Annotated in this window: 45 protein-coding genes and 17 pseudogenes (1 of these 62 cut by a window edge); 31 read left to right on the top strand and 31 right to left on the bottom strand. The window is 68.6% G+C overall.

Translation table 11 applies throughout. The features are described 5' to 3' along the window. Positions 1–2,178: the 3' portion of a hypothetical protein gene (locus tag ACN9MM_RS00310; protein WP_426361695.1), read on the top strand. The gene continues 891 nt to the left of window position 1, outside the view; the window shows 2,178 of its 3,069 coding nt (coding positions 892–3,069); its start codon lies off the left edge, out of view; it ends in the stop codon at positions 2,176–2,178. Between the two features lie 781 nt (positions 2,179–2,959). On the opposite strand, the gene ACN9MM_RS00305 is transcribed toward ACN9MM_RS00310, so the two are convergent. From ACN9MM_RS00305 to ACN9MM_RS00295, 3 genes are all read right to left on the bottom strand, one after another. After that, positions 2,960–3,619 (bottom strand): dipeptidase, encoded by a 660-nt coding sequence (locus ACN9MM_RS00305; RefSeq protein WP_426361694.1) that lies wholly within the window; start codon positions 3,617–3,619, stop codon positions 2,960–2,962. A gap of 969 nt (positions 3,620–4,588) precedes the next feature. Next, positions 4,589–5,608 (bottom strand): MASE1 domain-containing protein, encoded by a 1,020-nt coding sequence (locus ACN9MM_RS00300; RefSeq protein ID WP_426361693.1) that lies wholly within the window; start codon positions 5,606–5,608, stop codon positions 4,589–4,591. A 115-nt stretch (positions 5,609–5,723) separates the two neighbouring features. Further along, positions 5,724–6,566 carry a PP2C family protein-serine/threonine phosphatase gene (locus ACN9MM_RS00295; protein ID WP_426361692.1) on the bottom strand — a complete coding sequence of 281 codons (843 nt, stop codon included), beginning with the start codon at positions 6,564–6,566 and terminating at the stop codon, positions 5,724–5,726. A 361-nt stretch (positions 6,567–6,927) separates the two neighbouring features. Between ACN9MM_RS00295 and ACN9MM_RS00290 the strand changes: the two genes are divergently transcribed. After that, the gene (locus tag ACN9MM_RS00290; RefSeq protein ID WP_426361691.1) at positions 6,928–7,176 is read left to right on the top strand and encodes a hypothetical protein; all 249 of its coding nucleotides are present in this window, start codon (positions 6,928–6,930) and stop codon (positions 7,174–7,176) included. A gap of 105 nt (positions 7,177–7,281) precedes the next feature. Here ACN9MM_RS00290 and ACN9MM_RS00285 read toward each other — a convergent pair whose 3' ends face one another. Continuing rightward, on the bottom strand, positions 7,282–7,524 hold the full coding sequence (locus ACN9MM_RS00285) for a hypothetical protein (RefSeq protein WP_426361690.1): 243 nt from the start codon (positions 7,522–7,524) through the stop codon (positions 7,282–7,284). A gap of 453 nt (positions 7,525–7,977) precedes the next feature. Between ACN9MM_RS00285 and ACN9MM_RS00280 the strand changes: the two genes are divergently transcribed. The 3 genes from ACN9MM_RS00280 to ACN9MM_RS00270 are packed head-to-tail and all read left to right on the top strand — an operon-like array spanning position 7,978 to position 9,435. Then, positions 7,978–8,559 carry a NucA/NucB deoxyribonuclease domain-containing protein gene (locus ACN9MM_RS00280; protein WP_426361689.1) on the top strand — a complete coding sequence of 194 codons (582 nt, stop codon included), beginning with the start codon at positions 7,978–7,980 and terminating at the stop codon, positions 8,557–8,559. Positions 8,560–8,592: 33 nt separating this feature from the next. Further along, a complete protein-coding gene (locus ACN9MM_RS00275) occupies positions 8,593–9,066 on the top strand; it encodes a hypothetical protein (protein ID WP_426361688.1) in 474 nt (157 codons plus the stop codon). 57 nt (positions 9,067–9,123) lie between these two features. Next, a complete protein-coding gene (locus ACN9MM_RS00270; protein WP_426361687.1) occupies positions 9,124–9,435 on the top strand; it encodes a hypothetical protein in 312 nt (103 codons plus the stop codon). A gap of 168 nt (positions 9,436–9,603) precedes the next feature. Here the strand turns inward: ACN9MM_RS00270 and ACN9MM_RS00265 are convergent, their stop codons facing one another. After that, a complete protein-coding gene (locus ACN9MM_RS00265; protein ID WP_426361686.1) occupies positions 9,604–9,801 on the bottom strand; it encodes a hypothetical protein in 198 nt (65 codons plus the stop codon). Positions 9,802–10,195: 394 nt separating this feature from the next. Between ACN9MM_RS00265 and ACN9MM_RS00260 the strand changes: the two genes are divergently transcribed. After that, complete coding sequence (locus ACN9MM_RS00260) at positions 10,196–10,405, top strand: hypothetical protein (protein ID WP_426361685.1); 210 nt, start codon at positions 10,196–10,198, stop codon at positions 10,403–10,405. Positions 10,406–10,602: 197 nt separating this feature from the next. Here the strand turns inward: ACN9MM_RS00260 and ACN9MM_RS00255 are convergent. The 5 genes and pseudogenes from ACN9MM_RS00255 to ACN9MM_RS00235 form a co-directional block, all read right to left on the bottom strand. Then, a pseudogene (locus ACN9MM_RS00255) lies at positions 10,603–11,427 on the bottom strand (IS5 family transposase). A gap of 35 nt (positions 11,428–11,462) precedes the next feature. After that, entirely contained in the window at positions 11,463–12,023 is a 561-nt protein-coding gene (locus tag ACN9MM_RS00250) for a GNAT family N-acetyltransferase (protein WP_426361684.1), read from the bottom strand. 607 nt (positions 12,024–12,630) lie between these two features. Next, positions 12,631–12,827: pseudogene (locus ACN9MM_RS00245) on the bottom strand (IS5/IS1182 family transposase); the annotation flags it as partial. 408 nt (positions 12,828–13,235) lie between these two features. After that, positions 13,236–13,763: a GNAT family N-acetyltransferase gene (locus ACN9MM_RS00240; RefSeq protein ID WP_426361683.1), complete on the bottom strand. Its 528-nt coding sequence runs from the start codon at positions 13,761–13,763 to the stop codon at positions 13,236–13,238. A gap of 108 nt (positions 13,764–13,871) precedes the next feature. Beyond that, positions 13,872–14,246: pseudogene (locus ACN9MM_RS00235) on the bottom strand (transposase family protein); the annotation flags it as partial. Between the two features lie 196 nt (positions 14,247–14,442). On the opposite strand from ACN9MM_RS00235, the gene ACN9MM_RS00230 reads away from it, so the two are divergent. Continuing rightward, positions 14,443–14,862, top strand: coding sequence for an MmcQ/YjbR family DNA-binding protein (locus ACN9MM_RS00230; protein ID WP_426361682.1), 420 nt, complete (start codon positions 14,443–14,445; stop codon positions 14,860–14,862). Positions 14,863–15,241: 379 nt separating this feature from the next. On the opposite strand, the pseudogene ACN9MM_RS00225 reads toward ACN9MM_RS00230, so the two are convergent. Further along, positions 15,242–15,664, bottom strand: a pseudogene (locus ACN9MM_RS00225) (TetR/AcrR family transcriptional regulator C-terminal domain-containing protein); the annotation flags it as partial. A gap of 180 nt (positions 15,665–15,844) precedes the next feature. Between ACN9MM_RS00225 and ACN9MM_RS00220 the strand changes: the two are divergent. Both ACN9MM_RS00220 and ACN9MM_RS00215 read left to right on the top strand, forming a co-directional pair. Continuing rightward, positions 15,845–16,702, top strand: a pseudogene (locus tag ACN9MM_RS00220) (IS256 family transposase); the annotation flags it as partial. Between the two features lie 134 nt (positions 16,703–16,836). Further along, positions 16,837–17,820 carry a GNAT family N-acetyltransferase gene (locus ACN9MM_RS00215; protein ID WP_426361681.1) on the top strand — a complete coding sequence of 328 codons (984 nt, stop codon included), beginning with the start codon at positions 16,837–16,839 and terminating at the stop codon, positions 17,818–17,820. A 222-nt stretch (positions 17,821–18,042) separates the two neighbouring features. Here ACN9MM_RS00215 and ACN9MM_RS00210 read toward each other — a convergent pair whose 3' ends face one another. Beyond that, on the bottom strand, positions 18,043–19,347 hold the full coding sequence (locus ACN9MM_RS00210) for a hypothetical protein (protein ID WP_426361680.1): 1,305 nt from the start codon (positions 19,345–19,347) through the stop codon (positions 18,043–18,045). A gap of 215 nt (positions 19,348–19,562) precedes the next feature. After that, positions 19,563–19,787: a hypothetical protein gene (locus ACN9MM_RS00205; RefSeq protein WP_426361679.1), complete on the bottom strand. Its 225-nt coding sequence runs from the start codon at positions 19,785–19,787 to the stop codon at positions 19,563–19,565. A gap of 46 nt (positions 19,788–19,833) precedes the next feature. Between ACN9MM_RS00205 and ACN9MM_RS00200 the strand changes: the two are divergent. From ACN9MM_RS00200 to ACN9MM_RS00190, 3 genes and pseudogenes are all read left to right on the top strand, one after another. Further along, a pseudogene (locus ACN9MM_RS00200) lies at positions 19,834–20,227 on the top strand (transposase family protein); the annotation flags it as partial. A gap of 487 nt (positions 20,228–20,714) precedes the next feature. Then, the gene (locus tag ACN9MM_RS00195) at positions 20,715–21,656 is read left to right on the top strand and encodes a hypothetical protein (RefSeq protein ID WP_426361678.1); all 942 of its coding nucleotides are present in this window, start codon (positions 20,715–20,717) and stop codon (positions 21,654–21,656) included. 321 nt (positions 21,657–21,977) lie between these two features. After that, entirely contained in the window at positions 21,978–22,472 is a 495-nt protein-coding gene (locus tag ACN9MM_RS00190; RefSeq protein WP_426361677.1) for a hypothetical protein, read from the top strand. A gap of 3 nt (positions 22,473–22,475) precedes the next feature. Here the strand turns inward: ACN9MM_RS00190 and ACN9MM_RS00185 are convergent. After that, a protein-coding gene (locus ACN9MM_RS00185; RefSeq protein WP_426361676.1) for an IS630 family transposase occupies positions 22,476–23,539 on the bottom strand; the annotation gives its coding sequence in 2 pieces (ribosomal slippage) (positions 22,476–23,092 and positions 23,092–23,539; 1,065 coding nt in all). 633 nt (positions 23,540–24,172) lie between these two features. On the opposite strand from ACN9MM_RS00185, the gene ACN9MM_RS00180 reads away from it, so the two are divergent. Further along, on the top strand, positions 24,173–24,634 hold the full coding sequence (locus ACN9MM_RS00180) for a hypothetical protein (RefSeq protein ID WP_426361675.1): 462 nt from the start codon (positions 24,173–24,175) through the stop codon (positions 24,632–24,634). 54 nt (positions 24,635–24,688) lie between these two features. On the opposite strand, the gene ACN9MM_RS00175 is transcribed toward ACN9MM_RS00180, so the two are convergent. Continuing rightward, a complete protein-coding gene (locus ACN9MM_RS00175; protein WP_426361674.1) occupies positions 24,689–26,521 on the bottom strand; it encodes a hypothetical protein in 1,833 nt (610 codons plus the stop codon). 211 nt (positions 26,522–26,732) lie between these two features. On the opposite strand from ACN9MM_RS00175, the gene ACN9MM_RS00170 reads away from it, so the two are divergent. Beyond that, entirely contained in the window at positions 26,733–27,257 is a 525-nt protein-coding gene (locus ACN9MM_RS00170) for a hypothetical protein (protein WP_426361673.1), read from the top strand. Between the two features lie 90 nt (positions 27,258–27,347). Continuing rightward, positions 27,348–27,860: an SUKH-4 family immunity protein gene (locus ACN9MM_RS00165; protein WP_426361672.1), complete on the top strand. Its 513-nt coding sequence runs from the start codon at positions 27,348–27,350 to the stop codon at positions 27,858–27,860. Between the two features lie 23 nt (positions 27,861–27,883). On the opposite strand, the pseudogene ACN9MM_RS00160 reads toward ACN9MM_RS00165, so the two are convergent. After that, a pseudogene (locus tag ACN9MM_RS00160) lies at positions 27,884–28,948 on the bottom strand (IS630 family transposase). Positions 28,949–28,973: 25 nt separating this feature from the next. Between ACN9MM_RS00160 and ACN9MM_RS00155 the strand changes: the two are divergent. Together ACN9MM_RS00155 and ACN9MM_RS00150 are read left to right on the top strand one after the other, a co-directional pair. Beyond that, positions 28,974–29,210, top strand: a pseudogene (locus ACN9MM_RS00155) (RHS repeat-associated core domain-containing protein); the annotation flags it as partial. 50 nt (positions 29,211–29,260) lie between these two features. Continuing rightward, positions 29,261–29,692 (top strand): DUF6188 family protein, encoded by a 432-nt coding sequence (locus ACN9MM_RS00150; protein WP_426361671.1) that lies wholly within the window; start codon positions 29,261–29,263, stop codon positions 29,690–29,692. A gap of 125 nt (positions 29,693–29,817) precedes the next feature. Here ACN9MM_RS00150 and ACN9MM_RS00145 read toward each other — a convergent pair. From ACN9MM_RS00145 to ACN9MM_RS00130, 4 genes and pseudogenes are all read right to left on the bottom strand, one after another. Continuing rightward, positions 29,818–30,319 (bottom strand): annotated as a pseudogene (locus tag ACN9MM_RS00145) (tyrosine-type recombinase/integrase); the annotation flags it as partial. A gap of 654 nt (positions 30,320–30,973) precedes the next feature. After that, the gene (locus tag ACN9MM_RS00140; RefSeq protein ID WP_426361670.1) at positions 30,974–31,369 is read right to left on the bottom strand and encodes a hypothetical protein; all 396 of its coding nucleotides are present in this window, start codon (positions 31,367–31,369) and stop codon (positions 30,974–30,976) included. Between the two features lie 422 nt (positions 31,370–31,791). After that, positions 31,792–32,141: pseudogene (locus ACN9MM_RS00135) on the bottom strand (integrase); the annotation flags it as partial. A gap of 308 nt (positions 32,142–32,449) precedes the next feature. Further along, a complete protein-coding gene (locus ACN9MM_RS00130) occupies positions 32,450–32,641 on the bottom strand; it encodes a DUF1918 domain-containing protein (RefSeq protein WP_426361669.1) in 192 nt (63 codons plus the stop codon). 599 nt (positions 32,642–33,240) lie between these two features. On the opposite strand from ACN9MM_RS00130, the pseudogene ACN9MM_RS00125 reads away from it, so the two are divergent. Beyond that, positions 33,241–33,644: pseudogene (locus ACN9MM_RS00125) on the top strand (VOC family protein); the annotation flags it as partial. Between the two features lie 121 nt (positions 33,645–33,765). On the opposite strand, the gene ACN9MM_RS00120 reads toward ACN9MM_RS00125, so the two are convergent. From ACN9MM_RS00120 to ACN9MM_RS00105, 4 genes and pseudogenes are all read right to left on the bottom strand, one after another. Beyond that, positions 33,766–34,092, bottom strand: coding sequence for a hypothetical protein (locus ACN9MM_RS00120; RefSeq protein WP_426361668.1), 327 nt, complete (start codon positions 34,090–34,092; stop codon positions 33,766–33,768). Between the two features lie 98 nt (positions 34,093–34,190). After that, complete coding sequence (locus ACN9MM_RS00115; protein WP_426361667.1) at positions 34,191–35,255, bottom strand: helix-turn-helix transcriptional regulator; 1,065 nt, start codon at positions 35,253–35,255, stop codon at positions 34,191–34,193. A gap of 264 nt (positions 35,256–35,519) precedes the next feature. Further along, a complete protein-coding gene (locus ACN9MM_RS00110) occupies positions 35,520–35,762 on the bottom strand; it encodes a hypothetical protein (RefSeq protein WP_426361666.1) in 243 nt (80 codons plus the stop codon). Between the two features lie 72 nt (positions 35,763–35,834). Then, positions 35,835–36,235 (bottom strand): annotated as a pseudogene (locus ACN9MM_RS00105) (IS5 family transposase); the annotation flags it as partial. A gap of 311 nt (positions 36,236–36,546) precedes the next feature. Here ACN9MM_RS00105 and ACN9MM_RS00100 point away from each other — a divergent pair. Next, positions 36,547–36,747: a hypothetical protein gene (locus ACN9MM_RS00100; RefSeq protein WP_426361665.1), complete on the top strand. Its 201-nt coding sequence runs from the start codon at positions 36,547–36,549 to the stop codon at positions 36,745–36,747. A 335-nt stretch (positions 36,748–37,082) separates the two neighbouring features. Next, positions 37,083–37,724: a hypothetical protein gene (locus tag ACN9MM_RS00095; protein WP_426361664.1), complete on the top strand. Its 642-nt coding sequence runs from the start codon at positions 37,083–37,085 to the stop codon at positions 37,722–37,724. Positions 37,725–37,752: 28 nt separating this feature from the next. Here ACN9MM_RS00095 and ACN9MM_RS00090 read toward each other — a convergent pair whose 3' ends face one another. Next, positions 37,753–38,001, bottom strand: coding sequence for a transposase (locus ACN9MM_RS00090; RefSeq protein ID WP_426368953.1), 249 nt, complete (start codon positions 37,999–38,001; stop codon positions 37,753–37,755). Positions 38,002–38,621: 620 nt separating this feature from the next. Further along, positions 38,622–39,881: an MFS transporter gene (locus ACN9MM_RS00085; RefSeq protein WP_426361663.1), complete on the bottom strand. Its 1,260-nt coding sequence runs from the start codon at positions 39,879–39,881 to the stop codon at positions 38,622–38,624. A 99-nt stretch (positions 39,882–39,980) separates the two neighbouring features. On the opposite strand from ACN9MM_RS00085, the pseudogene ACN9MM_RS00080 reads away from it, so the two are divergent. The 5 genes and pseudogenes from ACN9MM_RS00080 to ACN9MM_RS00060 all read left to right on the top strand — a co-directional run. Beyond that, positions 39,981–40,514 (top strand): annotated as a pseudogene (locus tag ACN9MM_RS00080) (DUF5937 family protein); the annotation flags it as partial. A gap of 70 nt (positions 40,515–40,584) precedes the next feature. Continuing rightward, entirely contained in the window at positions 40,585–40,989 is a 405-nt protein-coding gene (locus ACN9MM_RS00075; protein ID WP_426368952.1) for a DUF5937 family protein, read from the top strand. Positions 40,990–42,465: 1,476 nt separating this feature from the next. Continuing rightward, positions 42,466–42,657 (top strand): annotated as a pseudogene (locus ACN9MM_RS00070) (exonuclease SbcCD subunit D); the annotation flags it as partial. A gap of 248 nt (positions 42,658–42,905) precedes the next feature. Beyond that, positions 42,906–43,111, top strand: a pseudogene (locus ACN9MM_RS00065) (AAA family ATPase); the annotation flags it as partial. Positions 43,112–43,260: 149 nt separating this feature from the next. Then, positions 43,261–43,602: a hypothetical protein gene (locus ACN9MM_RS00060; protein WP_426361662.1), complete on the top strand. Its 342-nt coding sequence runs from the start codon at positions 43,261–43,263 to the stop codon at positions 43,600–43,602. A gap of 361 nt (positions 43,603–43,963) precedes the next feature. Here ACN9MM_RS00060 and ACN9MM_RS00055 read toward each other — a convergent pair whose 3' ends face one another. Further along, positions 43,964–44,188 (bottom strand): ATP-binding protein, encoded by a 225-nt coding sequence (locus tag ACN9MM_RS00055; RefSeq protein WP_426361661.1) that lies wholly within the window; start codon positions 44,186–44,188, stop codon positions 43,964–43,966. A 450-nt stretch (positions 44,189–44,638) separates the two neighbouring features. On the opposite strand from ACN9MM_RS00055, the gene ACN9MM_RS00050 reads away from it, so the two are divergent. Then, the gene (locus tag ACN9MM_RS00050) at positions 44,639–46,417 is read left to right on the top strand and encodes an acyltransferase (protein WP_426361660.1); all 1,779 of its coding nucleotides are present in this window, start codon (positions 44,639–44,641) and stop codon (positions 46,415–46,417) included. Next, entirely contained in the window at positions 46,417–47,016 is a 600-nt protein-coding gene (locus ACN9MM_RS00045; RefSeq protein WP_426361659.1) for a hypothetical protein, read from the top strand. The genes ACN9MM_RS00050 and ACN9MM_RS00045 overlap by 1 nt, the downstream gene beginning before the upstream one ends. 293 nt (positions 47,017–47,309) lie before the next feature. On the opposite strand, the pseudogene ACN9MM_RS00040 reads toward ACN9MM_RS00045, so the two are convergent. Then, positions 47,310–47,762, bottom strand: a pseudogene (locus ACN9MM_RS00040) (hypothetical protein); the annotation flags it as partial. A gap of 444 nt (positions 47,763–48,206) precedes the next feature. Between ACN9MM_RS00040 and ACN9MM_RS00035 the strand changes: the two are divergent. From ACN9MM_RS00035 to ACN9MM_RS00025, 3 genes and pseudogenes are all read left to right on the top strand, one after another. Continuing rightward, positions 48,207–48,335, top strand: coding sequence for a hypothetical protein (locus ACN9MM_RS00035; protein WP_426361658.1), 129 nt, complete (start codon positions 48,207–48,209; stop codon positions 48,333–48,335). 442 nt (positions 48,336–48,777) lie between these two features. Then, positions 48,778–49,029: pseudogene (locus tag ACN9MM_RS00030) on the top strand (hypothetical protein); the annotation flags it as partial. A gap of 99 nt (positions 49,030–49,128) precedes the next feature. Next, positions 49,129–50,538, top strand: a complete 1,410-nt coding sequence (locus ACN9MM_RS00025; protein WP_426368620.1) for an erythromycin esterase family protein — start codon at positions 49,129–49,131, stop codon at positions 50,536–50,538. Positions 50,539–50,965: 427 nt separating this feature from the next. On the opposite strand, the gene ACN9MM_RS00020 is transcribed toward ACN9MM_RS00025, so the two are convergent. After that, on the bottom strand, positions 50,966–51,124 hold the full coding sequence (locus ACN9MM_RS00020) for a hypothetical protein (protein WP_426361657.1): 159 nt from the start codon (positions 51,122–51,124) through the stop codon (positions 50,966–50,968). A gap of 173 nt (positions 51,125–51,297) precedes the next feature. Between ACN9MM_RS00020 and ACN9MM_RS00015 the strand changes: the two genes are divergently transcribed. Beyond that, positions 51,298–52,464: a hypothetical protein gene (locus tag ACN9MM_RS00015; protein ID WP_426361656.1), complete on the top strand. Its 1,167-nt coding sequence runs from the start codon at positions 51,298–51,300 to the stop codon at positions 52,462–52,464. 71 nt (positions 52,465–52,535) lie between these two features. Here ACN9MM_RS00015 and ACN9MM_RS00010 read toward each other — a convergent pair whose 3' ends face one another. Continuing rightward, positions 52,536–52,820 (bottom strand): hypothetical protein, encoded by a 285-nt coding sequence (locus ACN9MM_RS00010; protein ID WP_426361655.1) that lies wholly within the window; start codon positions 52,818–52,820, stop codon positions 52,536–52,538. Between the two features lie 57 nt (positions 52,821–52,877). Then, positions 52,878–55,148 (bottom strand): DUF3560 domain-containing protein, encoded by a 2,271-nt coding sequence (locus tag ACN9MM_RS00005; protein ID WP_426361654.1) that lies wholly within the window; start codon positions 55,146–55,148, stop codon positions 52,878–52,880. Positions 55,149–56,212 lie beyond the last annotated feature (1,064 nt).

Here is a 56,212-nt window from a genome sequence, read left to right as displayed (position 1 = left end):
CCCGACACCTGGTTCACCCACGCACTCGCGTACTCGCGGGAGAAGGTCAGGGGCATCACCGCAGCACTGGAGCCCGTGGCCAACCCGGAAGGCATGGGCGCCCTTCCAGACGTCTATCGCCTCAGCGACTTCCTCGACCACCACGCCCGCACCGCGCGTCGTCGCACTACCCCGCCGGAGTTCTTCTGGAGAGCAGTCCGCGACCATGCAGGCAGTGCAGCGGACCTCAGCGCGCTCGGGGACTCGGCCCGCCTGCGAAGTCGCTCTCGCATTGCGGCCGGCCTGTACGCGCGCGTGGCCGACGCCGGTGACACCAGGGCCCTTACCCAGCTGGCGTGGCTTCGCATCGAGGCCGGGGATCTTGACGCGGCCGAAGCATTCGCCGTGCGTGCCGGCGAGAACGGGGACGCCCAGGCGCTCACCCAACTCGCCCTGCTGCGCGAAAAAGCAGGGGAGGCGCAAGCCGCAGAGGACCTGGCCCGGCGCGCCGCCGCCACCCACAACACCGAGGCCCTGATGAACCTGGCGCGGTTGCGGGGGAAGGCCGGTGACAGCGAGGGCAAGGAGCGGCTGTGCCTCTGGGCCGCCGAAGCCGGGGACACCAAGGCGCTGACGGTACTGGCGGACTTGCACACGCAAGCCGGTGACCTCGACGCTGCGGAAGTCTTCGCGCTACGGGCCGTGGAGGCCGGAGCCCGCGGAGCTCGAGCGGATCTGGCGACGGTGGCTGAGCGTCGTCTGGAGGCGGGGGACACCCAGGGGGCCGAGCGGTTGTATCTGAGGGCAGCCGAAGGCGAGGATTACCAGGCTCTGACCGGTTTGGCGCGGCTGCGTGAGCAGGCCGGTGACTTCGACGAGGCGGCAACGCTCACCCTACGAGCGGCAAAGACCATGCATTTCGTGCCGGTCTTGACGCCGCTGGCGGAGCGATGTGAACAGGCCGGAGACACCTGCGCTGCGACACGGGTGTATCTGCGGGCCATCGACGCCGGAGATCACATGGCCTTCGTGCTCATGGTGGAGCGGTATCTGCAGGCCGGGGATATCCAAAGCGCGGAACACTTGTACCAGCGGGCCATTGACGCCGGTCAAGCCCGGTCCCTGCGTGAGTTGGCGGAGCGATACGAGGAAGCCGGAGACGCCCGAGGCGCGCAACTGCTCTATCTGCGAGCCGCCGACGCCGGCGAGACCTGGTCCCTGGTGCACTTGGCGAAGTTGCACGAGAGGACCGGGGACCCCACTGTCGCGGAGGCATTCGCCGTGCAAGCCGCCGAAAAGCGAAACCCCATGGCTCTGCTGCATCTGGCGGAGCATCGCGGGAGGGCGGGAGACGTGGATGAAGCGGTACGTCTGTTTCGGCTGTGTCTGCCCATCGTCGATGCCGGAGACCATCAAGTCCTACGAGAGCTCACGGAGCTGACGGACTTCTGTCAGGAGGCCGGAGACGTTCAGGGTGCGGAACGCCTGAATCTCCTGGCCGTCGAAGCCGGAGACCCCAAGGCCTTGACCGTGATGGCGCGACGACGCGCGCAGGCCGGGGACCTCTCCGGGGCTGAAGAGTTCGCTCTGCGGGCCGCCGAGAACGGAAACGCCAACGCCCTGACGGAACTGGCGGAGCGACTTGAGCGGCACGGCGACCCTCGACAAGCGGAACGGCTGTACTTGCGAGCCGTCGACGCGGGAGGACGCGACGCGCTGGCCTGGCTGGCACACCGATGCGAGCAATCAAAGGAGACGGAAGAAGCGGATCGCATCGCCTTGGACTTCGCCAGATCCGGAGCCTCCCGGGCCTTGGCCAAGGAATTGGTGCAACTCCGGGAGCAGGCCGAGGACGCGGACGGTGCGGAACGACTCGCACTGCAGGCTGCCCAGGCCGGGGACAACCGGGCACTGAGATGGCTCACGCACGGACGGGAGGACGCCGGGGAAGGATTTGCGCTGCGGGCCGCCGAAGCCGGCCAGCATCAGGCCCTGGCGCGACTGGCCAGGCTCCGTGTCCAAGCCGGGGACGCGGACGGCGCCGAACGGCTGTACCTGCAGTCCGCCGACGCCGGAAACCCCCTCGCCCTCACGTGGCTGGTGGATCTGCACGCACACACGGGGGATACGGAAAGATCCGAGCGCATGAGGAAGTTCGGGCTGGAGGCCGACGGTTCGGTAGCGCAGCCGTGGCAGTAGGACTCTGGCACGGTCGCCGATCATGGCCGGCGCAAACGGCTGGCCTGCATGTAGATACCCGGACACCCAGTTTAGCGAGCTAAGCGTGTGTAGAGCGCGGGTCGGCGGCGGATGGTGTCAACGTGCGAGCGTGAATGAGGGGCAGTGCCAAGAAGCGCTGTGGGAGCAGTGCTTACGGGCTACTCCTTCCTCCTCGCTCCATACTGAACCTCGCGTCGCCACCGTTCGTAGGTGCTGGTCAAACCGGGCTTGCGATGCCTGACGATGCGTTCCGCGGGCGCGCTCCTCTTGTGCGTGTGGTAGTGGGGCTGGCCTCACCCCTGATCAACCGGACAGCTGGACGGCCGGGAGAACGCCGTGTCGGCGACCGTGGAGCTGTCCCGAGCAAGTGGCCTACAGAGAAGGCAAGATGGAGATCCCAGCGGGCGAGCACGCGGTCGGAGTCGTCGCTGCCGTTGATCCCGTCCCGCATCGTGCCGTAGAAGCCGGAGTGGTAGCGTCGCACCGAGCTTGGTGAGGTTGAAGGAGGCGTTGCGGCGGACCAGAGGGTGAAGGTCCAGGTGATGCGGTCCAGACCGCGGGCGAGGGCCCGGTCGCGCTGGTGCTCGAGGGCGAAGCCGATGCCCCGCCCCTGGCCCGCGCCGGTGACGTGGGAGTGCAGTGCCAGGCTGGGAGGGGCGGAGAGGAAGCCGACGGAGGCGCCGACGAGTCGGGTGCTGTGATACGCGCCCGCCACATGGTTGCCCGCGCTGGCGTCGACAGCCTGATGGTCCGCCGAGAACTACTCGCAAAGCACGAGTTCTTCGAGGTCGGCGAGCATGCTGCCGAGTTTCACGTTGCCCTCGAACTCCGCGCCGGTGACGGGCGCCGGGTCTGCAGCGGCGGGTCGGCCGGCCGCGGGAATCGTGCCCGTTGCGGACGTCATCGGGCGCGCCCCAGTTCCGCGGCGGAAGAGACGGTGGACGTTCCCGCCGAGGATCTTGCCGATGCCGGTCTCGGTGTGGCCGCGCCGGACGAGTCCCGCCGTCACCAGGGGCAGGCCTGCCGGGCCGTCGAGCCCCGGCAGGGTGACGAGCGGGTCGATGTCGTCGAGGTCGAGGTCCTCGGCGCAGGGCGGAGTGACGTCGAGAAGGACCTCACGTAGGAAGTCGGGCCCGATGCCTACATGGTCGATGCCCGCGACGGACGCCACAAGGTCGATGTGGTCCACCAGCTTCTCCAGGGTGCGGTCCTCCTCGGCTTCGGCGAGGAAGCCGGGGAAGAAGTTGACGCAGACGACGCCGCCCGTGGCGGCGACTCCCCGGAGCTGGTCATCGGTCAGATTCCGGTGGTGATCGTGGAGGGCGCGGGCCGACGAGTGGGTGGCCAGGAGCGGGCGGGTGGCCAGTTCGAGGACGTGGGCCACCCCGGCGGCGCCGAGGTGGGAGACGTCGAAGATCATGCCGAGTCGTTCCATCTCCGCCAGAGCCCGGACTCCGGCGGTCGTGAGCCGGGAGCCTCGGATGATGCTGCTGGCCCCCGACCCGCTGAAGGGCCGCTCACCACAACATCGATGTCGGCGAATACCTTGGTGGCCGGGGATCCTGGTCGCGAGCGACACCGGTCCTGGACGTCCGAGTCTCATGTCGGCCGACCGGAAGGCCCAGGAACCGGGCGGACTCGACGGCCGGCATCTCGGGGTTTGGCCGGGGAACGCCCGCAGCGAGGGCATCGGCGGGCAGACCGGGGCGTCGATCGTTCAGGAACGCGGCGGAGTACCGGAGGAGCGTGAGCATGCTCTGGTCGGCCCTGCGCGCACAATGGGCGCGGGCTGAGCCGCAAACTGGCTCGCGTTTCGCCCGGATGAGCTGGTCAGGAGTGGGATAGCCGCGGAGGAACTGGGAGTACAGCGTATGAAGCCTCTTGTGCTGATTGGCGCGACCAAGGGCGCCTGCCGGGCGAAAGCCCAGGTCAGGCGCCCTTGTCGCTGCCGCCAGAAGAAGCCCAGCTTCTACGGTGAGTAGGAGACCAAGAGATTCGAGTGCTGGTGGTACACGCCTCGCGCGGCCGCTGACCAGCGGAAACGGCCACCATTCGGCCACGGTGCAGGCGGCTGGTCCGCGTATGGCCCGGATCTTGGTCGGCTCGTCGCTGGCCCCGAAGGGCGACGCGGCAGGCGGCCGCGTGGGAGCGGCAGGCCGCTGCCGCCCGGGAGGGCGGCCCACAACAGCCGGCCACCGCCTGGGACGCGGGTCGGCTCCAGGCCACGGCCCAGGTCGACGTGTCCCGCCGGAGGCTCACGGAACAGGCCGCCGGCTCAGGACCGTGCATCTCCGACGCCATCACGCACCAGCTTGTCAGCGCCGGACAGTTCCCATGTCGTGCAGTCGCAGTACGGCTCCTGATCCCTGCGCCGGCACCGGCGCGTGGATCACGGATTCAGGTGCCCACCGCGTGGGGCTGTCCGGCTCTCGGCGGCGCCGGGTGGACCCGGTGAGGGCTCGCCCGCCGCGAGGTGCTCCAGGACCTCCGCCAGTTCCTGGCAGGCGCGGCGCACCGACCGGCGGGTCGCACGCTGCTCGGTGATGACGGAGGCGAGAAGCAGGGCGGTCAGGGCGGCGGAACCGTTGAACGCCTGGAGCTTGGCCATGATCTCGACGTCTGTGAGGTGGAGGAACGCGCCCCGTCCGGAGGTCGCCTCCAAGGTGGCGAGCACGGAGGCGAAGAGGGCGCACAGCATGCTTCCGGCGAGCTGGAAGCGGAGCGCTGCCCAGATCAGCAGGGGGAAGACGAGGAACAGCATGCTCATCGGGCTGAGCACGGCCATGGGCACGAGGATCAGGGTCGTCAGTCCCAGAAAGGCCGCCTCCTTCCAGCGCCGTGCCCGGAACCGTCCGGCCGGCCCTGCGAGGACGAGCAGGAGCGGGGCGACGAGCAGCACTCCCATCGTGTCGCCCACCCACCAGGCCAGCCAGACGGGCCAGAACTCGCTCTTGTCCAGGGAGCTCTTCGCCACCTGCAGTCCGACCCCCGCGGTCGCGCTGATCATCATGGCGCCGAACCCGCCGAGGAAGACCAGGGAGAGTCCGTCCCACAGCCGGGCCATGTCGCGCCGGAAGCCGGCCCGTCTCAGAAGTAAGAAGGCGCAGAGCGGTGCGACGGTGTTGCTGACCACGGTGACCACTGTGGTGGGCCCCGGAGTGGTGAGGGAGGCGATGACGAGGAAGGAGCCGAGGGCGATCCCGGGCCAGACCCGCGCGCCGAGCAGCAGCAGGGCGGCGACGGCGACGCCCGTGGGAGGCCAGATGGGGGTGACCACCACGCCTTCGACGACGAGTCGTCCCATCAGGCCGAGTCGTCCGGCCGCGTAGTAGCAAACCGCCACGGCCAGCGACATCAGAGCCGCCTCAGTAGAGGACTGGTACTGCCGAGTATCCAACACGTCAGCCATCAGACACCGGCCGGGCCGCCACGACCGGGCAAGGCCCCTGCGTGTCGGGCGCCGCCGTCCGGCACGGGCCCGGGCGGTCCGAGGACCGACCCGGCCCGAGGCGAGCCCCCTCCCCTCACTCCTCGGCCGCCGACCGGGCCGGACCGCCGTCGTGGCCGACGACCAGGACGGCCGCGTCGTCCTCGTGCCCCACCGTGGCCGCCAGCTTCATGACGGCGGTGGCGAGCCCGTCGACGTCCAGCCCGGCGACGGCGGTGATCCCGGCGAGCCGCGTCACCCGGTCCAGACCCTCGTCGACGTGGAGCGAGGGCCCCTCCACCACCCCGTCGGTCAGGAGGACGAAGACCCCGTCGGCGGTGAGCCGGTGGCGCGTGGCCGGGTAGTCGACGCCGCGCAGCACACCGAGCGGAGGCCCGCCCTCGCTGTCGTCGATGCCGGAGCGGCCGTCGGTGGTGGCCCAGATGTGGGGGATGTGACCGGCCCGGGCGCACTCCAGGGTGCCGGCAGCGGGGTCGAGCCGCAGGAAGGTGCAGGTGGCGAAGAGGTCGGCGCCCAGAGAGATGAGCAGGTCGTTGGTGCGGCCGAGCAGCTCTCCCGGGTCTCCGGTGACGGAGGCCAGCGCGCGAAGTGCCACACGGACCTGACCCATGAAGGCGGCGGCCTCGATGTTGTGCCCCTGCACGTCACCGATGGACATGCCGATCTGCCCGCCGGGCAGAGAGAAGGCGTCGTACCAGTCACCGCCGACGTTGAGCCCGTGGTTGGCGGGCTCATAGCGGACGGCCAGCCGGGCGCCCGGAAAACTGGGCAGTTCCGAGGGCAGCATGCCGCGCTGCAGGGCCACGGCGAGCTCGACACGGGAACGCTGCATCTCGGCCAGCTCCCGCGCCCTGGCGGTCAGCGACCCGAGCCGGACCAGAAGGTCCTCGCTGTTGTCGGCCGGCCGTCTGCGGAACATCGATCACTCCGACGTCACGACAATGCTCGCATCGCTTCGTCCCGGTCTCCAGCACGCGGGACCACGCGGGACCTCCTCGGTACGAACGGTTCCTCCCCACTCTGCCCGGAGGGGACAGCGTCCGCATCTCATCGGCGGAGAACGCGGCGGAATCCATCGCGGCCACCCCACAGCGTCGGAAACGGGCAGCGGTTCGGCGAGATCGAAGGCATCGCCCGCCCCTGACCTGCGTCCGGACCGAGCTGGTCGACGCCGCGCGACTGATCGAGCTCTCCATCAACCTGGGTGCCGACCTCGACGAGCCGGCCGCGTGCACCGCGTGTGGCGAGCTGCCGGGCAGCCGGGCCGGCCCTCCCCGCTTGTGAACCGCGCGATGTACGGCACGTGCGGTGAGCGGACGTACGTGCTGCGCCTTGGTGCCGCCGGTGCGATGTTCCCGTCGATGCCCGAGGCTGGTGAGGCCGAAGTGGTCGCGTACTTCGAGGAGCATGGTGAGCGTCTGCCCAAGCTGGCGTTCACGCCCGTCGGCGCCTACACCGGTGTGAGCGTCGACGAGGATGCCGCGGAGGCCGGTGAGCTGCCCGGTGTGCTCATCTCACCTTTGTGCTGAGCACCAGTTCGGTATCCGTACGATCGGGCTGCGCTCGGCGACCGCCGACGGTTTCGGCGCCGCCGGGGCGTCGCCGGCCGGCAGGACGCTTTGGACGTCGCCAGCTCATTCTTGCGTCAGGTCATCCGTATCGGCGGCGGAGAGCTGGCCGCTCGTGGCCTGGAGGCCATCGATGCGTTCCTGCGGTGCGATCCTGAGTCGCTCTGTCTCGGTGTCCTGCTTGTTCTTCTCGCGCTGGGTGGTGGCCTCCATCTTCGCCTTGGCGACGCTGGCGAAAGCAGTGAACAAACCGGCCCCTGCACCGCCCGCCAAGAGCTCGCTGATGACCTCGCCGTGCGCCTGTCGCAAGAGCGCAGCTCTAGCATTCTCGATCGGGGGATCCCATCGTTCCCACACCCTTTCCCAGCCGCCTGATCACTGCAGGAGTCTCCGCTTCCGCCGCCCTGGTCATGGCGGCCGCAGTCCCCGGAGCGCAGGCCGAGCCTGTCGTGCCGAACCGCCCGGTGATGGGGGTGACCGTTTCCGCGGCGGCCAATGCGGAGGTCAAGTACACGCGGACGTTCGGGCAGGCGAAGGGAGGTATCGAGATCACTTTCCGGGACGACAGGACGAGGCCCACCGGCTTCATGTCCGGCGTCACCACCCAGACGCAGCAGCTGAACAGCAAGTCCAACAGCTGGAAGGAAGCTTCAGTGTCAGGATCACCCAGGCGAGAGGGATGGCGAGGTCGCGTCCGTCAGCCTGACCGTCAAGGTGTCGTGCGGCAGGGGCGCCCGCTCCTGCACGCCCTCGGCGCAGGTCATGAAGATGGTCGCCCTGAACCGGACCGCGAACTTCGACTTCACCCTCACCAGCTACGGCAGCAAGATCGACAACCATAAGCCGGTGCTGCTGCTCACGTTCGCGTCTGCGCCGGCTGTTCCGGTGACGACCTCGGCTCCGGCCATGGGTACGGTCCGGTGCGACTCCGAGAAGGCCACCAACGGCGGCAAGCGCGGCTGCGTCCATCCCGCAGTCGTCCCGGACTTCTCCCTGAGCCGGTCGAACCCGAAGTGGGGCGCGATGGCCAGGCGCGTCTACGACGCCCAGCGCGTCCTGGAGGGCAAGCCCGGCTACAGCAAGCCCCTGCACTGCACCACCCCTGCCCAGGCCAAGAAGAACCGGCAGAAGACCTGCCCGTCGTCCCTGGCCCGGCCCAGGGGGATGCAGTGCGACGAGTACCCCTACGCGTCGGCCAAGGAAGGCGGAAGGGTACTCGGCAAGACCCAGAGCCGCAAGATGATCGCCGCCGAGCACAACCGGCAGTGCGGAAACCAGCTCGGCCAGTTCTATAATTCCCACCGCATCCTCCCAGGCGACGCCTTCTACTCCCGCATGAACTAGCCGTGAGGTTCTGGCTTTCCTGGAGGGCCAAAAGTGAAAGGTCCCTACCGCTTCTCTGTAGCGGAGAACCAGTTCTACGTCCTCGGCGACGGTGACCCCGGCCACCTCAAGAACCGGACGATCACCGCGGCCGGAAACAACGGCCTGGCCGCAGGAGCCAAGGACCACGCCGTCGCGATCGCGGGGATCAGCGCCGGCACGGCGGTGATCAGCTTCGGCCTGTCGCCCACCCGGCTTGACCCCGACGAATCACAGCCGTGGGAAGACATCGCCGAGTTCGACTACACCTCCACCACGGAAACCGCCCACCTCACGGCCTGCATGGGACCCGACGAGGAGACCGAAGACATGGAGGTCTACGACGTCGACCTCGCCTTCGCCGGCCCGGGCGACTACCACATGCGCTTCCACGCCCGCTGCCGGGGAATCAACCCCGACGGCGTCCAGGAGGACAGCGAACCCATCGCCGAGCACTACCTGCTCCCGGTCTGGCCGGCCACAGCCTGACAGCGTGCCCCCTGCCGGCATACACATGAACATGGCCCTGGTGGCGTTGTCGTCGGCATGGGGCTGGTGGAGCGAGCGTGGCCCGGCATCAAGGAACGCACGGACCGGGCGGCGGAGGCGGCATGCGAACTCGCGAACGCCGCAGCCGAGTACGGCTGGAGCGCGGCGTCCACCGACAACACCCTGACCGCCATCGACATCCTGGCCGCCAAGGTCGCCCTGGGGGCCCGTGAGGTGCTGGCCACGGTGATGGCGGCCACGGCCCGCCGGCGCGTGGGCCTGCCGGTTGATCCTGAGGCGGATTCCGACTCATGGACGGCGTCGACGGTGCCGGGGGTACCCGGACCGTGCACCGGAGGAAGACCTTGACGGTGTGGTCTGGGCCTGGGTTTCAGGGCATCCGCTGCCCCGGCCGCGAGGTGCGGACCGTCAGCTCCTCAAGGACGACCAGGACCAGGGACAGCAGATCCGACACGGTAGGACGGCTCTTGCGGCCTCGGCGGTCTCGTTCGCAGGTCTCGCGTACGAACGTGTCCGTCAGCCGACCGCCGTCCCGGGCTCGGGGCGGGGGTGGTGGGGTGAGGTGCGGCCGTCGCTTTGCGGGGCGGGCTGTCCGGTGTCCTTCGTGAAGTGCAGCCACGCGCTCAGCGCCGCTTGCGGCTCGACCACTGTCGCCCGCTCGAGGACTACGCCCGTCGGCCCGACGAGCAGCCGCACGCCCTGGCCGGACACCATCCACCCGACGAGCCGCCGCCGCGCAGGGATGAGGTCGGAGCCGTCCTCGAGGGTGCGCAGCTCGCGGCGACGCGGGGCGGGAGCGCCTTCCCATGACGTGCCCAGCTGATGCGCTCGAGCCGGGAAGGCAGACCGAGCGCGGTGCGGAAGGCGGTGATGGCCCCTGCAAGGGACTGCGGGGCGGTGGGCGCCGCGCCGATGAACGCCTGGAACAGCTCGCGGTGCGCTGCTGCGGTCAGGGGTCGGTCCTCGTCGAAGTCCAGGCGCACGACCGCGGGGCGGGATGAGGATCCGGGTGTAGCCGTTCGTCGGGTACGCGGCGTGGTGCCAGCGCAGGTCGGCCATGGGGCGGGCGAGGGGGTGCTCGCCCTGGAACGCCGCCGCATTCGCGACGATGACGGCGAACCTGCAGCACCTGACATCGATCGACGACTACGACCTCGGCGCTATGGCCACGCCGTGGGGCGACTTCACCGACAGTTACGCGACGGTCGAGGACGTGGTGGCTGCAGCGCCGGAGGCCGGCGGTGCCCCGCCCCGCCCTCCGGCGCAGTCGTGCTCGGCGACCGAGAGGGCGGGGCGGGCCGGCTCAGGCCGGTTCTAGGGTTCCGGCGTGGAGTTCGGCGATGCGGCCGGCCGTTGTTCTCGTACGTCCACAGCGCGTCGACAGTGAGGGTGGTTCGCGGCGAGCCGATCGCTGTATGCCGTTGACGGAAAGATCGCGGGGGTGTTGTCCGGCAGGACTGCCTCGGCGCAGTGGCGTTTCATTCTGAAACGATCAGTTAGGGGGCGTCTTGTCGATCACTGGTCGAGCCAGATGAGTGTGCTGGCGAGGGTGACGGCGGCGAGGTAGCGGTCGCGGTGTTTGTCGTAGCGGGTGGCGATGCCGCGCCATTGCTTGAGGCGGCGGAAACAGCGTTCGACGACGTTGCGGCGCCGGTAGGCGGCCTTGTCGAACCTGCAGCGCCGTTCACGGCGTCGCTTGCGGCCGGCGAGTTGGTCGACGCGTTCGGGGATCGTGGCTTTGATCCCGCGCCGACGGAGGTAGGCCCAGAAGCTGCGGGCCGAGTAGCCCTTGTCCGCGACGACGTGGTCGGGCCGGGGCCGGGGTCTGCACGGGCCCGGCCCGAGGACGCGGATCATGCTGATGACGGCTTCGGCCTGGGTGTAGTCGTTGCGGTTGCCGGCGGTGATCAGGAAGGCCAAAGGCCTGCCCGGCCGTCGCAGGCGAGATGAATTTTGCTGGTCAGCCCGCCGCGGCAGCATCCCAGTCCAGCTTCTTCGAGCCCCTTTGGCAGCCCGCGTGCTGATGGGCCCGCACGATCGTGGAATCGATCGCGATCAGCCAGTCCACCTCCGCCCGTGTCTGGGCGGAGGCCAGGAGACGGTCGAAGGTGCCGTCGGCTGCCCAACAGGCGAACTGTCCGGGGACCGTCTGCCAGGGCCCGAACCTCTCGGGCAGGTCCCTCCAGGGCAGGGCGGTGCGGAATTCGAACACGATGCCCTCAAACACCTGCCGGTGATTCCGCCACCGGCCACCGGCCACCGGCCACGGGCCCGGCCCGCAGGCGGCAGCAACGGCTCGATCACCGCCCACGCAGCGTCAGGAATCGCTCCATCCCTCAAGGCCAGACCAAGATCCGGTGATCGGAAAGACACCCCTAGCGGCCGGCCTTCGGGTGCCACTCGCGGCGGAGGAGGCCGAAGACCCAGGAGTCGGAGACGTCGCCGTTGACGACGCAGTCCTCGCGGAGGGTGCCCTCGCGGACGAAGCCGAGCTTCTCCAGGACCCGGGCCGACGCCACGTTGCGGGTGTCGGTCTCGGCTTGGACGCGGTTCAGGTCCAGGGTGTCGAACGCCCACCGCAGGACGGAGTGCGCGGTCTCCGTGGCGTAGCCGTGGCCCCACGCGGCGGCGTCGAAGACGTAGCCCAGGGACGCGCTGCGGAAGTCCGGGTTCCAGCTGGTCAGGGCGCACCAACCGAGGAACGCGTCGTCGGAGACACGTTCGACGGCCACCCGTGCTCCTGTGCCTTCCTCCTCGATCGTCCGGCAGGTCGCTATGAAGCGCTGGGCGCGGGCGGGTTCGGTCCACGGCGGGGAGTCCCAGTAACGCAGCACGTCGGCGTTGCTTTGCAGCGCGTAGAGCGGTGCCGCGTCGGCGTCGGTGAACGGGCGCAGTCGCAGGCGGGCGGTGTGCAGCTCGGGGGTGGGCAATGTCATGCGGAGCATCCTGCCGCGTCATGCTCGCCCCTCACCATCCCGTACCCCAAGCGGTTTCGCTGCCTACGGCTGCGAGGGGACAAAGGCTGTCCTTCGCCTGGCGGTTGGCTGCACCCTACGGCTGCGGCCCCGACTGGCCTGTCGCAGCGAGGTCGATGACGACTTCGTTCGGCTCGGCCGGTGCGAGGGCAGCCAGCGGCGACTCCTGAGAAGTCGTTCCCAGAGGATGTCGTGCTCGGCTGCGAGCTGTTGTGTGACTCCGCACTGCGCGACCACCCGTCTCCACAGCACCCAGGCGTACGGCCCAGGGGGCCGGTTCCGTCGTGCTCGGAGAAGTGACGGGACCGGCACCAGCCCGGCGGCACCCGCCCTGCGGCGGAGTGTCCTAGACGACCGTACGAGCCCTGGCCGGCTCCAGCAGCTTCTGAAGGGCAGACAGCGCGGAACGTGATCCCAGCCGGCGCTTGAAGATTCCCCACCGGCCGGCAGGAGGGTCAGGCAGCGGGCGTGCGACTGAGCGCAGTACCGGTCGGCGGTAGCGCCCACATCCTGCGGCCCTCATCACGGCGTCGGCGCCGCGGTGACCGGCGGCCCGGGCAGGGGTGTCAGCGGCTGTCGCGGCGCCATTCGCACCGCCACACCGCGTCGAGTTCGTGCCCGTGCACCAGTACGCGGCCACCAGCAGGGCCTGGTCCTCCAGCGGAGGACTCCGCGGTCGCCCCTGTGGACCGCGTCCGCACCCTCGCGCCGCGGCACGGTCACCAGCTTGACGAAGGCACTCGGGCTGAGCCCGGTGAAGGGGGCTGTTCAGGACTGCTTCAATGCCGTGATCACACACACCGGTTCCATCGGCCCCGCGGGGTCAACGCCGCCATTCACGAGCCTCGATCCGGCGACCTCCACGATCAGACGCCCCATGAGTCTCTGTACAGCCGCCCCACCGCCGTGAAGTGGACACCTGTTCGGCTTCTCGGACTTCATCGGCCGACAGGACTGCCAGCCGACCTCTCGGCTCACAGCCTCATACGGGACAGCCCCTAACGGCATGAGTCCCGTTGTGAGCACCAAAGCCCCTTCGGTCACGGCGAAGGGAGTCCCTGAAGGGCCGCCATTCGAAACGTCAGTCGGCGCTGCTCATGTCGCTGGGTTCTGACACAGCTTCTGTGGCGCAGCCACTCTGAGTGACTCGCGTCTCATCGGCACCGTCGGTTGTCATACGATCTCGGATCGCGTCACCAGGTCACAGGCCATGCGGACGTTGGGCAACTTGCCTCGCCACAGCTCACGCTCACCCGTGAGCTTGAATCCGTGACGCTCGTAGAACTGAACTGCTCTCTCGTTGTACTCAGTCACCCACAAGCGGATAGGGGCGTCGCCTGCCCATGCTTGGAACTCGCCCATCAGTCGATGGCCGGTACCCCGACCTTGGGCTTCGTTCAGCAGATACATCGGTCCGAGAGTGACCACCGCGCCCCGGCGGCCGCAGAGGACTCCAACAATCTCCGCCCCGGAACGGACGACGCGGCAGAACACCAGCTCTGGGTGACGTATCGCCTCCTCGATGAACTGTTGCCACTGCCCGATACCCTCCGCGGTGACAGCGGACCCACGTTGCTCAAGAATCCACGCCTCATCAACGCCGGCGTCCTCGTTCGGGTAGGTCTGGAGCCAGGCTCTGAGGAACATACGGCCCACGGATTCAGCATCGTTGGGGTCGGGCACTTCGATCTGGTGGACCATGGGGCCATTCTCAGGGTGCGACCGAGGTGTCGCATGCCGATTTTCCACTGCGAGCTATGTACACAGCGGGCCCTGGATCACCTCCCGTCTTCCGGTTGCTGAGCGTTTTCAACGTTGACGCTCCAGGTGAGGGCGACTGCGGCGATGACGGGCATGCGGTTGGGACTGCAGCGGGATCTGAGAAGGACGCGCCAGGACTTCAGCCGCGCGCCGCTTCGTTCGACCGGAAAATCGTGCCGCTGCCAGGGCCCGGTTGCTCGTCTGCCGGGTCGTGGTGAGGTCTTGATGAGGCAGCCTCCTGATCGGTGTGGTCACCCAGGAGCCCACCCCGATGTAGACGCGGTCGGCGAGGATCGGAACGCCCTGGCGTTCGCAGATCCGGACGATGCGGTGGGTACACGCGGCGGCCAGGTCGTGGGCACCGCCGGGCAGAGCGGGCGAGATCCACAGCAGCTTGCCCGTGTGATCGGCCACGACCCGCACGCGGCGGGTGCCCGGCTGCGCGGAGCCCGGGGCGAAGCCGCGACCAGATCGTGCGGCAGCCTAGATCGGAGGCGTCAACGCCACCAGCTCACGGTGCCCGCGACTGCGGCCAGTGAGGCCGACACGGTCTGGTCGGGGTCAGCTGCGGTTTGGCTGAGGGCCGCGACGTGTTGTCGGGGGTGGGTAGTGTCGGTGTATGTCGAGTCCTGGAGACGTGCCGCCGGAGATCGTGAGCAGGGTCCGGTCGATCTGCCGTCAATTGCCCGAGTCCTACGAGGAACCGGCCTGGGTCGGTGTGCGTTGGCGGATCCGTACGCGGACGTTCGCCCACCTCTACGCGCCGGACGTGGATCGCTCCCCGGTCTACGCCCCGTACGCGTCCGAGGGGCAGGAGCTGGTCGTGATGACGTTCCGGGTGCCCGCCGACGACCTGCTCGGCCTGACCGCCCCCGGGTTCCCGTTCTTCCGTGCCGGCTGGGGCCAAGACGTGGTCGTTGCTGTTCTCGGTGACGATACTGACTGGACCGAGCTTGCCGAACTGATCACCGACAGCTACCGCGGTATGGCTCCGAAGTTCCTCGCTGCCCGGCTCCCCCTCCTGCCACCGCTCAGCTGAACGGCATCATCGTCTGCCGGGAAGTGCCGGCCGATCCACTGACCCTCTGGCTGCCGCGCGTCCTGCGGCCGCGTCGCCCCCGCTGCTGTCAACCCGGCGGACGCGCTCTGCCCACCCTGTCACCGCGCCTGCAGACCTTCCGGCAAAGAGCCGGCTGCCCACTTGCCCGGCATTGGTGCGGCGACCCCGTGTAGCTGCACCGCCGGCCACGGAGGCGTCGTGGCGGCCGTGCTGGATGGCGAGGCCTGGGTCAGGCGTCCCTTTCTCGTAGGGGAGGGCCTGCAGGGGGTTGATGGGGTGTCTGCCGTGCCTGTCGTCATGGGGTTGATGGGCCGGCCGGCGGCCTGTGGCGTCCGGTTGCGTGGCTAGGGGCGTGTGGTCAGCGGGTGGTGAGGAGGCCGTCTACCAGGGCGTGGAGGCCGTTGAGGTAGGTGTCCTGTGTGGTCAGTGTGGCCCATTGGTCTGCGACTTGTGCCAGGCGGGGCAGTTCGCGTGGGTCGAGGTCGGCAAAGACGTGTTCCCGGTAGGTCGCGCGGTCGTCGTCTGTGCGTCGTCGTGCCGCTGTCGTCCTGACCACGATCTCTCCGGCCGTGTAGTACCAGATCGCGCAGTAGCCGTGAACGGCCTGGTGGGGGGAGAGGCCGGATTCGGTCAGGCTGTCGACGATCTGCTCGACGAACCACAGCGCGCTTGTGGACATCAGTTCTTCGGCGGTGAGTACCTCCACGATCCACGGGCAGGCGGCGAGCGCCTCGTGGGTCGCGTTGGCGGCGACGATGACCCGCTCGCGGGGGTGGGCGGGTGCCAGCCATGCCCGAACGACCTGAAGATCATTTATGGGACAACCCGCCGTCAAGACTGAGCAATGCTCATGACCTGTGGATCGGCCTCGGGTTGGACGCGAAGGGCGTACCTTCCCGAGTGATTGACTTCTGGTCATCGAGTAGGCCGACGTTGCACCTTCGGTTGGGAAGGCACGCCCGTGCTGAGCGTAGTGACTGCCGATGGAACGACCGAGACCGGTTCTCTGATCGACGACATCGTCCGCGAGGGCGCGAGGCAGGTTCTGGCCGCCGCCCTGGAGGCTGAAGTCAACGTCTATATTGCGGAGTTGGCCGACCAGCGAGACGAGGCTGGGCGCCGCCTGGTGGTCCGCAACGGTTATCACCAGCCGAGGAAGGTGACTACCGCGGCCGGAACGGTCGAGGTGAAGGCCCCGCGTCAACGACAAGCGCGTCGACGAGGCAACCGGCGAGCGCAAAGGTTCTCCTCGGTGACCCTGCCGCCGTGGTGCCGCAAGTCCCCGCAGATCAGCGAGGTGCTGCCGCTCCTCTACCTCCACGGCCTGTCCAGCGGGGACTTCGTGCCCGCGCTGGAGCAGTTCCTCGGCTCCTCGGCCGGCCTGTCGCCGGCCACCGTCACCCGGCTGACCGCCCAGCGGCAGGCCGACCACAAGGCATTCAGCGAGCGCGACCTGTCCGCCACGGACTACGTCTACGTCTGGGCCGACGGTATCCACCTGCGCATACGGCTGGAGCAGACGAAGGCTGCGGTCCTGGTCGTCATGGGCGTACGCGCGGACGGAACCAAGGAGCTGATCGCGATGGCCGACGGCTACCGCCAGTCCTCGGACTCCTGGGCGAGCCTGCTGCGGGACTGCCATCGGCGCGGCATGCGCGCTCCCGTCCTCGCCGTCAGCGACGGAGCCCTGGGCTTCTGGAACGCGTTGAACGAGGTCTTCCCCGAAACCCGCCACCAAAGGTGCTGGGTTCACAAAACGGCCAACTGCCCCGACAGCCTCCCGAAGTCAGCTCAGCCCACGTCGAAGAAGGCCATCCAGGACATCTACAACGCCGAGGACAAGGAGCACTCGCTGGGGCCCGCTTTGAACGCGGCCAGCTCATTGAACGGCCGCAGACGACCGCGGCGTGAAAAGGGTGGCGGACCTGCCTCGAAGTTCGAGAACATCCGGTCATGTTGCATGGCACGGCAGGACAGGACCTTCCGGTCGGCCTCGGGTTCCGGCCGTATCGCGGCGACGAAGACCACGGCGCCATGGCCGCCGTGCGGCTGGGGTGTGTTGAACGGGACCGGGTCGATGTCCATTCGGTTGTGGAAGGGCTCCCGACAGCGGCCGAGATCGCCGAAGCTACTGCCAAGTTGGAGGAGCCGTCCAAGAACCAGATCCTGGTGCTGCTCGACGGCAGCGTCGTCGGCTACTCGACGATCCGGTGGTGGCAAGAGCGGGACGATACGTGGCTGTACCTGCACCGCGGCTACCTCTTGCCCGCGCATCGCCGCCAAGGCATCGGCTCAGCCATGCTGAGCTGGGCCGAAGAACGGATCCGCCAGCTCGTCAAACAGCATGGAACGGCGCGGGCGGCAGTGATCGGCGCGAACGCCATGGCCTCCGAGCAGGACGCCACGGCACTTCTGCGCGCAGCCGGCTACCGACGTGTCTTCAGCCTGGTCGAGCTGGAGCTGGGCGATCTGCAGCAGTTGCCCGAGCCGGGCAGCGAACTGCCAGCCGGGATACGGACAGGGCCGATCGCGACAAGCCACTACCGTGCAGCCTGGAGGACGGTCGTCGATTCGTACGCGGACCGCGGTTTCACTCAGAGATGGCCTTTCCAGGACTTCGTCGACACCGCCGACCCGGCATGCTGGAGGGCTGCCTGGAACGGGCAGGACATGGTCGGCGTCGCCCTCTGCTCCGTCCGCCGTCACGACCACACCGTGGGCGAGGTGGAAGAGCTGAGTGTCCGGACGGACCAGCAACGCCTCGGAATCGGCCGGGTCCTGCTGCTGGACGGGCTGCGGAGCCTTCGCGAGCAGGGTGCAACAACCGCTCGGCTGTTCACGGGCACGGCAAACCCGCACCGGTCCTACGACCTCTACGAGAGTGTGGGATTCCAGCGGCGGAACGAGTACATCCGTTACCGCAAGCCGCTTGCTTGACCGACCGGCCATTGTGGCTGTCGGGTCAGTCCACAGGATTTGGCAATGCCTCCATGTCTCCCCTCTCCGCCCAGCGCGGGTGCTGGCTCGTGATCGTGTCGAGGTCGACGCGGTCACGGATGAGCCGGCCGTCGGGCTGACCGGCCGACCCTCCGGGACCGTCCCGGAGCCGGCGTCGATCGTCGGCGCCGGCCACTCGAGTGCCCAGCATCAGGCGCTCCGTCAGGCTTCGCCGTGCCGGGTCCAGGTCCCTCTTCTGCCCGCCGTCATGAGCGTGTTGACGATGTGTGACCGGCTGCGGCCGCCCCGGAGCAGACGCTCGGCCGCCAGGCCGAACGCCAGCGCCGGTCCCACGAGTCCAAGGGTCTCGCCGGTGCCGAGCGCAAGTCCTGCGCCGGCGAGCCCGAGGCCGGTCTCGGCTGCGGCCCAGGCGAGCCGCCCGGGCCGCTCTCCGGAGGCCGGCAGCTTCCGCCGGATCGCCCGGAGCAGGGCGGGGAGGGCGTCGTCGGCCGCCGACGCGTCTCCGGCGCGCAGCGCCGCCTGGAAGGCTTCGCGCCGACGGGTCACGACCTCGTCCTGATAGATCTTCGCGATGTCCTGCCAGCCCAGCTCGGCGACCGCCGCCAGGCTACCCGGGGCCATCCCGTGCTCCGCAGGGGCTGTGGCACCGGGGCCTGAGGGCTCGAAGAGTGCGTCCGTCGGACGCCCGAAGTACAGCCCGATGTCGGCCGCTCCCGGGAGCGACCGCGGGGACGCCCCGTCGGTGCCCAGAGTCCGCTGCACCGCCGCGTTCCAGGCCTGCGTCGCGGTGTTCCACATCGCCGTCCTGTGCGGCGGGTCAGTCGCGTCGAGCCGGGCCAAGAGCACGGCCCTGCGGTGCCGGTCCGACGGCTCCACGTGCTCGTCGAGATAGGCGAGCGTGCGTTCCACCGGGGCGTAGTCGTGACCGGGGAGCCCCGGCAGCTCCGCCACCTCCTCCAGCACGTCGCGGTACGAGCAGGGGCGCCCCACGGCGCTCGTGCCCAACGGCACTCCCGCCTCGCGGGAGAAGTGGTGCAGGGTCCAGGCCACGGCCTCGAGCCTGCGCCGGATCGCTCCGCCCTCCTCGTACCGTGCACCCAGCGCGGTGCCCCGCGCGAACAGCGGCCCGGGATTCGCCTCCCCGCGCTCCAGAACGGCCTCGGACAGCCTGACCAGGGGCTCTGCCGTGTCGAACGAAGACGAGAGCCAGCCGGGCTCCAAGGCGCGGTGCAGGCCGGTGGTGACCAGGGCGAACGGGCCGCTGTCGGCCGGAGCGGCGGTGGTACAGCGCAGGAACGAAGGGCAGCTGCGTACGAAGGACCGGAAGTCTTCCGTCTCGAACAGAGCCTGCACCGCGTGGCTGTCGATGAGCTGCACGTCGCTCAGCACCACCGTGTGCCCCAACAGGGCCTGGATCTTCAGCATGACGGCCAAGGACGTGTCCTGCGGACCCCACCCGGACACGCGCAGATGCTCACCGTCAAGCCAGTGGACGTAGATCTCCATGGCTCCCCCTTCCCCCGCCGAGCGAGGGGCTCCCCCTCGGCAGCAGACCCTACGGTGAACAAGCCAACTGCGCTAAACGAAAAGTCGGTTGGGGTGTACGGGAACATCGCGGTGGCGGCCGGGCCTCGGTCTCGATACCACATGGAGTTCTTGGCAGGCTGCTCTGGCCGTGCGGCATGACGGGCGTTCTGGCAGCTCTCCCAGAGATCCCGGGCTCAGCTGGGTTCGGTGCTCGTGGTCTCGGTGTCTTCGTCCGCTGGGTCGGGTGCCTTGTGGAGGAGGAAGGGGCCGCCGAGGTCGGACAGGAACGTCGGCGGTCGTGCGTGCGAGGACCTGCTGCCGATAGGCGTCACCCGCGCGGCCTTGAGCCAGTAGCCCTGCCCGCTCGGACCGAGGCACCAGGCGGTCCAGAAGCTGATGAGGCCGAGATACCCGGTCAAGAGGATTCAGCAACGACGCCAAGGCGCCGTGTCACCGGAAACCTCGAAGCAGCACGGCATGAACGTCCAGGTCATCGCACGACCGGACGGCACGCCGCTCTGGTTCTCCCGGGCCACGCCAGGACGCACCCACGACCTGACCGCCGCGCGTGCCCACGTCATCGCCCAGGCCTGCTTCACCAGGCAGATCCTCGTCCTCGCGGACCGCGCCTACCAGGGCGTCGGCGCCATTTTCCGCACCCTACTACCGCCACCGCGAACAGCCCGAGCACTACCAGGAGTTCAATCGCGACCACGCCCGACTTCGAGCACCCGGCGAACGCGCCTTCGCGCAGCTGAAGTCCTGGCGACTGCTCCGGCGAGCCAGATGCTCCACCCGCCGCATCGGCACTGTCGTCCACGCCGTCCACACACTGCTGACCTGCAGCTATTCAGGATGAAAGCGGCTCATTGACGCATCCGAGTTCCCGAACGCGGGAACTCTGATCGCGGATGGTCCCGGCGGCGGCTTCGTGGTCCCAGGTCGGCGACAGGGGGGCGGCTCGATGATCTGGGCGCGGTCGCCACGGATGTGCTGGACGGCGTACTTCAGCGCTCGCTCGGGGGTGTCGATGCCGTGGTAGTCGTGGGCTGTGCTCATCGTCCGTCCTACGTCCCGCGGGCTGGGTGGGGGTGCTGCAGTCGACGCTACCGCGCCCGGCTGCGGGCGGGCATGAACGGCCCTCACGCCGCCAGGTGATATCCGCCGCGCCCGAGCCGCGTGGCAGGATCCGCCGTATGAGTGTGGGGGAACGCCTTGATTGCCGCCGCGCTGGACAGAGGAAGGGAGCTCCGAGCATCTCATCGGGAATTCGCCAGGCCGCACGGTCTCGGCCAGATTCTGGACAGGGCGTTGTGGCTGGTGGGGGCGCGGTGGACGATCACGCGATGGCGATGTTGGAGACGATCCTCGCGACGGTCAGCGGCCTCGGCGGCGCAGGCTTGGGCGCCGCCGGCGCCCTTCTGGTACAGCGGGCGAAGCGCCGGGATGACGCTACGGCCACGCGGACAGCATCAGAGCAGGCAGAACAGGCCCGCACTCTGGAAACCATTGCGACGGCCAGGGTCGCCGCCAGGGCGTGGCTGACTGCCGCCCAGTACATGGCTGCTGACCTTCAGAACGGCCGTCTCGAGGAGGCCCGACGGTACGTCGACCAGTTGGAATCGGCGTATGGAGAGTTCGTCTCTGCCCTCTACCGCGTACCGGCCCACCGAATCCCCCAGTCGACCACCCTGCCGGCCGTGACCATCCCGCGGCCGTGGAGCCCGGCCGAACCGGCCTCCGCCCCGCGTCCGTTTGCCGACGAACTGGCGGAGGTCTCGCAGCTCTTCCGCGAAGCCTTCCACCAGAGAACACAGCCGCAGATGCAGCAGGCCGATCTAGACGATCTCCAGGCCCAGGCCAGGTCGATCTACCAAAGGGTCACCATGTACATGGGCCAACGGACCGCAGAGCTCACGGGAACCGCCTTCGACCAGCTGAGGATGTTGGAAGTGAGCCACCGCACCTCCGACTCCCACCCCTTGGACGGACTCCTGCGCGTTCTCGAAGACGGGCTGGAAACCGGTCCCGAACTCCTCACCTTGTTCCTCACTAATCTGAGCAACGTAATGCCGCCCGCCGACTTCAAACGCGTCGAAACCCAGATCCGTCGCGTCCAGGCCGAGCAGCCAGACCTCAAAAGCCATGAAGTGCTTCAGATCGCCTACGACACCCTGATTGGCGACCGACAAGACACCGTGCTCATTCCCGCCGCGGCCAAGACTGAGAGCGAAGCCGCGGTGTCCACCTGCGACGAGCAGGCAGCCGACGGACCACCCTCTGGTTGATCTGGCCCCGTAGAGCCACTGACCAGGCCTTCCCACCTCCAATCCAAGATCGGCGACACGCTCATGTAACCGCGTGGCAGGATCCGCCGTATGAGTGATTGGGTGAGCGCCGTAATCGGCGCGGGGTCGGCCGTCGTAGGCGGCATCGCAACGGGCTGCTTCACGAGAAACGCCGCCACCGCCAGTCTGCTGGGGCAGAAGCCGCAGGACGGACACAGTCGGACGCGCTGATACTGAACTTGAATGGGTGATGTCGGGGAGCGGTGAGCGTGGTGGTGCCCGGGGCTGCTCCGCAGGTGGCTGCTGCGTCAAGATGGGCGCATGACCGAGAGCGAAGCGGATCTGCTGGCGTTGCTGCGCAAGCTCGATGATCCGGAGTGGCTGGAGTGGCCGCAGCACTACGACCGTGGCGAGACCTCAGTCGATTTCGGTGCTCTGGTGGCTCGGCTTGAAGACGACTTCGCAGCTCCCTGTACGGCCGAGCAGGACACCCAGGACTCCAGCGAGTACGGACGCGTCGTCGTGCCCGGGGACGCAACCGTCTGCGGAACCCGGATCGTCGTCTGCGTGAGCAAGTTCGGCTCACTGGCTCTGGTCTGCGCCGACAACCCGGGGGCCTTCCTCGGAACGGAGGAAGCCCAGGCCGAGGGCGAGTTGGACAGCGCGGACCTTGCCAAGGCCAACCGGGCGCTGGTCGAGCTCGGCTATGTCGTGGTTGCAGAGGAACTGCTGGAAAGCGACTATGACGGGCCGAGTCGACTGCCCTCGCACGTTCAGCGGCCCACCTGGTGGGCTCGCTTCTTCGGCTTCTTCTGACGGTCACACCGGCAGGGTCAGGCCGGTGCCCCTCAGGCAGCCGTCGATGACCTCCGGCCGGTACTGGAGCATCTTGAGCTTGCGCTTCACTGCGCGGGTGACCTGGCCGAGGTCGGCGGCGGCCAGGTTGCCGATGTCGCGCTTGACCAGGGACCAGATGCCCTCCTGCGGGTTGAGGTCTGGGGCGTAGGTCGGTAGCTGGAACACGGTGAGCCAGTCGGTGTTGGCCTCGATGAACTCCTGCAGCGGTGCGACCAGGTGCGTACGCAGGTTGTCCCACACGAGCACAATCGGGCTGCCGAGCTGTATATGGGCGCGGATGACTAGGTCTCGGTAGTCCTTCCAGCCGAAGCCCTTCGCTTCGTCCTTACGGCCCCGGTACTCGCGGATCGCGTAGATCAGCCGAGACCGTTCACCCGGTTTGTAACAGGTCATGCCCGCCATCGACACCCGGCCCGATCCCCGCCCGCGCACGCGGACGACCGGGGTGCTGCCCTTTCGGCCCCAAGTCCTGGCACGCGGCGGCAACATCGACTGGCCAGCCTCGTCCTCGAAGACCACCCAGGCGTTGTTCACCGCCGCGGTGCTCTTACCCGCGGCCAGACCTCCCGCTTCCACAGCTCCACCGCGTCGTCGTCCCGCTCGATCGCCCGCCGGGCAGGCTGCTGCCACGACCAGCCGTGCCGCCGCAGTAATCGCCACGTGCCCTCGACGGTGTACGAGACGTGGAACAGCCGGCCGATCATCGTCTTCACCCGGGCCAGGGTCCACCGCTGGTCGGTCCACCCGTGTGCCAGCGGACCGCGCTCCAACTCCCGTTCCAGCCTCGCCATCTGCACCTCGGACAGCCGAGGACGACCGGGTGACCCCTTGGAGGCCACCCCGGCCTGGCCGCCCTCGCGCCACTGACGCCGCCAACGTTCCACGGACCGCTCCGAGACCCGCAACGTGGCAGCGATCTCACGATTCTTCTCGCCAGCCTCGAAGCAAGCCACGGCCTGGCACCGGACCCGTTCCCGCGCGGCCCTCTCAGCGTCGGTCAAGCCGCCGCCCTGCGGATATCTCACCGCCCCAGGACTACCGGAGCCACCTGCGCGGTGTCCGGCGAACAGCCCGACATCACCCATTCAAGTTCAGTAGCGACCGTCCGAGCCACACTCGACGAACAGCGGCTGGCCCATCCAACCAGGCGCAGGTCGAGCACGAGCAGTGACTGCGTGGACAGCGGCAGGAGGCGTACGCGCGGCTTCTCTCCGCTTGGGACCGGTGCTTCCTTAACCTGGGTGAGATTGCCGAGGCCGAGCACACCCGGGAGTAGATGGTCGCGCACAGGGCTATGGCGATCGACGGGTTCTACACGCCGTGCGAGTTGTGCGACGGGGTAGAACCCCGCGTCGATGACACATGCGCGTTTGTAGCTGACGAGGCACGTCGCTTCTTGGGCCCGAGCGGGTTGATGAAGTGCTACTGACCATGCAGGAGGCACTGCGGTCGTACAGCACCGCCATGAAGGAGGGCCGGGACGCAAGCGGGTGGATCAACAGTGACGCGCTGGTTGCAGCCTGGCCTGCTCTCAAACAGGGGCGGGCTGATTTCCTCGACGCTTCGCGTGACGTCATCCGGAGGGCGCCGGATCCTGCCCGGCAACGACCTCGGCGGTAAACCCCGCGCTCCAGGGCCCGCATGGCAGGATCCGCCGTATGAGTGAGTGGGGGATCGCCCTGATCGCCGCCGGGTCGGCCATCTTGGGCAGCATCGTGACGGGGTTCTTCGCGTGGAAGGCCGGCCACCGACAAGCAGCCGCCGCGGAAGCTGCGGGACAGGCGCAGGCGAACGCGTTGATATCGACCGTGCAGGCCACACTGGACGAACAGCACCGTGCCCGAGCGGACGAGCGTCGACGGCAGGCATACGCGGAACTCCTGACAGCCGCCTCTAACTTCGAGATCAGCAAAGAGGCAGTTGACGGAATCCGGATGGTCGCTGCGGTCAGCACGATCCAGATCGAGGGACCTGGTGAGGTCACGAGACCTGCTATTTCGTACGCCGGCGTAGTCAGCCGTTGCGTCCAACAAGAACGCCATGGCATGGGGACCATCGACACTCGCCCAGCACGCGACGAATACCTGGAGGCTGTTCGCCGCGCCCTCAACGAGAGCTGACGAGCACGTGGGGTGGTGGTCTCCGCTCACACAGCCGAGACCACCACTCTTGTGTTACCTCTCGGCTGACGCCGTTGCCGCAGCGTGAGCGGCTCGCAACAATTCCTGGTGGTCATCGTCGAGGTCGCTTGGGTGTCGGATACCGACGGGGGTCTGAAGGAAGACGACGGTCCCGTTAACGATTCCGAACCCGCCCCCCAGAAGTTCGATCATGCGGGTGGCCACGGGGTTCGGCCTGTGGGTCTCACGGTCGATGAAGACGGGAACGAGGGCGTCAAGGGTGACGGTGCCATCCAGGGGGAGGCGTTCGGTCATGCCGCCGATCTCATCGTGCATCTGTGCCTCGGTGGCCGTCTGGATGGCCAGGTCTCCGGTCGGCGTCACGGCGGCGAACGTCACGACCGGAGAATTGTCCCGCTCCGTCTTGCCTTCGGCCAGGTCCTTGAACCAAGTCTGGGCGTCGAATGTCTTCCAGCCGGCATCAGGGCTCGCCTCGGGGCCGTGGTCCTGTTCCAGGACTTCTCGGCTGTTGATGCGCTGGTGGATGGCCTTGAAGCGGGCGAGTGCGGCCTCGGCTTCTTGCCGCTCAGCTTGCCGCTCAGCGAGGAACCGGACTGCGGTGCTGTGCATGGCGGGACGCGGGACCGAGTTGGGCACGTCGTAGTGCTGCACCGGCCGGTCTTTGACGAACCCGATGCGGCGCTCAAGGTTGGTGACGGAGGCGGATGAGACGGCGCCGGGCTTGAGGCCGGGGGTTCGCTGACCCCAGGCGACGGAGGCAGCGGCTGACATCCAGGCCATGGAGATCACCTGCTCGAGAGCGTAGCCGCTCTGCAGGGCTTTAAGGGCGTGCTCGTAGGCGTCGGGCAGGCGGTGCTCGGGGATGGGGAGCTCGCCGTAGCGGTCGGTGAGGAGGCCGTTGAGGTAGTCCACGGCCATGCCGGCTTCAAGGGACTGAAGAGTGTCGCTGACGGTGTCGGTGTGGTCGACCAGGTACTTGCTCATCAGGTCGACAGCGGCTGTGGCGGCTTCATGGGCGGTGGGCCCCAGCCAGCGGGGGAACGTCCAGCAGACAGCGTTCACGTACATCGTCTCGGCCTGATCGTCCTCGTCGTACGTGAAGCAGTTCACCGTGGCCGGCGTGGTGGCCGCGATCCAATGAGCCTGGAACATGTCGCGGAACAGCTCGATGTCGGTGTCCGCGGATGCGGTGATGGTGTAGCCGACGCCCTCGAGGGGGCCGAACGACTGCAAGGCGTTGCGGAGGATGATCTCTGCGAGCGCGAGGAGACCGAGGGCCTGGCGAGGGGTGGGGTAGGTCACCGGCTCATCGGCGTGCAGGCTGCGTCCCAGCCAGGCGGACGCGCTGTCGACCTTCCGCTTGTTCGCGGCCGCGGCGCGCTCCTGCTGCAGAGCTTTCTCGGCAGCGGCCTGGGCCTGGGCGTTCGCGCGACAGTCCTGGCAGACCGCCCGGGCAGGGACGGGCTCGAGCGGGAAGTCGTCGTTCCAGAGCCGGGTGGCGGTCATCTCGGAGCGGCTGGTCACCGTGATCGGCATGGTGCATCCCGGGCAAAGGACGGTGAGCAGAGAGACCAGGCAGGACGTGCGGACAGTCTGGGAGACGTATGTCGTCTGCCCGATCTGAGCGACGTTCCGGGCCCAGGTGCCGGGCTGGGTGAACTCCCAGTAGGCCCGGCACAGGTCTTTCGCGTCGTAGGTGATGCCGTCGTTGAAGTGCAGTTCGAGGAGGGGAGCGTCGTGGGTGGGAAGGAGTATCCGCTCAGGTGCCGGCAGCCCGCTCGGCTCACGCTCCGGCACCTGCTGCTGCCCTGCGGTCGCTGCCTGCTTCGCCTGCTGCCGCTTCCTGCGACGGTCACGCTTCCCCATAGCGTCCCCTCCTGCTGAGTGGACGTCAGGATACCGAGGCGACGCACGACCGGGAGGAAGAAGGCCAGGCCGCCTACCGCCAGTCCTACACCTACGACTGGCTCGGCAACCGAGCCACGATGCCTGAGTACGACCCGGCCGGCGATACGAGCAAGAACATCAAGTACGACCACACCTACAGTGCCCCCAGCCCCACACCCTTACCTCCGTCGTGTCTACCCCCACCGGCAACTGCGGCAGCTACACCTACAACGCCACCGGCACCACCAGGACCCGCGACCTGCCCGGCGGCCCCAGCCCAGACCAGACCCTCCTGTGGACGCCCGAACAGCAGCTCGAATCGAGCACCGTCAGCTACGACGACGGCACCAACTCCACCAAGTCCAGCAAAACCACCTACGTCTACGACGCAGCCGGCAACCGCATTCTTGAGAACTCGCCCGCTGGCAGCACCCTGTACCTCGGCGAGACAGAACTGACCACCGACTCCGTCGGCCTCATTACCCACGCCTCGCGCACCTACAGCCACGCAGGCGCCCCGACCGCGGTGCGTTCCACCACCAACCAGTCCACCACCGCCCACACCCTCGACATTCTGCTCACCAACCCCCTCGGGACCGCCAACACCACAGTCGAAGCCGGCGGCGCCCAGCCCGTCACCCGCCGCAGCTTCAAGCCCTACGGTGAGCCCCGCGGCACCAAACCCGCCGATTGGCCCAACAAGCGCAGCTACTGAACTTGATTGAGTGATGTCGGGGCCGGCCGCCTGGCAGGAGTCGCGGGCCTATGGGTGTTGCCGAGCAGTCCGTCGGGAGAGGATCCTCCCGTGAACCAGCCGTTGCCGCAGTTGCCGAAGCCCGAGTTCGTCTTGATTCCGCTTGAGGTGCCGCCCAAGGTGCCCGCCCAGGTTGCTGTCGATCTCGGGAAGGCTGGTATCCCATGCGGGCTGATCGGTTACGAGTACCGACCGCTGAGCGAGCCGGTGTACTTCGCGGAGCTCGGTGAGCGGGGGCTGGTAGGTATCGCGGTGAGTGGCCTGTTCGGAAGTACCACCATCGCCGTTGATGTGGCCGGCGGTCACGTGGTGGAGACTCCCACGAGCGAGCCAGCAGCGATTAGGCACGTGAACAGGGACCTCGACTCGTTCAACCGATGCGTCGAGGCCGTGATCGCGCGCTTCCCCTTCTATGCCGAGGGCGACGAGGAGACCTACGAGGTGGCGGAAGAGTTGCGCGACCTCCTCTCCGGCATCGACGAGACCGCGCTCGTGCCCGATGGGTTCTGGGAGACCTTCTGCGACGACGTGCAGATGGGGGACTACGCGGACTGGGATGCATGACCCGGGGCCGGCCCCGGTTGCGGTCAGCCATCCGGACTCAAGCCGGTGGCAGCGATGCAGCCGTCGACGAGAGCAGGGCGGTACTGGATTTTCTTGAGGCTGCGCTTCACGGCCCTGGCCATCTGGTCGAGGTTCGATGCGGCGAGGTTGCCGATGGTTCGTTTGACCAGCGCCCAGACGCCTTCCGGCGGGTTGAGGTCGGGCGCGTAGGAGGGCAGCTGGAAGACGGTCAGCCAGTCGGCGTTGGCTTCGATGAAACGCTCTCATCTGTGGCATCAGGTGAGCGCGCAGGTTGTCCCAGACCAGGACGATCGGACCGCCGAGCTGGATGTGCGCCCGCACGATGAGGTCGCGGTAGTCCCGCCAGGTGAAGCCCTTTGGCTCGCCCTTGCGACCCCGGTAGACGAGGAAGCTGTAGAACATCCGGGACCGCTCGCCCTGTTTGAAGCAGGTTATTCCGGCCATCGATACCTTTCCGGATCCCCTGGAGCGGACGCGGACGACGGGTGTGTGGCCGATGCGGCCCCAGGTCCTGGCGCGCGGCGGTCTCATGGACTGGCCGGCTTCGTCCTCGGAGATGACCCAGGCTCCACGGGCCGCCGCGGCGCTTTTACCCGCGGCCAGACCTCCTTCTTCCACAGTTCGACCGCCGCATCGTCGCGTTCGATCGCCCGGCGGGCCGGCTGCTGCCACGACCACCCGTGACGCTTCAGCAGCCGTCACGTGCCCTCCACCGTGTACGAAACGTGAAAGAGCCGGCCTATCAGCGTCTTCACCCGGGCCAGCGTCCACCGCCGGTCAGCCCAGCCGTGGGTGAGCGGTCCGCGCTCCAACTCACGCTCCAGTATGTCTATTTGCGAATCGCTCAGCCTCGGGCGTTCCGGGGAGCCCTTCGATCGCACCCTGGTCGCTCCGGCCTCCCGCCATCGCCGACGCCACCGCTCCACCGACCGCTCCGACACCCGCAGCGCGGCGGCGATCTCCCGGTTCTTCTCCCCGCCCTCGAAGCGTTCCACGGCCTGCAGCCGGATCCGCTCCCGCGCGGCCCTCCCGGCGTCGGTCAAGCCGCCACCCTGCGCGTATCTCACAGTCCAGGGCTACCGGAACGGACCAGGAGCTGTCAGGCGAACGGTCCCGACATCACCCAATCAAGTTCAGTACCTCGGCGTCGGTATCGACGACACCGCCACCGGCCTCACCCACATCGGCGCCCGAGAATACGACCAGAACACCGGCCGCTTTCTCTCCGCCGACCCCCTCATCGACTTCGCCGACCCGCTGCAGATGAACGGGTACACGTACGCCAACGGCAACCCCGTCTCCAGCAGTGATCCCACCGGCCTTGCACCGGACGACTGTGCCAACAACGGAGTCAGCTGCTCACCGAACACTGATGGCTCGTGGGACACGAAGCCGACCACCGAGTACGCGAAGTACAACGGGGCAACTGTTACGGAACTGACAGCAAGGGCGACCCGGACCTCACCTTTAACAAGGAAAGTGCCGCAACGGGAGATGCGATAACTGCGGCAGCGGCCGCGTATCTTGACGAAAAGACGTACGTCAAGTTCATCAACGCGATGCAGGCTCACATGTCATTTGATCCAGAATTCCCGGACGCTGCGTCTTCCCATCTCGCCGGACTGGTCCGTGACGTGATCGCTGAGGCCGAGGTGGGAAGCGTTGGCGAGCTCCTGATCGAATTCGAAAGCGGCATGAAACTGATTGTGCCGCCGGATGAGGAGTATGAGGCTTGGGGAATTGTCGGAGCTAAGGGGGAGCGAGTTACCTGCATGCCCGGAGGGGAGATTGCGGCGTGGAGTGGTGACTGATATTCGGCCGTAACCGGAAAGTCTGATCTTCGCATCGCACCTGCATGCAGGAGCAAATTGTGGCCCCGTCGGGAGCGTTCCGACGGGGCCACAGAGGCGTCTGACGGCAGTGATTGACGGCAACGTCAGTGGACAGGTGCTGCGCACAGGCGAGGGTCGTCGCTGCCGTCGGGCTGGCTGTTGGTCTCAGCGGACTTGTGGAGGGTGTGCCCGAGAAGGTCGACGCGTCGCGCTGTAGGCGGAGTCGGACGTGAGCGTAGACGCTGGCGGTGACGCCGATGTGGGCGTGGCCGAGGAGTTCTTTGATCACGACGAGTTCGACTCCCTGTTCCAGGAGCAGGGTCGCGGTGGAATGCCGGAGGTCGTGGAAGCGGATGCGGCGAAGGCCGGCGCGGCGGAGGATCGTGTTGAAGAGGCGGGTGAGGTTGGTCGGGTCGATTGGTCCGCCCTGCACAGTGATGAACACGTGCCCGCTGTGCTGCCACGCGGTGCCCGCGGTATCCCGTTCGCGCTGCTGCCGTTCGCGGTGGAGCTTCAGCGAGTGGACGCAGCGGGTGAGAGGGCGATGCGGCGTTCGGAGGCTCGGGGCTTGGTGGGCAGCGTGGTGAGGCCGCCTGCGCTGGTGCGACCTGGTCCTGGGCGGCGTGCTTCTTTCCGGCGTCCCAGACGGACCCGGTGATGGTTGACGGTGCGGACCACCTTTGCGGTGTTGAGCTTGCGGGCGGAGGGGCGGCCGGTGCCGGCGGTGTAGGTCTTGGGGCGCGGCGCGGTGGGCAGGACGATCGCCTCTCGGTCGGTAGGACGGACCCCGCGCGGGGTGCGCCCGCCGCCACCTGCCCGGACGGCCAGCTACTGTCACGCAAACCGTCACATGAGGCCCAGTCACACGGCCTGACCTGTGAAAAGCCACCCGATCTCCCACCCCTGCGCCCATGTGACTGAACCCGGCCTCGGCCCGGCCTCTGGCCCCGGCGCGGAGCGCAGTCGGGCGCGGGGCGCTCCCGCTCGGCCTGCCCTCGGCTGCCTTGCGCGTCGCGACGGGGGCGGTTGGCACGGTGACGACGCCCGCCCCTGTCCGCTCGGCGCGGGCCTGGTCGCGCGTCTTGTCCGTACTGACCTCCTCGGCGCGTGGCTTGCAACGCCTGCCACGGCCGGTGGCGTAGCCGCAGCGGTCGAGGTCCGGTGCGAGGGTGGGGGTGACTTGACCGACGGTGATCTACTGGTGGTCTTGCTGGGAGTTGCGCGGCTCGCGGTGTTTGCGGTGGACTTGGGTGGTGGCCTCTACAGCTGGAGTTTTTGACCGTCGTCCTGCGAGGGACGCTCGTTCTTGACGCCGCTGCATGCCAGGAGCTCGGTTCCGGTGGCGTCGAAGTAGAGGGTGAAGAACCAGGACCGGTCCGCTGCAACGATGTTGCCGGTACGCAACTGTTCGCCGCGGTGGCGGGAGAGGATCTCGACGGATTCGTCGAGGCCGAGGGTCGTCAGGCCGATTTTCAATGATCGTCTCAGCCTTGTCGCGGCGATGCCGGCGACCATCCATTGCGGTGGCTGTCCGTCGTAGAGCTTTACCTCGCCGCCGGCGGCGAGGGTGTCGCGTGCTGCCTTGCAGGCACTGGTCTGGTCGTTGAGCATCGCGGTGATGTCGGGCTGACTTGGGTGCTCGTCCTGGGTGGCCATGCGGCGACTGTAGAGACCGGACGCGGACGTTGCGACCGGTTTCGGCGTCGCCCGCGCGGGGGGTCAAGCAGAAGAGGCGTCGTGACTTCCTGGCGACAGTGTGGCCGAGGGGCAGGCGCTGGTGACAGTGGGAACGACCGGACTGTGACAGCCATAGTGATCAGAACTGCCCAAGATCTCAGGTGGGATTCCGCTCCCTGTATCAACTATCTCGACGTATCAACTATCTCGACCTGTAACTCGGGGCTCGATCGGGCTGGTAGGTCGCGATGGGCGGGTGGCCTTTGCGGATGTGGTCAAGGTGCCATCTGTTGATGGAGGTGCCGAGTGGGTCCGGGACAGGGGGATTCCGTGATCGTTGATCATCCGGTCCCAGGCCTCTGACGGAGCGAGTCGCTCTTCGAGCATGGGGGTGATGAGGTGATCACCGGCCGTGCCGCCGCGTGCTCCAGTCGTTCGTCCGGAGTCAGCAGCGGGCGGTGAGGCAGGACCGGTCGTGTCGTCCGCAACGCGTCCGCCGAGCCCGGCCGCATCAGTTCCGGTGTGACGGTGCGGGCCGGAAGGAGGCTCGCGGCGACCGGCTTGGTGGTGGGCCGCAGGACCGCCGCGGTCACTGTCCTGGTGGCGACTTCGATCATTCCGGTGAGCTCGACCTTGCCGGCAATCCCGTCGTCCCGGTGGACCAGCACGTCCAGCGGGTCGAGTCGATCTGCATCACCTCGCCTGGCGCGAACGCGGGCAGTTCCCCGAGCGGACCTTTCGCCCCGTGTGCGAGCTGGTGACAGGTGCCGGGACCAGGGGGTGGCAACCGCGGCGATTCGTCTCGCAGTGCGCCCGGGGCGTACCAGTGCACCCGGTGACGATTGCCGCGCTCCGGCGCACTGAGTGCGCAAACCTGACCTTGGCTGATGCGTCGGTAAAGTCGGCGGCCCGGCATAGCGGTGCCGGGCCGCCAGGGGCGTCGCTGGGCGCGGGCCCGAACGACTCCCGCTTCCTGCCCGGCAAGCGCTTCAGCAGCTCATTGCCCAGACGGCATCTCGACCTCCCCGGCCTCGACCGCCTGGCCGGGACGCGGTCTACCTAGTTCTGAGTGCCGGCGGGCTGGATCACATCGGTGGGACCCGGGTTGACGAGAGACTCGTTCCCGTCGGTGAACCGCACCAGGTACGGCGGCATTCCGTCAGGCCCCTTGACCTCGATGATCTCTCCGACCCTGTCCTGGCCGACCATCCTGCTCTTGCCGATGTAGCGGTCTCCTACGGATGCCTGCATGGTGCTGCCCCTCTTCTTGAGTACGCCCCGCCGGATACCCGTGGGTCACGTGCGATCACTGCGCGGTGATCATCCTGGACACCCTTGTCACCCGGAGCGTCATCGATCGACCGCCTTCACTCAAACGGATGATCGGTTCCAAGCCTCGTCGTGAAGCCCTTGGGACAACCGTCGCGGTCAGGTGACCGCTATCGCGCTCCGGCACAAACCCTGTACCGGTGACCTGTGACAGCGGACGGTGGATTGCCAGGGAGAGTTGATCAAAGCCGGTTGTGTCAGCGAAGGGTGACCACATGGCTCTCTGCGCCAGCGCAGGCTGACCATCGTGGTTGTTGCCTTGCGGTGCTCTGTGCGATCAGCCGGTCGGCTGCTTGGCCTTCTTCGGCTGCTCAGACCAGCCGCGGGACAACCGGTGGCACGTGCGCGAGCACCAACGCCGGGTCCAGCCGTCCTTGCGGCGTTGAATCGGTTTCTGGCACCGGCTGCAGGACACCGGCTTGAAGAAGATCGATGAGGCCGCGCCCCCAGACGGCCATGTGCGACAACGGCGGCTGCACCAGCGGCGAGGGGGATCGGAGAGCGACTTCGCTTCTGTCGGGATGCCGCAGAACGCATGTCCTGGAAGGCAGAGCAAGCCCGCGCGGCCCGAGCGCGTCGCGTGTTTGTGGTGTGAGGTGTGGGGGTACGCCCCCGTCCCCGCCGCCGGAGGGGTTCGCCGACCTGCGGCGCGTGTTCGTTCTCGCTGCCGGTCGAGAAGCGGGATGCCTGGTCCGCCTGCCCGGATCCGTCAGGTGTGGGCCCGCGTCTGTCCTTCCAGCGCGTTCCCGAGGGGAAGGTCGTGAAGAACCGGGTGCACCTCGACGTGAGGGTGGGCACCGGCTCCTGGGCCGATGAGCACCTCGCCGCGTTGACGGCTCGTCGCGCTCGGCTCGTCGCGCTCGGGGCGGTGCGCGCGCAGGTGCTGCTCGCCGACGAGGGGAACGGGTCGTGCGTCGGCATGCGGTCATCGAGGAGGCCGGGTCGTGCGTCGGCATGCGGTCATCGAGGAGGCCGGGTCGTGCGTCAGCATGCGGTCATCGGGGGCGAGGGGGGCGCGGTTCGCCGCGCCCCCCTCCCGGGTCGGTTCAGAGGAGGTAGAAGAGCTGGATCCTGATGGAGAGGTCCTCCGGCCACTTCACTTCCACGCGGACCTGTACGCGGGCCCCGTTCAGGGGCACCACGTTGTGCAGGGTGACGACGGCGCTTCCCATGATGGGGTCGCCGGTGACGGGGCTGAACTCCGTGGCGCCGGCGAGCATCATGCCTCCGGCGCCTGGGAAGCCGGGTGCGTCCAGAATCTGCTCGAAGACGCCGTGGCCTCGGACGTCATGGGTTGTGGCGGCGATCTCCGGGTTCAGTCGTGTCCCGTCCCCGCTCGCGCGGGTGGGTTCGACCAGATCGTTGTGGGTCATGGCCCTGTCCCTTCGGATCGGTGGTGCGGTTTCCCTTCCCAGGGTGGGCCGCCGTGCTGTCGCTGGGGCCCCCTGACATCAGGGATGGACACCGGTGGTCAGCGGGTCAGGGCCGCGCTGAGTTCGTCGCGGCCGTCTGCTCCGGTCTTGCGGAACACCGCCTTGAGGTGGTCGTTGACCGTGTACGCGGACAGGTCGAGGCGACGGGCGATCTGCTTGACGGACGCCCCTGTGCGCAGCTGCGCGACGACGTCACGTTCCCGGGGGGTGATGCGGTACCACTCGCACAGCGAGGGCAGGACCGAGTCCCAGGAGGCCCCCCGCACGACGAGGGCGACATCGCCCGTGGCGTCCGCGTCGAGGACCTGGCCCTGGCAGGTGGTCCAGCGGCCGCAGACGGCCGGAGGCGCGCACACCAGGGGCATCGATCCGCCCGGACGGCGGGCTTGCGCCCGTGCGGCCAGGGAGAGCGAGACGAAGAAGGCCTCCGGGGCCCACGAGGGGATGGCGTGCGCCGACCACTGGTCCAGCCACAGCCGTGCCTGGGGGCTGACGGCCTTGATCCGGCGGTCGGGACCGACGGTGATCACCCCCGCCGCCTGTGGGGGGACCTCGGGGCACAGGGGGCCGGTCGTCGCGTACCGGTGCAGGGCGGCCAGGAGCGCCGGTACGAGCCGGGCGGCCTGCTGGGCGTCGTCCTGGCTGAACGGTGCGGCGCCTTCGCTGCGGAGCAGCCCGAGGGCTCCCCACACGCCGCGCCTGTCCTTCAGGAGCAGGCGCAGCTCGGAGCTCGCCCCGTGGGAGGTGAGGATCTTCCCCGTGTGCGGATCATGTACGGGCTGCTCGCCGGTACCCGTGCCCGCGACGACGGCCGGGGTCCGCAGGAGCGTCGGGATCGCCGGTCTCAGCGGGTCGTCCCCCAGGTGCCGGTGCAGGACGAGTTCGCGGACGAGACCGGGGTCGTACTGGTGCCAGAAGCTGAAGGTGCCCAGGCCGGGACCGGATGAGGGGTCGGTGCCCACCAGGCTCAGCGCGTCGTGGGCCACGATCGGGGCGAGTACGCGGGAGATCCCGGCTCCGACCTGCTCGGAGCCGGTGTTCTGGCTCGCCGCGGCGTACAGGTCACACGCCAGACGCCTGTCGTCGAAGAACCGCAGGCCCATACGTCCTGATTATCCCAGGGTTTGCGGGGTGCGGCCCGGCTCCCGGCCGGCAAGGTCGCGTATCCGGGCTGCTCACGTCCAGGGGAATCCCGTTCGTCGTGCCCGCGGTTCGCAGCGGACGGTTTCGAGAAGGCGTCCTGACCGGCTGCGGCCGCGGCCGTAAGTCGTCGCCCCAGAAGGCCGGGTTCGTGTCGTCGCAGATCAGGGTGGGGTCGTTGCGTCGCAGGGCGTGTTGTGGAAGTGGCTGAAGATGCGGGGTGTCGTTCAAAGGCTGCGGATGGCCTCGACCAGGTCGGATCCGTAGGAGGCCCAGCAGATCACCGAGCCGTCATCGTCAAGCTGCCCCATGAACCACTCACCGTCGTCCCTCGCGAGGCACAACTCGTGGAATGCAAGGATCACATCGGGCCGGAGCGGCTCGTAGTCGTCCTGACCGGCGGCTTCGACGACTACGAGCCGATCGGGGGAGAGCGGGACGGCGCTGGGGTCTCCGGACAGAGCGCGCACGCGTTCAATCGTCCATCCGGCCGGGAGTCCTGAGTTCACCGACGCATCGTCCCGGCAGGGGGCCTCTCCCCGCCACTCGTCAAGGACGGCGACCAGCACGGTCGCCTCGTACCGGACGGCGAGCTTGTCATGGCGCGTGGCGACAGCGTGATGTCTCTTGGGGCGGTTGATGCCGCACTCGGCCGCATGGCGCCGGCGGTGGTCGACACCGGGTCGAAATGTGGATCGCCACCGCGTCGGCGGCCGGCCGCCGCGGGGGCCGAGCCTGTGCCGGTCGCGCGCCTGGTCGGCCTGGTCCGGGATGGTGCAGCGGATCCCGCGTCGGCGCAGGTAGGGGTGGTTCTTTCGGGAGGCGTATGCCTTGTGGGCCCGCACGCGGTCGTGGCGGGTGCGTGGTCGGCCCGGCCCGATGCGGGCACTGGGGCCTTCTCCGGCACGGGTTCGAACTGCGGTGAGGCGCCGCGCTGCCCTGCCGCATGGCCACACGCCTCTCCCGCGGCGCGGGTTGAACCGGAAGCGTGCCTCGACGGCCGGGCCCCGGGCTACCACTGCACCGACCCCGATCGGGGGGCCCGCCTGTGCTTCCACCTCAGGCCGGGGAGCCACGACACCGTGGGCTCATCGAGGTCCTGGAGCAGGTGAAGGTGTTCTGTAGCGGCGAGCGAGCGGTCCTCGTGCGGGACGGCCTGTCTGCCCGCTGGAGCCGGGCGATGCGCGCCTGGGCCGCCGAACAGCACTGGCCCACCTGGAGCGATCACCCGCCTACGCGCCCGAGCTCAACCCGATGGAACTGCTGTGGTCCTCGTTCAAGAAGCGTGACCTCGCAGACCTCGCCGGCGACCACCTCGCCGATGTCGCCGACGCCACCGAAAGGGTCATCCACCGCATCAACAACAACCCCCACCTGCCATGGTCCTTCCTCGCCCCCACCTGCCTGATGACCATCCAGCCATCACACCCACCGAACTCACGAAAGGACCAGTAAGTGACCGGGCTGTGAGCCTCATAGGTCCTTTGCCCTGGTGAATGGGGGTGCTGTGACCGTTGGGCGTTCTTGCCGGGTGGTGTCGGTGACCACTGGAGGCGGCAAGTCCGCGGCGTCAGGCGGGTGCGCGGTTGCGGGATTGCTGTGAGGGGCGAGAAAGTCTGACCAGCAGAGCGTGCGGGCCTGGTCCGTCGGCAGGGTGGCTCTGTCCGTGGGAACCGGTTCTGGTCCAACTTCTGTGGAGCGGTGACGTTCAGTGTTGGTGAACAGATCCGCGATGATGCTGTGCCACCACGACCGACGGCATGTCGGTGGGGCAGTCGATAATGCCGGTCATGGCAGATCGCAGTCCGGTGCTCCGTATCATCACCTCGGCCGCGCGAGAGTCCCTGAAACCGCTCGGCCTGACTCAGCGCGGACGGTCGAGGCTGTGGATTGATGATCACGGATGGTGGCTCGCGGTTGTGGAGTTCACCCCGTCGCGGCTTGCCGGCAGCGGCCTGTACGTCGGTGCGATGTGGCTGTGGCACGACGTGGACCACCTGGCTTTCCACGTGGAGGCAGTCCGAGTGGGCTCCGAGCTGTTTCGCACCGAGGACCAGTTCATGCCGCTGGCACTCGAACTCAGTCGCCAGGCGGCCGTGAACGTGACAGCGCTGAGGGAGGAGTTCTCAGCTCTGCCGGACGTCGCCCGGCATCTGACGTCCAGGCCTGTGCGGCGGGGATTCCTCTGGGACAGCTTCGACTCTGGGATCGCAGCCGCTCTGGTGGGGGACCCGGACACGGCCCGCGATCACTTCGAACGAGTCCTGCGAGAGGACGCGCTGGCCAAGTGGATGGTCGAAGCTCAGGAGAAGGCGCGTGATCTTCACGCGATCGCGGCAGATCGCGACGCCGTGATCGCCTGGGTCACACGGGCCGTCGACTCCTGCCGGAGCAAGCTGGGCCTGGATCCCGTGCCGTTTGCGATCAGCTGACGGATCCACTCAGCGAGCGACAGAGCGGTCAGGCAAGGAGGACTTGCTTCCGCAGCAGGCCGAAGCCGGCTCGGCCGTACATCCGGCGTTTGATCATTTTGATCCGGTTGACGTGGCCTTCGACGATGCCGAAGTTCCAGGGCAGCGTGAGGCCGGCGGTGACGGCGGCGAGGTCCCGTTCGAGGCTGTTGACGAAGGTGTGGTGGCGGGGAACGTCGTCGGCCCGAACCGCCGCGATCCATTGCGGAAGCTGGTCGCCCTGGAGCTGGGTGAGCACGTGCACCCGTCCCAGACAGTTCCCGCAGCCGGACACTGAGCCCCGGCCGTCCGACATCGGACACCGACTCGGACCACGTCGCCGTCGTCCTGCACCGACACCACCCTGATCCCCGGGAGCCGGCTGGAAGAGCAGCTCTTCCAGCCGGAGAGTACCTCGCGCACAGCCCGGAACCATCAGCCCAGACGAGGTCGGTACCGGCGGATCCAGACGACCTCGCAGAAGGGCCCGCAAGATCAACGTGCACAGCGAGTAGGCACACCACAGAAGTTGGACCAGAGCCCGGGAACCGACAGCGTTTGTTCACCAATTTTGGGCAGTGGCCTGGGCCGTCGGAAGAGCCGAACGGTTCATGACTTCGGGCAGCACCCATCGCGAGCCTGAGGGTCGGACCGATGGTGGATGGCTGGCTCCCAACCGGTGACCTGCGCGCCCACGAGGCCCGGCTGCGCGATGCGCCGGCCCTTCAGCGAGTACCTGGCAGAGTCACCCACCACGTCAGCCCTGTCCCTGTCGACGCGGCACTCCGAGACAACGCCGGGGATCTCAGGCTCGACCCCATCCCATGGGGTCCCTCACCCAGAGGGGTCTCTCACCCCCTTGGGGTCCCTCGAAACGAACTACACCGAACCTTGCTTCCTGCCGAATGCGAGGGCGCCGAGCAGGGTGGCGACGGCCAGGGGCAGCCAGAGCGCGGCGGAGCCGAGGGACAGCAGAGCCGTGAGCACGGCTGGTGAGACGGCCTGTCCGATGCCGCTGGAGAGTTGGAACCTGGCCAGCGCCGCGCCCAGACGGTCGGGGGGACTGGTCGCGATGACCAGGGCGGTCGCGCTGCCGGTGTACATGATCTCGCCGAGGGTCAGCACCACGGACATCAGCGCCACGCCCACGGCGGCCCCGGCGCCGCCGACCGATCCCGCAAGCCAGAAGCCGAGGTAGGACGCCGCCAGGACCACCCCTGCCGCGGCCATCGCCGTCCGCCGGCCCAGGCGTGCCAGCCACGCCACCACGGCGACCTGGCACAGGACCACCAGCACGGTGTTGCTCACAAAGATCCCGGCACTCCAGGCGGCGGACGCGTGCAGCGTGGTGACCAGGAAGGCGGGCAGGGCGACCTCCAGCACGTTGAAGTTGAAGGCGTAGGAGAGGTTGGCGACGTCCAGCACGCTCACGCCCCCGCGCCGGTTCGGCCGGCTGTCCGCGGCCGGTGCGGTCCCGGTGAGCGCCACGCCGCGGATCCGGAGCGTGAACACCACTCCCGCCGCGACCAGGTAGCCCAGGGCGTTGACAGCGGCGAGAAAGCGCAGGGCTCCGGGGCCGCCGGTCGTTGCCGCGCCTGCGAGCAGCGCGCCGACGCCGAGACCGGCGTTGCGCACCGCCCGGCCTGCCGCGAGCGCGCCGTCCAGCAGGTGCTCCTCGGCGACCGTCGCCACCAGCGCGGCGTGCGCGGCCGGCCAGCACTGTGTGCCGATGCCCAGGAACACCGCCGCCACCGTGAAGCCCACCAGCGGCGCGGTGCCCAGGGCGCTGCCCGCGAGTAGCACCGCGACGCCCAGCACGCGGATCAGGATCGTTGCCGCGACGGCGGTGGAGCGGGCGCCCTGGTCGATCCAGCGGCCGAGCAGCGGCACGGTGGCGAGCGCCGTCATGAGGCCGATCGTCATCGCGAGCCCGGCCTGGGCCACGGACAGGTGCAGCACCTGGACTGCGTACAGCAGCAGAAACGGTTGCAGCAGTCCGGAGCCGACAGCGTCGGTGACCAGCGCGACGACGTAGCGGGGCCCGCCGCCCGCTCGAAGCAGGGTGGGCCAGCCAGGGCGCCCCTCTGTCACGGTCGAGGAGGTGGAGGGGTCCGGTTCGGTGCAGGCGGTCGAGGTCATAGCGCCACCCTCGCGAGCAGGCCCGGTCCTGGTCACGTTGATTGACGACCCTGGCCAATCGACACCGGGGAAGCGGCTGTGACCTGCGAGGACGGGGTCATGAGTGTCGTCGTCGACATCACCGACCTGCCGCCGGAGCGGCTGTTGTTCGCTGCTTTCCCGTGGGCCGAGGTGTCGGCGATGCTGCACGTGCCGGCCACGCCTGGGCATCATGCGGCCGGCGTCTCCTGGGCGGCGCGCGTGCGCGCCGGGCTGGACGGGGCGCCGGCCGAGCGGCTGGGTGAGGCGGAGTTCTTGTGGAGTTCCTCGCGGCCGACTCTTCCTGCTGCCCGCCCGGCCCGAGGCGACGCTCGCACAGGACCTCGACGCCCTGGACGAGGTCGACGACGGCCGGTTCGTCAGGGCCGTGCTGGTGACCGCCGGCGGATCGGACCGGACCGGACCGGCTACGGTGCCGCGTCCCCACGCACCGACGCCGAGGCGCGCGGGCGGCCGCTGGAGCGGGCGCAGGCGCGCGGACCGCAGCAGGCGGCGTTCGCCGAACAGCTGCCGGCCGACCCGCCGGCGGTCCGGTCCCGGCTGCGGCGCACCCTGGAGCGGTGCGGCCCGGCGTTCTTCGACGAGACCTGGCGCCGAATGGCCGCAGCCAGCAGCAGACCTGCGCCACAAGGCGGACCTGCCGGCCCGCAAGGGCCTGGCCACCATGCTCGCCGCGATCTCCCCGGCCGCCACCCTGGAGGAGGACACGGACGGGCGCGGCCGGCGCCGGATCGTGCTCGACAAGCTCCTGGACATCGGCACCACCGCGGCCGGGACGGGCGTCACCTTCATCCCCTCCGTCTTCGGCGCACCCCACCTGGTCAGCGTCCACGCACCCGGCTGGCAGCCGGTCCTGCAGTATTCGGTCGCCCAGCCCGGCACCGCAGGCCGCGTCCCGATGGACGTGGTGGTACGGCGCCTGCAGGCCCTGGCCCACCCTCTGAGACCACGGCTCGTGCGCACACTGGCCCGAGGCCCCCACACCACCGGCGAACTCGCCGCAGAACGGGAACTGACCGCCCCCAGGTCTCCCGCCACCTCGCCACGCTGCGCCGCGCCGGTCTGCTGACCGCTGTCCGGCGCGGCCGGTACGTGCACGACGTGCTGGGCAGCCGGGCGACCGCCTCCCTGGGCGCGGACCTGCTGGACGCGGTGCTGCGGTAGGCCGCGTCGCAAGGCGCCGCCTCGCGACGGGCGACTTGAGTGCTGTCACATCTCATGAGCATCGAAACATCCAGCCCGGTGGGCGACTCCCGAAGTGCTGAGCAACCGCTGTCCGAAGGCGTGAACAAAACCAGCAGGGCGGAGAAAACGCACGCACCCACGGTGAAGCCCAGCTGTCCAAGGCGTGCGGAGTTGTCGACCAAGCAGGTCCGCGGCAGTCGCTGGCTCAGGATCCCGGGGTCGCAGAGGAAGCAAGGTGCGCGGCTGTCCGGCGCGGTGTGCCGAATCCAAGCCGACGAAGTACCTCTGGAGAGTTGAGCGCGCGTGCGAATTCGGGATGCCGAATGCGCCCGTACCTCTCGCGACAAGGCGGCTGCGACGGCAGTGAGCCGCGAAGCAACTGAGTGGTCGACCGGCCCTGTCGCTCTTGCGCGGTGATGGGGGGGCCGGGCGTCCGGTGCAGCGGTTGATGGCGTGAGGCGGGGGAGCGCCTTGCCTATCTGATGGTGTGAGGCAGGGGAGCGCCTTGCCTAATCGAAGGTGTCCTCGCGCCCCTGCGTCTTCAGAACGAAGACAAAAAAGGAGCTGGGCCAACGGAATCGTACGTTGCCTCTGGCTTTACCGGTGCGGAGGGAGCCGGTGGCGATCCTTTCTGGGAGAGTCTGGGGGTGGGGTCTCCGGTTCCTCGTGGACACCGTCCGGGAGGAGCGTGTCGATGCTGTGGTGGTGGCGGGCGACGTGTTCGACCGGCCTGGCCAGTGCACCGAACCCGGCGGCTGCGCCTACGCTCCCCAGCTGACCGAAGCGGTGCCCCGTCGCTCGACGCGATCGGCCTGTTCGACCAGGTCCTGGAGGAACTCGTCGGCGTGAGTGTGCCGTTGGTGATGTCAGCGGCAACCATGACTCCCCGTGCCGGCTGGGGGCAATGCCCGCCTGATCGAACGCTCCGGGATCTACCTCCGCAGCGCGGTGGGCGACTGTGCCCGCGCGGCCGTCCTGAACGTCGAGCACGGGCCGGTGGCGTTCTACGCCCTGTCCTGCCTCGAACCCGTTCTGGTCCGGGCCCATTTCGACGCGGACAGGCCCAGCCATCAGGCTGTGCTCGAAGCGGCGATGGAACCAGGTAGGTGCCGACCTCGCCACTCGCCCCGTCACACGGTCGGTCGTCCTTGCCCACGCCTTCGTCACCGGAGCCGACTCCAGCGACAGCGAAGGCGACATCACTGCCGGCGGCGTGCCCTCGGTCAGCGCCTCGGTGTTCGGCGCCATCGACTACGTCGCCCTGGGCCACCTGCACCGCTGCCAGAAGATCAGCGACCGCGTCCGCTACAGCGGATCGCCCCTGGCCTGCTCCGTCTCCGCAGCAGACCATCCCAAGGCGATGTGGCTCATCGAGCTGGACGTGCAGGGGCGCCTGGACGATCAGCGGATCGGCTGCCCGGTGCCCCGCACCCTTGCCCGGCTCACCGGAACCCTGGACGCCCTGCTCGCCGACCCTCAGAACACCGGGCTCGGAAGCTCTTGGCTCCATGTCACCCTCACGGACCCCGACCGCCCGCACATGTCCGTGGAACGCCTCAAGGAACGCTTCCCCCACATCCCAAAGCTCAGCTTCACCGCCGGCCACCACACCGGCGACGATTCCTACGGCACCCGTGTCAACGGCCGCAGCGACCACGAATCACCCTCGGCTTCGTCCACCACGTCACCAACGTCCCCGGCACCGGCCAGGAGCAGGACCTGCTGCGCGAAGGACTGGAAAGCATCCGCATCCACGCCGCGGCACGAGAGGCCCGCTGATGCACCTGCACCACCGCAACCGTCCAGGTCTTCGGCCCCTTCGCCCGCACTGAGAGCGTCGACTTCGACACCCTGGCCGGCAACGGCCTGTTCCTCCTGCGCGGCGACACCGCAGCCGGCAGGACCAGCGTCCTGGACGCCGTCTGCTTCGCCCTCTACGGCGCCGTCCCCGGAATCCGCCCCACCACCGCCTGCGCAGCGACCACGCCCCCACCGCCACCCGTACCGCTGATGCCGATCCCGAATTTTCCCTCACAACTACTCTTCGCCCCAGTTGGTTCACGGAGTGAACCAACTGGGGAACGCGGGGAGCGAGAGTGGGCGTGGCGTGGTTGCTCTTCGACCGGGTGTCAGAGCTGTGGGGGACGATCGGGCCATGCTGCAGGCAAGAGACGAGCACAATCGTCGGGTGAGGAATCCGGGGCCCACGGCTTTGAGTCGGATGGTGGCGAACCTCGGCCGGGGCAATGCCTTCGTGATCGTCGAGCGCGTCGATGATGAGGCGGCCGGCGATTGGTATGTGCAGGTGTGGCTGAGGGACGACAACACCTATCAGCTGGAGTTCCGTGACGGGACGGCGGCAGAGCTCTACCAGACCCGGACGATCTCCCAGGAGAAGGTGATCGTCGCACTGAGCGGCTGGGCCAAGGGGCGACCGGATTGGAAGGACGCCTTCATGTGGAACAACATCGGTGCCTCGTTCGAGAACGCCGACTGACCCTGCCGCCGCCTGAGGCCGACAAGGTCAGTGACGTGCGTCCGCTCAGCTGCGACGCATGGGGAAGACATCGGGACTTGCTGCGGGGATGGTGGGCCGCGCAGCCTCGGGGGTGGCGAGAAGCGCCACGATGGTGACGGGTTTGCCGCAGTGCGGGCAGTCGCGGATAGCTGTCGGCGTCAGGGGTGTGGGGGCCGGTGACTGCCGCGTGACCACGTCGGTCTCCGCTGTGGTGATGGCTTCGTCGCGTTCACGGCGTCGCCTGGCTGCTTCAGCTTTGCAGCGAGGGGTGCAGTATGTGTGGCGGGTTGCCTGGGGGTTGACCTGGAACTGAGTCCAGCAGATGGGACAGGCCCGGAGTTCAACCAGCACGTCCGGTCACTCCTTTGCGGAGGTTGTCGGCGTGGGACTGGTGGGAGCGGAGCCGGTAGGACGGTCCGTCGAAGCCGACGACGGCGGCGCGGTGAAGGAGCCGGTCGAACATCGCGGCGGCAACGGTCGCGTCGCCGAAGGCGCCTGCCCAGTCGGCAATACCGACGTGGGTTGTGAGGATCGTGCTCGACTCCAGATACCTCTGGTTGATCACCTGGACATCGTGGTCTTCAAGTACACCGCCCGCGCCACTCATGGCACCGCCGGACGCGGAGACCTCGGTACGGCCATCGCTTCCGCCGTAGGAGTGGCCGGCGTCCTGGGGCTGCTCCTGGCCCCGTCCTTCGGGCAGGCCGTCACCGACGTGCCTGGCGCGCCGCCGGCCAGGAGTGCAGAACAGGTGACCGTCAGGTAGCGGCACAGGGCGTCCGCGCCCGTGGCCGGGGTGGAGACCGCAGACCGGGCCTCCACCCCGCGTCCCTGCGTAACGGATGCAATGCCTGGTTCACCCCGGCCGGCGTGGTCCTGCGCGTCTACAGCGCGCAACCGCGCGAGCCAGCCTCTGACCGCTCGTCACCTCGGCCGGATCAACCCCGATATGACACACCCCCGAAGGGCCTAACTTCCGCATCGGGTATGCCAAAAACGCATCAGGAGTATTAGAATGGCATCCGTGATGGGTACGGAAGAGATCCTCAGGCTCACGGTCGCGGCGCTCATGGCGCGGACCGGAGAGCGGCAGACCGATCTGGCCGCCGGTATCGGGCAGGCGCAGACGCAGGTGTCCCGCAAGCAGTCGGGCCGCGCGCACTGGTCGCTGGAGGACGTCGACCTCCTCGCCGCGCACTACCGGCTGCACCCGCTCGACCTGTTGGCCGGACCCACGCACGCGGCCGGCGTGCTGCACGGCTCGGTCTCCAGCCTCCAGCCGGCCGGCGCCCCGTCGCTTCCCGCCGCCACCGAGCGCCCGGCCCCGGCGGTGACCGTCTTCCTGGACAAGGCGGCCAACACCCTGGCCCCCCTGGAACGCGAGCGCCCCGGACCAGCCGCCGCCCTCATCCGCACCGGCCGCACGCCCTCTGCCCCCGTGCAGTCGGAGCGCCCCGCCGCCGTGCCGCCGGCCGGGCCGTGCGTGCTGTGCGGGCAGCCCGCCGAGCACGAACTGGACGGTTTCCCGCAGCACTTGACGGCGGAGGAGTGCGCAGCGGCCGTCGCCGCCGCGGGCACGCCGCAGGCCTCCGCCCCGGCCGCCGAGGAGGTCCCGGCTCCCGTGGCTCCCGTGGCTCCGGTCGGCCCGCCGGCGCCGGTCGCCGAACCCCCGGTCGCTCCGGCCGTCGACTCGGAGCCGACGCCCGCCGCCGGCCCTGCCCCGCTCGCCGCTCAGACTGCACCCGCGCCCGTCGCGCCCGAGCGCGCAGATAGTCAGCCCGCGGTCTCGACGCCGGTCGTACCGGTGGTGAAGCCCGAACCGCAGCGGACCGCGCCCGGGTACGCCTCCGGCACGCTCGTGGAGCAGATCACCGACCGCGTGCACGACGTCCTGGCCGAGTGCGGCGGCGATGTCGACGCGGCGCAGGCGGCACTGATCAAGACGGCCATTCCCGACGTGATGACGTTCCTGAAAGCGTCTCGGGTGGGCGGCCGGTACGAGCATTCGGAATTCCCGCCGACACAGGAGATTCTGCGGAAGAAGTCCCAGAAGGGTGCGGATGAAATCTGGGAGGGCCGCCCGAAGTGGCGCAACGCCGAGCTTTTCTCGGCGGCCAAGAAGGGCACGCAGATCCAGGTCACCGCGCTCGACATGAACGCCGCCTACCTGTCCGCGATGAAGGCGTGGCTGCCGATCGGCCAGCTCCGGGAGGACACCAGCGGCGTCCACGACCCGAAGAAGGCCGGCGTCCACCTCATCACCCCCGCCGACTGGGACCACCCCGACCTCCCCAACCCGCTGGGCAACCGCGTGGCACCGGGGGAGCTGTGGGTCAGCGAGTCCACGCTGCGCCTGCTGTTCGACTGTGCCCGCCAGGATCTCACGGATGCCCCGGTGATCCACCGCTCCCTCGTCTCCGGCGCTTCCGAGGCACTGCTGGAAAAGCTCCGCCGCGCCCTGGCTGAATCCCGGAAAACCGCCCTGGCCGAAGGCGATGAATTGACCGTGGCGTATGTGAAGGCCATGTATTCTAAATTCGTGTCGACCATTGGTGAGTCCAGCGCGAATCGTGAGATCCGCCGCCCCGACTGGATGCACATCATCCGCGCTAAGGCGTTCGCGAATCTGTGGATGAAGGCCCACAAGGCGCACAAGGCCGGGCTTCAGGTCGTGGAAATCTCCGGCACCGACGAACTTCACGTCGCGGGTGACTGGCGATCTGTATTCCCGGAAGGCCGTGACCTGAACCAGGTGAAGGAAAAGACCACCTATGTTCTGGGAGGTAAGCGCTGATGACGGGATCGCCCGATCTGTGGGCCCGATGGGGAGACTTCGGGAAGTTCAACACCCGGGGCATGAAGGGCGGTGAAGCCCTGATTCTGGAACTCAACCGGATCGTCTATTCCTCCGGCATCTCCTCGCCCGTCACCACCAAGCGAGGCCTTTCTGCCCGCCTGCGCTACCTCGACAGCCCGGCCGGCCGCGCCGCGTTGAAGGAGCAGGGCGTCACCGCTCGCACCATCCGCTCCTGGATGAAGGGCAAGTCCACGCCCACGAAGGCGAACCGCGAGCGCATCGACAGCGCGTACTGGGGCCGGCGGCGGGAGAACCTGATCCGCTCCGGATGGCTCAAGCGCCACCTCGACAACGACGGCCGCGGCCGCCGCATGGAGATCTACCCCGTCGACCAGAGCCAGGTCCCGGCCGAACGGTTCCGCCCCACCCTTCAGCAGAGGTCCATCACGGTCCGCTACATCTGGGGCGACCTCGTCGACGCCTGGGCCGCCCAGGACGCCGGCACCGTCGACGAGATCTGGGACGACGTCATCAGCGACCTCGACTCCGACTACAACGCCTACGCCCACGTCTCCTCCGTCGGCATCGGAGCCTGACCACATTCCCCGGGACCCGGCCATCCCAGCCGCCGGGGCGGCGGGCTTCGTGTCGACGGACTGAAGGCCCTACGTGGTCACACATGTGGTCACACGAGAAGTCACACAAGACGGCGTCACACGCCTGACCTTGGGAAACGCCCTCCACCCCCAGTTCGTCTCGCGAGTGTGACCACGGGAGACAGACACGGCCCCTGAACGATCAGTACGACGGCTCATCAACTTTGATAGCTGTCCTCGCTGCCCGGCTTCTGGTACACCGCAGACCGCAACCTGATGTCGTCGACCGGTGCTGCCACAGGCGACCGGGGCGTCCTGACGACCAGCGTCCCGCTGGCGGCCGTTCGCTCCCCGATCACCTCGTCGCCGACGACCTTAAGGACGAACAGCTCGTCGTCGTCGACCCGATGCGTGTCGTGCTCGAGGAAGCCCTTGCGTTCCAGCGCCATGAGCTGGTGCGTCACCGAGGAGGTGCTGGAGAGGCCGACCGCCTGCCCGATCTCCCGCATCGATGGCGGGTAGCCGCGGCGCTGGACCGAGTCGCGGATGACTTCGATGACCCTGCGCTGCCGGTCGGTGAGTCCGGAGCTGTCGGCGCGGATGCCTGGAGGTCGTCCGGGGAGGGCGCGGGCGGGTCGCCCGGGCTCCTCGCCGTTCATGCTCACGTCATTCATGGCGTGTACCGGCTCGAGTCGGCCCTGGGAGCGGTCCTGGGCGGTGATGGTGGCACTGTCCGCGGTGGTCACGCCGTCGGCCTCTAATGAACGGTCTTCCGGGCCGGCGCAACGGTAGTGGCTTTCGAAAGGTTGCACCGAACACAGGAGCGAGTGAAAAATCGCAGATTGCCTTACAGGTGCATTCGCTCCGGCGTCCCGAATCGGTCGTTACGGTGGCCTTCGCCGCTGGGCCGCCCGTGGTCGACGCACCGTCCCGTGTCGCCCCCTCAGGCGCAGATCCGCCTGAGTGCGGAGGCCGCGACACGTGAAGGGCTTTGCGTAGCCAGCAACCCAAGATCTAGTGGTTGGATGGCACCGTCCGCCCAAAGGTAGTGGTCCCTTTTCTGACGAGGCCTCATAGGGGCTCTATGCTTGTGTCGTTCCTCCTGAGGCCGGTCCTCAAGTCTCCGTCCCGACAAGGGGACGGTGCCCTGGGGCTCAGGGATCCGCGGGCCGGGTTGGGAGGGGCAGATGATGCCCGAGAACGAGCAGCCACCGGCTGGTCAGAAGAAGCGCCGCGCTTGGCAGGCGGTGATCGACTGGCTGGCGGTGCCGCTGGTCGGGGTGCTCATCGACAGGATCGTGACTCTCTGGCTGGGCTAGAGGTGGCAGGGACCGGACGAATTGGTCGGCTCATGACTGAGCCCGGCCGGGATGAAGTCGGCCGGGCTCGGTAGTCACACCCTGAGGCGAGGGCCTGGGACTGGTTGCAGCCGGTTCCGGGCCTTCGTCGTTTCCACCCCGCCGAAGCGGTTGTAGACAGAGCGTCTACGCCAGGTTAGCCGAGCCAGGCACCGATAGGCACCAGCGGACCTCGGCCAGGACTGGTGAGCCTCAGTAAGGGCACGGGAGCGGCCCCACCCCGTAGCAGGCTTCCCGCCAGGCCGCTTTCCCTGGCCATGGCACTTCTGGTGGAGGGCTGGGCCGCTCGCGCGCGGTCGTCATTGCCAGCCACCTCACCGCCGGGGCCCTTCGCCGGGGGCCGCTAATCGACTAGCGGACCTCTTCTCCAGCCGTCCGGCATGGCCACCCCTCAGCTCAGCCGAAGCAGCTCATCGACCGGATCGTGAAGACGTACACGAAGGCCGGCGAGGACTACGGCTACTTCGCCTCGCCCGCCGACGCCGAGATCTTCGAGCACGAGCTGGCCTACGCCCTCCTGCACCAGATCTTCAGCTTCAACTCCCCGGTCTGGTTCAACGTCGGCACGCCCCAGCCCCAGCAGGTCTCCGCCTGCTTCATCCTGTCCATCGACGACTCCATGAAGCCCATCCTCGACCGGAACCGGCACCGGGGTCCTAGCCTCCCGCTCCTTGATGGGTGTAGCAGACTCCCCGGCCGGTCGGGGGGTGCACGGGATGGTCCAGGGTGCCCCCGCGTGGCGAGAGTGGGGTCCATGAACACGCACAAGATCCTGCTCGCCGCCCTGCTCGTCCCGCTCGGTGCCACCCTGGCCGTCGTCCCGGCCGCCTCCGCCGCCACCCCACCTGCCCCGGCCGCCATATCGGCCTTTGCCTCCTCCACACCTGCCGTCCCGCAGGGGGCCGTGGCCGCCGCGTTCCGTTCCCCCGAGGCGGCCCTGGGCCGGGTGGCCCACCCGCTGCGCACCACCGAGCCCCGCGGCGGTCTGGCCGACCTGCGCCCGTTCGGCCGGATGGTCGGCGACGCCCGGGTGGTGGGCCTGGGCGAGGCCACCCACAGCTCGCACGAGTTCCTCACCGTCAAGCACCGCATCCTGCGGTACCTGGTCGAGGAGAAGGGCTTCCGGGCCTTCGCCCTCGAAACCCCGTGGAGCACCGGACTGCGACTGGACGCCTACCTCCTGCGCGGCGAGGGCGACTTGAAGCAGATCATGGACGAGGAGTTCCAGGGCACCTACCGGTGGTGGAACAACGCCGAGTACCGCGATCTGTTCCAGTGGATCCGCGCGTACAACGTCAAGCACCCCAACGACCCGGTCCGCTTCGTCGGCGACGACAGCGGCTTCGCCGGCGCGGAGCTGTACGACAAGGTGAACGCCTACGCGGCCGCGGCTCGCCCCGACCTCGCCCCGCAGCTCACTGAGTTGTACCGGGGCCTGCGGCCCGCCACCGACGCCGAGACGTACGTCAACGACTACCTGTCGAAGCCGATGGCCGAACGCAAGGAGTTCGCCGAGCGGACCGGCCGGGCGGTGGACCTGCTCAAGCAGCGGCCCGCCACGGGTGCCGACGCCGACGCGCACGCCTGGGCCGTCCAGCACGCCACCGCGATCCACCAGATGACCACGCTGTTCGCCTTCGACTGGAACGACCCGCGGAGCGTTCCCGACCTCATGCTCTACCGCGACCGGATCATGGCGGAGAACATCACCTGGTGGCAGCAGCAAACCGGCGACAAGATCATGCTCGCCGCCCACAACGGTCACATCGCCCTCAAGACCTACATCCCCGACGCCTACCCGAAGGTCCAGGGCGACTTCCTGCGCGAGCGGCTGGGCGGCGGCTACCTCAGCGTGGGGCTCACCTTCGACCACGGCTCGTTCAACGCCTTCGGCACAGACGGCGCCGTCCACCGCTTCACCGTCGGCTCGGCCGTGCCCGGCACCGCCGAGCACACCCTGGACCGGGTCCGGTACCGCGACTTCGTAGTGGACCTGCGCAACGCCCCGACGGCGGCCCGCGCCTGGCTCGCCGCACCGCACACCGTCAAGAACATCGGCGCCACCTACCCCGGGATCGCCGACGCCCCGCAGATCCGGCTCTCGGAGTCGTACGACGTCGTGATGCACCTCCAGCGGGTGGAAGCCGCCCACATGCTCAAGTAGCACCGGGCTCGCACGGTGCAGCGGCGGCGCGGTAGACCGGCCCGGCCGGTCCGACGTCCCGCGCCGCCGGCGGTGGGCGTACTCCTTGCCGGATCGGGCGGTCTGCGTGTGACGCTCGCCTGGCCCGGCTGCCTGCGCGGCACCGCCTCTCCGCGGCCGAACGGCGGGCTGGTCCGTCACGGTGTGCCCTACACCGCCCCCAGCCCCGAATGCGTCTGCGCACGCGAGGCCTGCGGCGGCCTCATTCCCACTCCGTACTGCCCGGACCACGGCACCACTGTTGAGCCAGTGTTGGAGTGGCACCCCGCCGGCGGCATCCGCTGCGCCCACCTCGCCCTTCCCGCCAGCACTCCCGTATGACCAAGAGCGGCCAGCTCCCATACAGAAGGGGCCCCGGAGCATCAGCTCCGGGGCCCCTTCTGCGGGTTCAGACCCGGTCCGCGTCACCCCCGCCGCTGCCGCGCCTGCGGTAGCGGCGGAAGGCCCAGACCGCCAGGGCGGTGACCGCAGCCGTGATCAGGCTGGCGGGAAGCTGCGTCAGCAGCCCCTGTGCGAGAAGGCCGAGCGCCGTTTCCTCGTTGAACATGTCGTTCTCCTGGGTTGAGTTCCATTCGGACTCCACCAGGCTCCAGCCCCCGAAAGTCCCCAAGACGATCTCCGACAGCGGGCCACAACTCGGTACGCAGACCTACGTGTTAGGACGCGGTACCGTGTCCGTCGGACAGATCTGGACACCATCGGACAGCCCTCGGAGCGCGCGTGCCCAAGCTGACAGCACCGTCCCTGCCGCCCGGCCCCCGGCAGGCCCTCAGCCTGGAGTTGCACGCCCTCCACCGACGCGCCGGATGGCCCTCCGTCCGCGACCTGTCCAGCGCCCTCGGCGACGGTGTCGCGAGCCCGAGCCGAATCCATGACGCGTTCACGAAGCCGCGCCTGCCCGCCTGGGGACTCATCGACGTCCTCGTGGTGGCGCTCGCCAGGAAGATCCCCCGGGCTGACCCCACGGCAGAAGTCGAGCGGTTCCACGCCCTGTGGGACGCAGCCTCTGACGTCCCGACAGCTCCCGTCGGTAGCCCTCCGGCAGGGGCCGAACGCGACATCCCGCCTCCGCCGCCGCTCACGGTCGCGCCACCTTCCATTCCTCCCTCTTTGGAGAACGACCGAGAGGACAGAGGTCCGGCCGGTCTCGCGGATGCGGTGGAGGTCGGCATCCTTACGGCGCAGGATGCGGAGACCGTGCTGCGCAGGATGATTGCGTCGTACGACACGATCGCTCAGGACAGAGACAGGGCATCTGCCGCTGAGCTTGAGGCCCTCGATTTCCGGGACCTCCTGCCGTTGCTCCGAACCAAGTTCAGCCAAGACGTGGACACCACTGAGCTGGCCCGCCGCGTGGCTGAACTCACGGAGCAACGAGACCGCGCCGTAGAGCAAGCGCTGCGAGACAGGGAAGCCGGCTGGCGATCTACCGATCCAGGCGCCGGGGAGGACCTCCTGGAGCGCATGCCTATGCCTCTCGATCACCCGCATCCCTACGCACCCGAACCGGAAGGAAAGGGGCCGGTCAGTGGCCTCTTTGATTTCGTCCGGAGGGGCAGTCGGGACAGCGAAGACGACATGCTCAGGCAGCCGCAGTTTTCCCCGAGGGTGATCCTGGAGTTCCAGGACCGCCTCGACGCCGTTGGAGCTTCGCTCGGTGGGACCTGGGCGACTCTGGAGGCCAAGCAGGCCCATGCGGACAGCTACCAGGAAGAGAGCGCGCTGTTCGACAAGTTTGAAGATTGCAAGGATCTGAATGGACGGTTGCACAAGCTGTCCGAGGGGCTCGACAGGATCATGCAGGACGGTGACCGCGAAGCTCTGGACGACTGGGAACGGCAACTACGGCGGATCGAGTTCTTCGCCGATGAGCTGCGGCGGGGGTGATCCTCCGCCGATCCGCGCCCATGCACAGAGGCCCTGCCGGATCCGGCAGGGCCTCTGTGCATGGCGTGCTTCTACCTTTCGACGGCCTCCCCCTCGTCGTGCAGCGCATCGAGCTGTGCGGTGATCGCGTCGAGACTCACCAGGTCGTTGGTATAGGCCTCGATCAGCAGGCCGATCGCGTGTGACAGCGATACCTGGTCCTGGGCGGCACGCTTCTTCCCGGCATCCCATACGGAGCCGGTGACGTTGACGGTGCGCACCACCTTCGCCTGATCGAGCGTCCGCGCGGAGGGGCGGCCAGTGCCGTCGGTGTAGGTCTTGGGGGAGCGGTCGTGGTGGCGCGGGGCGGTGGTCACGGGCGATCGCCTCTCGGGTCGGGGCTTGCCCCGGGCGGGGCCGCGCACCACCCTACCCTAACTTATATAACTTCTTTGTCTTTTCGGGACTCGATCACCCGCGCCCGCCACCCCCCGAGCCGGCCGCCACCTGCCCAGACGGCCCGCCACCGTCACACAACCAGTCACATGACCAGTCACCTGAAGCCCAGTAACACGACCTGACCTGCGAAAAACCCCACAACCCCCCGCCCCAGCCCGCATGTGACCGAGGCCGGTCCGGCCCCCGGCCGGGAGCCGTACGAGCCCGCCCGACCCGGCCCCGGGCAGGGGCTCGCGCCCGCGGCCGCCACGCGCCGCGCCAGGACCCGCCCCCGCGGCCACGGCCACCACCGGCCCCGCCCCCGCAGGCTCGGCGTGGAGCTGCTCGCGCGTCTCGGCCGCACGGACGTCCGCGGCCGCCACCGGGATCGGAGCTTCCTGCCGTTCCTCGGCGTCCGGGGCGGTCAACGACACGGCGGTCTCGGCGGGGACCGCCGGCGCTTTTGCGGCGGGGGCGCCGCACTGCCCGGGATCGGTCTCCGTCCGGCCGTCCCGCGTCCGGCTCAAGATCTGGTCATACCGGCACTTCGGGTCATCGATGGTGTGCCGGTTCCGCAGTGTGAGGCTCTTACCGTTCACCCGCACCACGACATACGAAGCGGTGTACCGCTTGCGTACCTCAACCACGTCCCCGACCCGGAAGTCTCCCGGCTCCCATCCACGCGACCACCCGTGGACCACCGCCGCCAACTCGGCGGCCGCGCGCGCTCCACGCGCCCTGACCTCCGCTTGCCGCGCATCCTCGGCCGCCGCCATGGCCCGACGCGTTGCCACATCCCCCCGCGCCCGGTCCCGCAGCGCTCCCTTGGCCGAGTGGTGGCCCATGAGTACCGGCTGACCTCCGGCAAACCGCCCGTAGTGCTCGCTCGCCGCGCCCTGGAGCCGCTCGGCATGCTCGCGCAGCTTGGCCGCGCGTTCCTCGGCCGCCTCCGCGTCCCGCTGCGCCGTCACCACGGGAGCCGGCACCTCAGGCACCATTTCCCGTGCAGCGCGGTCCGCACGCCCCCGGCACACAGCAGCCAACTTCGCTGACTGCTGTGCGTACTTAGCCGCCTCCCGCGCATCGCCCGCGCACGCACCCGCAACCGTGAACCACTCGACGACGCCCCACGGGTGCCGCTCCGCCGCTCGGGAGGTCACGGCGGACTGCGCACGCTCCGCCACCTGCGTCGCTTCCGCCGCCGCCGCGCGCGCATCCTGCACCCAACCCGCCAACATGGCGGGGAAGTCACCGATACGGGGGCACCCCGCCGCCCACCGGTCCGCCTCCGCGGCCGCATCACGTGCAGCCGCGGCCGCCGCCTCCGCCTCGTCCGCCGCCGCCATGCCGCACCGCTCATCGTCCGCCGCCGACTGCCGATCCTCCGCCGCATGCCGCGCACGCTGCGCGGCCGCGCGCGCCCGGTCGACCGCGCTCCGCGCCCGCTCAGCGTGCGCCTCACGCTCGGCAGGGATCTGCCCCGCGCAGGTCACTGTGTCCCGCGCGGCGCCCTCAGCCGCCTCCGCGTCCGCCCATGCACCCTCGGCGTCCATCGGCCCCCTGGACTCCGCCGCCTCCGCCGCACGCTCCGCGCGGACCGCCGCACCCTCGGCCGCCGTCGCGCACGTCTCGGCCGATGCCTCCTCGCGCGCCTCCGTCGCATCCGCCTCCGCATCGACCTCTCCCGTGATCAAAGCGACCATGGCCCGCGCGGCAAGACTGTTCCGCATCCCCATGACCCGCTGCGCGTCGCCGATCGACTCCACCGCACCGGTGGTCACCTCATGGAACCGGCCGTCAACCGTGCGGTACGACAAGGCGCGAGCAAGGTGCGTCGCGCACATCGTGCGCTCCGTGCCCTTCTCGTACGTGAACAACCGCCGGTTCCCGGTGAACTGCTCGCGCGGCTCCTGGCACGTGTGGCACTCCCGCGCGAACGACTCCACCTCACGAATCACGTACTTACGGCTGTACGCCACCCCGAAACCGACATGCCGAGTAGCGTCCGCACACTTGCGCAGCTCACGCAGCATCGTCACGGCACGCATGACCACCATGCCCTTTGCGACCGGCGCGGAAGAGGCGAGCGTGTGGGCACCCTGCACGGACACGATCCACTCACCCTTGTCCGTGGCCTCCGCGTCCATGAGCACCCCATCCACCACCAACGGGAACCACATGCGCTCCCCACGCGCCGCCACCTTGCCCACGTAGGCAGACACCGGGGCGAACGGCTGATAGCCCTTCCGCGGGACATAGTTCGGCATAGGACGCGGGCGCCTCCGGCAGAACACCCAGCGAGTCAGACAACTGCGACATGTCGACGTCCGCACCCGCGGCACCCATGCTGCGCACGGACGCCGCGCCTACGCGGTACGTGTAGAGCGCTGCCTTGCCCGTACCGCTCCCCGCAACCTTGCTGCGCTCCATACGGAAGACGCGACCGGTCACACCCGAACGGTCCGTCGTGACCCAGTAGGAACCGGCGCCCGGGGCCTGGGACCAGATCTGACCAACGATGCGGGTGTCCCCGTCGAACCATTCGACCCAGTCCCCCACGGCGTACGGGTCGGCGACGAATCCGGGGGCGTCCGCCGACTCGGGAAGACGCACCTTCGGGGCGGACGCCTTGGAAGGGCGCCACTTGGGGGCCCGCGCGTCCCGCGCTTCTCAATGGCCGTGACGAGCTCCGCCCTGCGGCGCGCGTGGCCGGCCGCAATGTGCGGGGCGACGTCCTCGGCCGGAATCGTGAACAGGCGGAACCGGGCCTTACCGTCCGCGGATTCGATGACCTCGAAACTGTCCTGCATGTACGTCCGCATGTGGACCCCCTTCGATAGTTCCCGCCGGTTCTTTCCGCCCCGACGAGAGAAACACTAGCAGAGTTATATAACTCCAGTCACGGATCTGAGGGCCTTTCTTATGCGGTTTGCGTATGGAGTTTTGGCGGTCTGTCAGTGTGGGTTTCTGGGGGTGGTATGAGATTCCGTCATGCGGGTTCCCTGTTTGGTATTTCACCAGTGACCCGCACCTGTTTTCTGGCCCCGGAAACCTGATCCTTCCCTTTTGCTGCGTCTTTTTGGTGTAGACCACCTGTCACGGCTGATGATGAGTCATGTGTACGTTGTGTGACTGGGCGCGGGGTGGTGCGATGGGGTGGACGTGGTGGGGGTGTGGGGTACATACTGTTACTTGTAGGGGAGCGCGGGAACGCGCCATGTGGCTCCGGCCCCGCAGGGGGCGGAGCGGCTCGCACCGGGATTCAGCGGCCGATCAGCTGTCTGACCAGCGGAAACGCCCCCGCAGGGGGCGTGAGAGAACCGCAGACAGC

The organism is Streptomyces sp. E-08 (assembly GCF_049913095.1).
In the GTDB taxonomy this organism is placed as follows: Bacteria; Actinomycetota; Actinomycetes; order Streptomycetales; family Streptomycetaceae; genus Streptomyces.
The sequence above is the reverse complement of the archived record's forward strand: the minus strand, read 5'-3'. Positions and strand labels throughout refer to the sequence as shown.

Coding starts and splice junctions, on each gene's coding strand:
- ACN9MM_RS00230 (WP_426361682.1), top strand. CDS start 14,443: ATGTCGAGTCCTGGAGACGTGCCGCCGGAGATCGTGAGCAGGGTCCGG.
- ACN9MM_RS00130 (WP_426361669.1), bottom strand. CDS start 32,641: ATGCAGGCATCCGTAGGAGACCGCTACATCGGCAAGAGCAGGATGGTC.
- ACN9MM_RS00195 (WP_426361678.1), top strand. CDS start 20,715: ATGGCGATGTTGGAGACGATCCTCGCGACGGTCAGCGGCCTCGGCGGC.
- ACN9MM_RS00025 (WP_426368620.1), top strand. CDS start 49,129: ATGAACACGCACAAGATCCTGCTCGCCGCCCTGCTCGTCCCGCTCGGT.
- ACN9MM_RS00190 (WP_426361677.1), top strand. CDS start 21,978: ATGACCGAGAGCGAAGCGGATCTGCTGGCGTTGCTGCGCAAGCTCGAT.
- ACN9MM_RS00240 (WP_426361683.1), bottom strand. CDS start 13,763: ATGGTCCACCAGATCGAAGTGCCCGACCCCAACGATGCTGAATCCGTG.
- ACN9MM_RS00270 (WP_426361687.1), top strand. CDS start 9,124: ATGGGGCTGGTGGAGCGAGCGTGGCCCGGCATCAAGGAACGCACGGAC.
- ACN9MM_RS00100 (WP_426361665.1), top strand. CDS start 36,547: ATGGAACTGCTGTGGTCCTCGTTCAAGAAGCGTGACCTCGCAGACCTC.
- ACN9MM_RS00215 (WP_426361681.1), top strand. CDS start 16,837: ATGTTGCATGGCACGGCAGGACAGGACCTTCCGGTCGGCCTCGGGTTC.
- ACN9MM_RS00045 (WP_426361659.1), top strand. CDS start 46,417: ATGACGGGATCGCCCGATCTGTGGGCCCGATGGGGAGACTTCGGGAAG.
- ACN9MM_RS00115 (WP_426361667.1), bottom strand. CDS start 35,255: ATGGGCCTGCGGTTCTTCGACGACAGGCGTCTGGCGTGTGACCTGTAC.
- ACN9MM_RS00050 (WP_426361660.1), top strand. CDS start 44,639: ATGGCATCCGTGATGGGTACGGAAGAGATCCTCAGGCTCACGGTCGCG.
- ACN9MM_RS00075 (WP_426368952.1), top strand. CDS start 40,585: ATGCTCGCCGCGATCTCCCCGGCCGCCACCCTGGAGGAGGACACGGAC.
- ACN9MM_RS00060 (WP_426361662.1), top strand. CDS start 43,261: ATGCTGCAGGCAAGAGACGAGCACAATCGTCGGGTGAGGAATCCGGGG.
- ACN9MM_RS00140 (WP_426361670.1), bottom strand. CDS start 31,369: ATGGCCACCCAGGACGAGCACCCAAGTCAGCCCGACATCACCGCGATG.
- ACN9MM_RS00005 (WP_426361654.1), bottom strand. CDS start 55,148: ATGCCGAACTATGTCCCGCGGAAGGGCTATCAGCCGTTCGCCCCGGTG.
- ACN9MM_RS00300 (WP_426361693.1), bottom strand. CDS start 5,608: ATGGCTGACGTGTTGGATACTCGGCAGTACCAGTCCTCTACTGAGGCG.
- ACN9MM_RS00280 (WP_426361689.1), top strand. CDS start 7,978: ATGAAGATGGTCGCCCTGAACCGGACCGCGAACTTCGACTTCACCCTC.
- ACN9MM_RS00305 (WP_426361694.1), bottom strand. CDS start 3,619: ATGATCTTCGACGTCTCCCACCTCGGCGCCGCCGGGGTGGCCCACGTC.
- ACN9MM_RS00095 (WP_426361664.1), top strand. CDS start 37,083: ATGGCAGATCGCAGTCCGGTGCTCCGTATCATCACCTCGGCCGCGCGA.
- ACN9MM_RS00295 (WP_426361692.1), bottom strand. CDS start 6,566: ATGTTCCGCAGACGGCCGGCCGACAACAGCGAGGACCTTCTGGTCCGG.
- ACN9MM_RS00020 (WP_426361657.1), bottom strand. CDS start 51,124: ATGTTCAACGAGGAAACGGCGCTCGGCCTTCTCGCACAGGGGCTGCTG.
- ACN9MM_RS00265 (WP_426361686.1), bottom strand. CDS start 9,801: ATGGTGTCCGGCCAGGGCGTGCGGCTGCTCGTCGGGCCGACGGGCGTA.
- ACN9MM_RS00085 (WP_426361663.1), bottom strand. CDS start 39,881: ATGACCTCGACCGCCTGCACCGAACCGGACCCCTCCACCTCCTCGACC.
- ACN9MM_RS00250 (WP_426361684.1), bottom strand. CDS start 12,023: ATGACATTGCCCACCCCCGAGCTGCACACCGCCCGCCTGCGACTGCGC.
- ACN9MM_RS00035 (WP_426361658.1), top strand. CDS start 48,207: ATGCCCGAGAACGAGCAGCCACCGGCTGGTCAGAAGAAGCGCCGCGCT.
- ACN9MM_RS00120 (WP_426361668.1), bottom strand. CDS start 34,092: ATGACCCACAACGATCTGGTCGAACCCACCCGCGCGAGCGGGGACGGG.
- ACN9MM_RS00180 (WP_426361675.1), top strand. CDS start 24,173: ATGAGTGAGTGGGGGATCGCCCTGATCGCCGCCGGGTCGGCCATCTTG.
- ACN9MM_RS00175 (WP_426361674.1), bottom strand. CDS start 26,521: ATGGGGAAGCGTGACCGTCGCAGGAAGCGGCAGCAGGCGAAGCAGGCA.
- ACN9MM_RS00210 (WP_426361680.1), bottom strand. CDS start 19,347: ATGGAGATCTACGTCCACTGGCTTGACGGTGAGCATCTGCGCGTGTCC.
- ACN9MM_RS00260 (WP_426361685.1), top strand. CDS start 10,196: ATGACGGCGAACCTGCAGCACCTGACATCGATCGACGACTACGACCTC.